55 protein-coding genes and 1 pseudogene (1 of these 56 only partly in view) are annotated in these 57,671 nt (G+C 42.8%); 26 read left to right on the plus strand and 30 right to left on the minus strand.

Features of this window, described 5'->3' with window-relative positions; translation table 11 throughout:
- The first annotated feature begins 301 nt into the window (after positions 1 to 301).
- The 5 genes from focA to HGG78_RS04090 all read left to right on the plus strand — a co-directional run bounded on the left by focA (position 302) and on the right by HGG78_RS04090 (position 7,814).
- Positions 302 to 1,153, plus strand: coding sequence for a formate transporter FocA (gene focA / locus HGG78_RS04070; protein ID WP_053309954.1), 852 nt, complete (start codon positions 302 to 304; stop codon positions 1,151 to 1,153).
- An 840-nt stretch (positions 1,154 to 1,993) separates the two neighbouring features.
- The gene (gene torE, locus HGG78_RS04075) at positions 1,994 to 2,170 is read left to right on the plus strand and encodes a trimethylamine N-oxide reductase system protein TorE (RefSeq protein ID WP_172532150.1); all 177 of its coding nucleotides are present in this window, start codon (positions 1,994 to 1,996) and stop codon (positions 2,168 to 2,170) included.
- A 51-nt stretch (positions 2,171 to 2,221) separates the two neighbouring features.
- Positions 2,222 to 3,406, plus strand: a complete 1,185-nt coding sequence (gene torC / locus HGG78_RS04080) for a pentaheme c-type cytochrome TorC (protein ID WP_172532151.1) — start codon at positions 2,222 to 2,224, stop codon at positions 3,404 to 3,406.
- Positions 3,407 to 3,430: 24 nt separating this feature from the next.
- Positions 3,431 to 5,893, plus strand: coding sequence for a trimethylamine-N-oxide reductase TorA (gene torA / locus HGG78_RS04085; RefSeq protein WP_172532152.1), 2,463 nt, complete (start codon positions 3,431 to 3,433; stop codon positions 5,891 to 5,893).
- 184 nt (positions 5,894 to 6,077) lie between these two features.
- Positions 6,078 to 7,814, plus strand: coding sequence for a glycoside hydrolase family 36 protein (locus HGG78_RS04090; RefSeq protein ID WP_172532153.1), 1,737 nt, complete (start codon positions 6,078 to 6,080; stop codon positions 7,812 to 7,814).
- Between the two features lie 101 nt (positions 7,815 to 7,915).
- On the opposite strand, the gene HGG78_RS04095 is transcribed toward HGG78_RS04090, so the two are convergent.
- The gene (locus HGG78_RS04095) at positions 7,916 to 9,109 is read right to left on the minus strand and encodes a putative manganese transporter (RefSeq protein WP_172532154.1); all 1,194 of its coding nucleotides are present in this window, start codon (positions 9,107 to 9,109) and stop codon (positions 7,916 to 7,918) included.
- A 227-nt stretch (positions 9,110 to 9,336) separates the two neighbouring features.
- Here HGG78_RS04095 and HGG78_RS04100 point away from each other — a divergent pair, with 227 nt between their 5' ends.
- Together HGG78_RS04100 and HGG78_RS04105 are read left to right on the plus strand one after the other, a co-directional pair.
- Entirely contained in the window at positions 9,337 to 10,242 is a 906-nt protein-coding gene (locus HGG78_RS04100; RefSeq protein WP_053309948.1) for a manganese-dependent inorganic pyrophosphatase, read from the plus strand.
- A gap of 86 nt (positions 10,243 to 10,328) precedes the next feature.
- Entirely contained in the window at positions 10,329 to 10,721 is a 393-nt protein-coding gene (locus HGG78_RS04105) for a DUF2750 domain-containing protein (protein ID WP_053310442.1), read from the plus strand.
- Between the two features lie 69 nt (positions 10,722 to 10,790).
- Here HGG78_RS04105 and HGG78_RS04110 read toward each other — a convergent pair whose 3' ends face one another.
- The 7 genes from HGG78_RS04110 to pspF form a co-directional block, all read right to left on the minus strand.
- Positions 10,791 to 11,573: a DUF2927 domain-containing protein gene (locus HGG78_RS04110; RefSeq protein ID WP_216835439.1), complete on the minus strand. Its 783-nt coding sequence runs from the start codon at positions 11,571 to 11,573 to the stop codon at positions 10,791 to 10,793.
- An 8-nt stretch (positions 11,574 to 11,581) separates the two neighbouring features.
- Positions 11,582 to 12,370, minus strand: a complete 789-nt coding sequence (locus HGG78_RS04115) for a peptide ABC transporter ATP-binding protein (protein ID WP_053310441.1) — start codon at positions 12,368 to 12,370, stop codon at positions 11,582 to 11,584.
- Positions 12,371 to 12,372: 2 nt separating this feature from the next.
- Positions 12,373 to 13,368, minus strand: a complete 996-nt coding sequence (locus HGG78_RS04120) for a peptide ABC transporter ATP-binding protein (RefSeq protein ID WP_053309946.1) — start codon at positions 13,366 to 13,368, stop codon at positions 12,373 to 12,375.
- Positions 13,368 to 14,255: an ABC transporter permease subunit gene (locus tag HGG78_RS04125; RefSeq protein WP_053309945.1), complete on the minus strand. Its 888-nt coding sequence runs from the start codon at positions 14,253 to 14,255 to the stop codon at positions 13,368 to 13,370. The genes HGG78_RS04120 and HGG78_RS04125 overlap by 1 nt, the downstream gene beginning before the upstream one ends.
- Positions 14,242 to 15,204 (minus strand): ABC transporter permease subunit, encoded by a 963-nt coding sequence (locus tag HGG78_RS04130; RefSeq protein ID WP_172532155.1) that lies wholly within the window; start codon positions 15,202 to 15,204, stop codon positions 14,242 to 14,244. The genes HGG78_RS04125 and HGG78_RS04130 overlap by 14 nt, the downstream gene beginning before the upstream one ends.
- Complete coding sequence (sapA, locus tag HGG78_RS04135; RefSeq protein ID WP_168522390.1) at positions 15,204 to 16,823, minus strand: ABC transporter substrate-binding protein SapA; 1,620 nt, start codon at positions 16,821 to 16,823, stop codon at positions 15,204 to 15,206. Before sapA ends, HGG78_RS04130 begins: the two co-directional genes overlap by 1 nt.
- A 96-nt stretch (positions 16,824 to 16,919) precedes the next feature.
- Complete coding sequence (pspF, locus tag HGG78_RS04140; RefSeq protein WP_172532156.1) at positions 16,920 to 17,921, minus strand: phage shock protein operon transcriptional activator; 1,002 nt, start codon at positions 17,919 to 17,921, stop codon at positions 16,920 to 16,922.
- A gap of 206 nt (positions 17,922 to 18,127) precedes the next feature.
- Between pspF and pspA the strand changes: the two genes are divergently transcribed.
- The 8 genes and pseudogenes from pspA to HGG78_RS04180 form a co-directional block, all read left to right on the plus strand.
- On the plus strand, positions 18,128 to 18,796 hold the full coding sequence (pspA, locus tag HGG78_RS04145) for a phage shock protein PspA (protein WP_053309942.1): 669 nt from the start codon (positions 18,128 to 18,130) through the stop codon (positions 18,794 to 18,796).
- Between the two features lie 13 nt (positions 18,797 to 18,809).
- A complete protein-coding gene (gene pspB / locus HGG78_RS04150; RefSeq protein WP_053309941.1) occupies positions 18,810 to 19,043 on the plus strand; it encodes an envelope stress response membrane protein PspB in 234 nt (77 codons plus the stop codon).
- Positions 19,033 to 19,422: an envelope stress response membrane protein PspC gene (gene pspC / locus HGG78_RS04155; protein ID WP_172532196.1), complete on the plus strand. Its 390-nt coding sequence runs from the start codon at positions 19,033 to 19,035 to the stop codon at positions 19,420 to 19,422. Before pspB ends, pspC begins: the two co-directional genes overlap by 11 nt.
- A gap of 144 nt (positions 19,423 to 19,566) precedes the next feature.
- Positions 19,567 to 20,601, plus strand: coding sequence for an efflux RND transporter periplasmic adaptor subunit (locus HGG78_RS04160; RefSeq protein WP_172532157.1), 1,035 nt, complete (start codon positions 19,567 to 19,569; stop codon positions 20,599 to 20,601).
- Position 20,602: 1 nt separating this feature from the next.
- Positions 20,603 to 21,688: an efflux RND transporter periplasmic adaptor subunit gene (locus HGG78_RS04165; protein WP_172532158.1), complete on the plus strand. Its 1,086-nt coding sequence runs from the start codon at positions 20,603 to 20,605 to the stop codon at positions 21,686 to 21,688.
- The gene (locus HGG78_RS04170; protein ID WP_172532159.1) at positions 21,681 to 24,779 is read left to right on the plus strand and encodes an efflux RND transporter permease subunit; all 3,099 of its coding nucleotides are present in this window, start codon (positions 21,681 to 21,683) and stop codon (positions 24,777 to 24,779) included. The genes HGG78_RS04165 and HGG78_RS04170 overlap by 8 nt, the downstream gene beginning before the upstream one ends.
- Positions 24,780 to 24,859: 80 nt before the next feature.
- The gene (locus HGG78_RS04175) at positions 24,860 to 25,423 is read left to right on the plus strand and encodes a DNA-3-methyladenine glycosylase I (protein WP_053309936.1); all 564 of its coding nucleotides are present in this window, start codon (positions 24,860 to 24,862) and stop codon (positions 25,421 to 25,423) included.
- 8 nt (positions 25,424 to 25,431) lie between these two features.
- Positions 25,432 to 25,743, plus strand: a pseudogene (locus HGG78_RS04180) (BCCT family transporter); the annotation flags it as partial.
- An 88-nt stretch (positions 25,744 to 25,831) separates the two neighbouring features.
- On the opposite strand, the gene HGG78_RS04185 reads toward HGG78_RS04180, so the two are convergent.
- Positions 25,832 to 27,022, minus strand: a complete 1,191-nt coding sequence (locus HGG78_RS04185) for a cystathionine beta-lyase (protein ID WP_168522380.1) — start codon at positions 27,020 to 27,022, stop codon at positions 25,832 to 25,834.
- Between the two features lie 80 nt (positions 27,023 to 27,102).
- Entirely contained in the window at positions 27,103 to 28,557 is a 1,455-nt protein-coding gene (gene cls / locus HGG78_RS04190) for a cardiolipin synthase (protein WP_172532161.1), read from the minus strand.
- Positions 28,558 to 28,895: 338 nt separating this feature from the next.
- Here cls and HGG78_RS04195 point away from each other — a divergent pair, with 338 nt between their 5' ends.
- The 3 genes from HGG78_RS04195 (at position 28,896) to HGG78_RS04205 (ending at position 31,998) form a co-directional block, all read left to right on the plus strand.
- Positions 28,896 to 30,239, plus strand: coding sequence for a sodium-dependent transporter (locus tag HGG78_RS04195; protein ID WP_171981337.1), 1,344 nt, complete (start codon positions 28,896 to 28,898; stop codon positions 30,237 to 30,239).
- 119 nt (positions 30,240 to 30,358) lie between these two features.
- A complete protein-coding gene (locus HGG78_RS04200; RefSeq protein WP_172532162.1) occupies positions 30,359 to 31,054 on the plus strand; it encodes a TIGR01621 family pseudouridine synthase in 696 nt (231 codons plus the stop codon).
- A gap of 11 nt (positions 31,055 to 31,065) precedes the next feature.
- Positions 31,066 to 31,998, plus strand: a complete 933-nt coding sequence (locus tag HGG78_RS04205; RefSeq protein ID WP_172532163.1) for a class I SAM-dependent methyltransferase — start codon at positions 31,066 to 31,068, stop codon at positions 31,996 to 31,998.
- Positions 31,999 to 32,095: 97 nt separating this feature from the next.
- On the opposite strand, the gene HGG78_RS04210 is transcribed toward HGG78_RS04205, so the two are convergent.
- Positions 32,096 to 32,542 carry an META domain-containing protein gene (locus tag HGG78_RS04210; protein WP_053309931.1) on the minus strand — a complete coding sequence of 149 codons (447 nt, stop codon included), beginning with the start codon at positions 32,540 to 32,542 and terminating at the stop codon, positions 32,096 to 32,098.
- Between the two features lie 166 nt (positions 32,543 to 32,708).
- On the opposite strand from HGG78_RS04210, the gene HGG78_RS04215 reads away from it, so the two are divergent.
- Positions 32,709 to 32,957 carry a DUF1289 domain-containing protein gene (locus HGG78_RS04215; RefSeq protein WP_053309930.1) on the plus strand — a complete coding sequence of 83 codons (249 nt, stop codon included), beginning with the start codon at positions 32,709 to 32,711 and terminating at the stop codon, positions 32,955 to 32,957.
- 4 nt (positions 32,958 to 32,961) lie between these two features.
- Here HGG78_RS04215 and HGG78_RS04220 read toward each other — a convergent pair whose 3' ends face one another.
- From HGG78_RS04220 to HGG78_RS04230, 3 genes are all read right to left on the minus strand, one after another.
- Positions 32,962 to 33,180 carry a hypothetical protein gene (locus HGG78_RS04220; protein ID WP_053309929.1) on the minus strand — a complete coding sequence of 73 codons (219 nt, stop codon included), beginning with the start codon at positions 33,178 to 33,180 and terminating at the stop codon, positions 32,962 to 32,964.
- A 139-nt stretch (positions 33,181 to 33,319) separates the two neighbouring features.
- The gene (locus HGG78_RS04225; protein ID WP_172532164.1) at positions 33,320 to 33,940 is read right to left on the minus strand and encodes a LysE family translocator; all 621 of its coding nucleotides are present in this window, start codon (positions 33,938 to 33,940) and stop codon (positions 33,320 to 33,322) included.
- 167 nt (positions 33,941 to 34,107) lie between these two features.
- Positions 34,108 to 35,394, minus strand: a complete 1,287-nt coding sequence (locus tag HGG78_RS04230) for a DEAD/DEAH box helicase (protein ID WP_172532165.1) — start codon at positions 35,392 to 35,394, stop codon at positions 34,108 to 34,110.
- 255 nt (positions 35,395 to 35,649) lie between these two features.
- Between HGG78_RS04230 and HGG78_RS04235 the strand changes: the two genes are divergently transcribed.
- Positions 35,650 to 36,006: a PilZ domain-containing protein gene (locus HGG78_RS04235; RefSeq protein WP_172532166.1), complete on the plus strand. Its 357-nt coding sequence runs from the start codon at positions 35,650 to 35,652 to the stop codon at positions 36,004 to 36,006.
- Positions 36,007 to 36,029: 23 nt separating this feature from the next.
- On the opposite strand, the gene HGG78_RS04240 is transcribed toward HGG78_RS04235, so the two are convergent.
- Positions 36,030 to 36,386, minus strand: coding sequence for an RRF family protein (locus tag HGG78_RS04240; protein WP_172532167.1), 357 nt, complete (start codon positions 36,384 to 36,386; stop codon positions 36,030 to 36,032).
- Positions 36,387 to 36,395: 9 nt separating this feature from the next.
- Entirely contained in the window at positions 36,396 to 37,001 is a 606-nt protein-coding gene (locus tag HGG78_RS04245) for an HD-GYP domain-containing protein (protein ID WP_172532168.1), read from the minus strand.
- Between the two features lie 298 nt (positions 37,002 to 37,299).
- Between HGG78_RS04245 and HGG78_RS04250 the strand changes: the two genes are divergently transcribed.
- From HGG78_RS04250 to HGG78_RS04260, 3 genes are all read left to right on the plus strand, one after another.
- Positions 37,300 to 39,618, plus strand: a complete 2,319-nt coding sequence (locus HGG78_RS04250; protein ID WP_254068116.1) for an Lcl C-terminal domain-containing protein — start codon at positions 37,300 to 37,302, stop codon at positions 39,616 to 39,618.
- A gap of 8 nt (positions 39,619 to 39,626) precedes the next feature.
- Positions 39,627 to 41,936 (plus strand): Ig-like domain-containing protein, encoded by a 2,310-nt coding sequence (locus HGG78_RS04255; protein WP_254068118.1) that lies wholly within the window; start codon positions 39,627 to 39,629, stop codon positions 41,934 to 41,936.
- Between the two features lie 324 nt (positions 41,937 to 42,260).
- Positions 42,261 to 43,592, plus strand: a complete 1,332-nt coding sequence (locus HGG78_RS04260) for an IS4 family transposase (RefSeq protein WP_172532171.1) — start codon at positions 42,261 to 42,263, stop codon at positions 43,590 to 43,592.
- A 49-nt stretch (positions 43,593 to 43,641) separates the two neighbouring features.
- Here the strand turns inward: HGG78_RS04260 and HGG78_RS04265 are convergent, their stop codons facing one another.
- The 9 genes from HGG78_RS04265 to HGG78_RS04305 form a co-directional block, all read right to left on the minus strand.
- Positions 43,642 to 44,133, minus strand: a complete 492-nt coding sequence (locus tag HGG78_RS04265) for a BTB/POZ domain-containing protein (protein ID WP_254068120.1) — start codon at positions 44,131 to 44,133, stop codon at positions 43,642 to 43,644.
- Positions 44,084 to 44,509 (minus strand): hypothetical protein, encoded by a 426-nt coding sequence (locus tag HGG78_RS04270; RefSeq protein WP_172532172.1) that lies wholly within the window; start codon positions 44,507 to 44,509, stop codon positions 44,084 to 44,086. Before HGG78_RS04270 ends, HGG78_RS04265 begins: the two co-directional genes overlap by 50 nt.
- A gap of 11 nt (positions 44,510 to 44,520) precedes the next feature.
- The gene (locus HGG78_RS04275) at positions 44,521 to 45,072 is read right to left on the minus strand and encodes a winged helix-turn-helix domain-containing protein (RefSeq protein WP_172532173.1); all 552 of its coding nucleotides are present in this window, start codon (positions 45,070 to 45,072) and stop codon (positions 44,521 to 44,523) included.
- Between the two features lie 3 nt (positions 45,073 to 45,075).
- Positions 45,076 to 45,906 carry a LysM peptidoglycan-binding domain-containing protein gene (locus HGG78_RS04280; RefSeq protein WP_172532174.1) on the minus strand — a complete coding sequence of 277 codons (831 nt, stop codon included), beginning with the start codon at positions 45,904 to 45,906 and terminating at the stop codon, positions 45,076 to 45,078.
- Positions 45,906 to 46,946 (minus strand): hypothetical protein, encoded by a 1,041-nt coding sequence (locus HGG78_RS04285; RefSeq protein ID WP_172532175.1) that lies wholly within the window; start codon positions 46,944 to 46,946, stop codon positions 45,906 to 45,908. Before HGG78_RS04285 ends, HGG78_RS04280 begins: the two co-directional genes overlap by 1 nt.
- Positions 46,946 to 47,644: a fimbrial biogenesis chaperone gene (locus HGG78_RS04290; protein WP_172532176.1), complete on the minus strand. Its 699-nt coding sequence runs from the start codon at positions 47,642 to 47,644 to the stop codon at positions 46,946 to 46,948. The genes HGG78_RS04285 and HGG78_RS04290 overlap by 1 nt, the downstream gene beginning before the upstream one ends.
- 2 nt (positions 47,645 to 47,646) lie before the next feature.
- On the minus strand, positions 47,647 to 50,430 hold the full coding sequence (locus HGG78_RS04295) for a TcfC E-set like domain-containing protein (RefSeq protein ID WP_172532177.1): 2,784 nt from the start codon (positions 50,428 to 50,430) through the stop codon (positions 47,647 to 47,649).
- Complete coding sequence (locus tag HGG78_RS04300; protein WP_216835443.1) at positions 50,427 to 50,897, minus strand: hypothetical protein; 471 nt, start codon at positions 50,895 to 50,897, stop codon at positions 50,427 to 50,429. The genes HGG78_RS04295 and HGG78_RS04300 overlap by 4 nt, the downstream gene beginning before the upstream one ends.
- A 65-nt stretch (positions 50,898 to 50,962) precedes the next feature.
- Complete coding sequence (locus tag HGG78_RS04305) at positions 50,963 to 51,478, minus strand: hypothetical protein (RefSeq protein WP_172532179.1); 516 nt, start codon at positions 51,476 to 51,478, stop codon at positions 50,963 to 50,965.
- 255 nt (positions 51,479 to 51,733) lie between these two features.
- Here HGG78_RS04305 and HGG78_RS04310 point away from each other — a divergent pair, with 255 nt between their 5' ends.
- From HGG78_RS04310 to HGG78_RS04320, 3 genes are read left to right on the plus strand one after another with little or no spacing between them, the layout of a single operon-like run.
- Positions 51,734 to 52,351, plus strand: coding sequence for a winged helix-turn-helix domain-containing protein (locus HGG78_RS04310; RefSeq protein ID WP_172532180.1), 618 nt, complete (start codon positions 51,734 to 51,736; stop codon positions 52,349 to 52,351).
- On the plus strand, positions 52,344 to 52,793 hold the full coding sequence (locus HGG78_RS04315) for a hypothetical protein (RefSeq protein WP_172532181.1): 450 nt from the start codon (positions 52,344 to 52,346) through the stop codon (positions 52,791 to 52,793). The genes HGG78_RS04310 and HGG78_RS04315 overlap by 8 nt, the downstream gene beginning before the upstream one ends.
- Entirely contained in the window at positions 52,784 to 53,230 is a 447-nt protein-coding gene (locus HGG78_RS04320; protein ID WP_172532182.1) for a hypothetical protein, read from the plus strand. Before HGG78_RS04315 ends, HGG78_RS04320 begins: the two co-directional genes overlap by 10 nt.
- Before the next feature lie 319 nt (positions 53,231 to 53,549).
- On the opposite strand, the gene rplY is transcribed toward HGG78_RS04320, so the two are convergent.
- The 5 genes from rplY to radD all read right to left on the minus strand — a co-directional run.
- On the minus strand, positions 53,550 to 53,828 hold the full coding sequence (gene rplY / locus HGG78_RS04325; RefSeq protein ID WP_053309918.1) for a 50S ribosomal protein L25: 279 nt from the start codon (positions 53,826 to 53,828) through the stop codon (positions 53,550 to 53,552).
- A 192-nt stretch (positions 53,829 to 54,020) separates the two neighbouring features.
- Positions 54,021 to 55,361: an ATP-binding protein gene (locus HGG78_RS04330; RefSeq protein WP_172532183.1), complete on the minus strand. Its 1,341-nt coding sequence runs from the start codon at positions 55,359 to 55,361 to the stop codon at positions 54,021 to 54,023.
- Positions 55,351 to 56,010, minus strand: a complete 660-nt coding sequence (locus tag HGG78_RS04335; protein ID WP_053309916.1) for a response regulator transcription factor — start codon at positions 56,008 to 56,010, stop codon at positions 55,351 to 55,353. The genes HGG78_RS04330 and HGG78_RS04335 overlap by 11 nt, the downstream gene beginning before the upstream one ends.
- Positions 56,011 to 56,019: 9 nt before the next feature.
- Entirely contained in the window at positions 56,020 to 56,409 is a 390-nt protein-coding gene (locus HGG78_RS04340; protein ID WP_172532184.1) for a PepSY domain-containing protein, read from the minus strand.
- Positions 56,410 to 56,471: 62 nt separating this feature from the next.
- Positions 56,472 to 57,671: the 3' portion of a DNA repair helicase RadD gene (gene radD / locus HGG78_RS04345; protein ID WP_172532185.1), read on the minus strand. The gene runs 543 nt beyond the window's last position; only the last 1,200 of its 1,743 coding nucleotides appear in the window; its start codon lies off the right edge, out of view; the stop codon is at positions 56,472 to 56,474.

The raw sequence follows: 57,671 nt of genomic DNA on the forward strand, positions 1-57,671 counted from the left end.
TTCACACAGTATTATCCATTGAGTCAGAAACCCCCGATTCTCATTACAGCGCTGATAACTGTCTAACTTGCATTGAGTGCGCATATTGAGAATGTCGGCATTAATCGAGCTGAAGAGATAAAATCATCAATGTGCAATAAATCGACAATTATTCTGAATTGACATCTGTTTGTATGATTAAATTCCATGCATCAGCTCACGGTAAAAACATTTTCAGTAAACATCAAAAATAGCCCTTGAATTGATCGGGAAATGGAGCGATTATCCGCGTCCTCTATTACTTGTTTCAAAATGTTTCACCATGAACTTAAACCAATTTGATTCCTTAATGCCACCACAAATGGCTGAACGCGCTGCGGAAACTGGTGTTGGAAAAGCAACCAAAGACCCAGTCAAGTCGTTCTTACTTGCTATTTCAGCAGGTTTACACATCGGTATTGCTTTCGTTTTTTATACCACAGTAACGACTGGCACTGGTGACATGGCTTGGGGTTTAAGTCGCTTTATTGGTGGCCTTGCTTTCAGTTTGGGGCTGATCTTGGTGGTGGTGACTGGTGGTGAACTTTTTACTAGCTCGGTGTTAACTCTAGTGGCTCGAGCTAGTGGTAAAATTTCATGGGGAATGCTGATCAAAAACTGGGTCATTGTTTATTTTGGCAATTTAGCTGGGGCGTTGTTGTTGGTTGCCTGTATGCTGGTGTCTAAGCAGTATATGTTTGATGGCGGCCAAGTTGGACTAAACGCCATGGCTATTTCTCAACACAAACTGCATCATGAGTTTTTACAAGCCATTGCGCTTGGCATTATGTGTAATGTTCTGGTCTGTATTGCGGTTTGGATGACTTTTAGCGGTCGTACTTTAACCGATAAAATTATGGTGATGATTTTACCTGTTGCAATGTTTGTCGCAGCCGGTTTTGAGCACTGTATTGCCAACATGTTTCAAGTTCCTATGGCGATTGGTATTAAATATTTTGCTCCAGCTGAATTTTGGCAAATGACAGGAGCCAATATTGCCGATTATGCTGACTTGAATTTGATGGGTTTTTTAATGAATAACCTACTACCAGTGACCATTGGTAATATTATTGGTGGTGGTGTGTTTGTTGGTATGTGGTATTGGCTTATTTACCTGCGGGATGAATCACACTGATAGTTGGGTTTATCAATTACTTTAAAGCGACGTTTAACGTCGCTTTTTTAAACCCCGGAATAAACTCACCGCTAAAGGTTTTTTCAGGGGATAGCTAGCTTATCCACAATTTCTGTGGATAAGCTGTTTTAAAGATCGTGTGTAAGATTAACTTGATGATTTTTAGTACGAAAATCGGATAGCTTTTGTGTACTAATGCACTCTATTAGGGCAAGTATTTCCCTTATTGCCCGTCACGCATCGTTGACTTTCCTATCTTATCCTCTTCCTACTTGAAGTTGCAGCGGTGATGGCTACGTTAGTTCACTTTAATCGCATGGTTTATCTATGCTCATGAGGATGAACTCACTTGCCGCTTACCTACAATTTCAAGTTGTTTGGGTGTAGATTAACTTTCATTACTTTCTCTCCTCGAATTCGTCTTTAGTTTCCCTAATTACGCCTTGTTTAGGTCTAATTTTACAGGGAGAAAATCATGTTTCCCTTGCATTTTCTAGCAACATTTTCTTTACACTGTCGCGTTTTTTTTATCCATTTTGGGGGAGGTTTTTCAGTCATACATTTTTATTGCACTTGATGGATGTATTCATTTTGTTTCCCCATTTAACATATTTAAAACAAAATTAAAATGACACATTTATTCATATATTTACACATGGTTTTTTAATAAAACACAACTCGGTATGAGCTCAAAAAAGTGTGTTATTAAAGGCCTGGTGAGGTGTTAATTTATTGAACCTTACTAAGAGTATGGTCTAACATTTTACATTAGAAATTGTAAAAGTTTGGCTTGTTAGGCCGAGCTACTCAAAATTACTTCATTACAAAATAGGCAAATGTATGAGTGATGTTAATAAAATGAAGAGTGGTGAGAAGCGTTCTCTTGAATGGAAATCTTTCCTCTTAATTACCGTAGTTCTCTTTCCGATCTTAAGCATCGCCTTTGTTGGTGGCTATGGATTTATTGTTTGGATGCTACAAGTATTCTTCTTAGGTCCCCCAGGTGTGCACGGTTAGTTCCGTAGCTTATAACTTCCACTTTTGATCGAAATTTTAAGAGAGCTAATCATGAAATCATTGTTAGTCAAAATCTGGCGAACTATGACCCGCCCAGCGGTTCACATCAGCCTTGGTGTGTTAACCATGGGGGGCTTTATCGCTGGTGTCATTTTCTGGGGTGGTTTCAACACCGCACTGGAAGCAACCAATACTGAAGAATTCTGCATCAGTTGTCACACCATGCGTGACAATGTGTACGTTGAATTACAAGAAACGGTTCACTGGAAAAATCACTCAGGTGTTCGCGCTACATGTCCTGATTGCCATGTTCCACATGAATGGACGGCAAAAATTGCGCGTAAAATGCAAGCTTCTAAAGAAGTGTTTGCACAAATTTTTGGTGACTTAGGTACACCTGAAAAGTTTGAAGAACGCCGTATTGAATTGGCAAAACATGAATGGGATCGTTTTTCTGCTAACAAATCCCTAGAGTGTAAAAATTGCCATAACTACGAATCTATGGATTTCGAGCAAATGTCTCCAACTGCGCGAATTCAAATGAAACAGGCGGCTGAGAAAGATCAAAGTTGTGTTGATTGCCATAAAGGCATTGCGCATAACTTGCCGAAAAATATGGACAGTTCAGGTGGCCTAATTGGTGAGCTTGAAGGTATGGCATCTCGTACCGATTACTCTGTTGGCAAACAGATCGTCAGCGTTCGTTTCCTACCTATTTATGAAGATGCACAAGCCAAAGTTGAAGCCGGTTTACTTAACCCAGCCTCTACTGTGACCGTTCTTGATGAGAAAGGCGAAATGGTGCAGGTTGAAATCGATGGTTGGCGCAAAGCGAAAGGCTTTGGACGTGTTATCCAAGAAGATTTTGGTATGAATATCGCGGTAGGTTCGCTGATGAAAGAAGCGGCTCAAAGTGATGCGATTGTGACTGTTGGTGAGAAAAAAGTGGATGACCTAACGGGGCTTCCATGGGAAAAAGTCAGTGCCAAAGTTTGGATGAAGAAACAAGCGATGCTAAGCGATGTTACTCCTATCTGGGAAAAAGCTGGCGAAGCCTACAAAACTAACTGTTCTGTTTGTCATACTCAACCAGACGAAGCGCACTTTGATGCGAATACTTGGCCAGGTATGTTCAACGGTATGATGGCATTCGTTAACTTTGATACTGACAGTGAAGCTTTAGTATTGAAGTATTTGCAAAAACACTCTTCAGATTTTGCTGAAGGTCACCATTAATCAACGTCACACGGAGTTTTAAAAATGGCTATTACACGAAGAAGTTTTCTTAAAGGTGTAGCAACCACCAGCGCGGCGTCGGTTATTGGTCCTAGTTTACTGGCCTCGACAGCAGCGAATGCGGCAGAAACAACAGGAACGTGGAAGGTATCCGGTTCTCACTGGGGCGCGTTTCGCGCCCATATCTATGCGGGTAAAGTTCAAGAGATCAAACCCTTAGAGTCTGATACTCACCCAACCGATATGCTCAACGGTATTAAGGGTATTATCTATAGCCCATCTCGTGTACGTTACCCAATGGTTCGTCTTGATTGGTTGAAGAAGCATAAGTACAGCGCAGAAACACGCGGTAATAATCGTTTCATTCGAGTGACATGGGATGAGGCGTTGGATCTATTTTATCGTGAACTAGAGCGCGTTCAGAAAGATTACGGTCCATGGGCATTACACGCTGGTCAAACGGGTTGGAATCAGACAGGTTCTTTCCACAACTGTACAGCGATGATGCAACGTGGCGTAGGTATGCACGGCAATTTCATCAGCAAAGTAGGTGATTATTCTACAGGAGCTGGTCAAACCATTTTGCCTTATGTATTGGGTTCAACAGAAGTGTATGCACAAGGTACGTCTTGGTCTGAAATCTTAGAAAATTCAGACAATATTGTGCTGTGGGCAACCGATCCAGTCAAAAACCTCCAAGTCGGTTGGAACTGTGAAACTCACCAATCTTTCCCTTACCTTGATCAGTTAAAAGAAAAGGTAGCAAAAGGAGAGATAAACGTACTGTCGGTCGATCCAGTCAAGAACAAAACACAACGTTTCCTAGAAAACGACCACTTATACATTAACCCACAGACTGATGTGGCGTTTATGTTAGCGGTAGCGCATGTGCTTTATAACGAGGATCTTTACGACAAAGAGTTTATCAAAACCTACTGTCTAGGTTTTGATACCTTCATTCAGTATGTGCAAGGTGAAACGAAAGATAAAGTCGTTAAAACGCCAGAGTGGGCGGCGGAAATCTGTGGTGTTAACGCTGATAAAATACGCGAATTCGCGCGCATGTTAGTTAATGGTCGTACGCAGTTGCTGTTTGGTTGGTGTATCCAACGTCAAGAGCATGGTGAACAGCCATACTGGGCGGGAGCGGTTATTGCGGCGATGGTTGGTCAAATTGGCCTGCCTGGTGGTGGTATCTCCTACGGACACCATTATTCAGGTATTGGCGTGTCATCAACAGGTTTTGCTGCGCCTGGTGGTTTTCCTCGTAACTTGGATACGGGTTCGAAACCGAAATGGGATAACGAGAACTACAACGGCTACAGTAAAACCATCCCAGTTGCGCGTTGGGTCGACTGTTTGTTAGAACCTGGCAAAGAGATCCGTTATAACGGTTCAAAAGTAAAATTGCCGGATTATAAGATGATGGTTATCTCGGGTAATAACCCGTGGCACCATCACCAAGACCGTAACCGCATGAAGAAGGCATTCCGCAAACTTCAGACTGTAGTCACGGTTGATTTTGCTTGGACTGCAACGTGTCGTTTCTCTGATATTGTACTGCCAGCTTGTACGCAGTTTGAGCGCAATGATATTGATGTTTATGGCTCGTACTCAGGTAAGGGGTTGATTGCAATGCACCGTTTGGTGGATCCATTGTTCCAATCTCGTACTGACTTTGAGATTTTCACTGAACTCACTCGTCGTTTTGGTCGCCATGAAGAATTTACTCGTGGAATGGATGAAATGGAGTGGGTACGTTCACTGTATGAAGATTGTAAGAAAGCCAATGCTGGTAAATTTGAACTACCTGAATTTGATGCATTCTGGGAGCAAAGCGTGCTTGATTTTGGTGAAGGCAAACCTTGGGTTCGTCATGCGGATTTCCGTAAAGATCCAGAGATCAACGCGCTAGGTACGCCATCAGGTTTCATTGAAATTACGTCACGTAAAATCGGGCGTTATGGTTATGAACATTGCCAAGATCACCCAATGTGGTTTGAGAAAACCGAACGTTCTCATGGCGGTCCAGGTTCGGAAAAACACCCGTACTGGTTACAGTCTTGTCACCCTGATAAACGCCTGCATTCACAAATGTGTGAATCTGAAGAGTATCGTGCAACTTACGCGGTGCAAGGTCGTGAACCTGTCTATATCAACCCGATTGATGCTAAGGAAAAAGGTATTAAAGACGGCGATTTGGTTCGAGTATATAACGATCGTGGTCAGTTACTTGCTGGGGCTGTGCTATCAGATAGCTACCCTCGTGGCATTATTCGTATCGAAGAAGGTGCATGGTATGGGCCGTTAAGCGAGAAAGATGGTGCTATCTGTACTTATGGTGATCCAAATACCTTAACGTTAGATGTGGGGTCATCTGAGCTAGCGCAGGCGACTTCAGCCAATACGTGTATTGTCGACTTCGAGAAGTTTACCGGTAAAGTGCCGCCAGTAACGTCGTTCGGTGGACCACTAGAAGTCGTCTAACCCTAGCAGAGACTTACATCTTAAGTGATATTGCAATGCCAGCCTTTGAGCTGGCATTATTCTTTCTTATTATTGAACAAATCGGTTGATAAGTAGTTAACCAAGATAAAACGTGACCCAATTAACTAACTGAGTTATTAATTCATTAGACACTGTTAATAACAGTCATTTTGCTGAGGTTACCATGACAACAATACTGCTACCGTGCCATCGAGAAGTGGAACTACTCCAATCGGATTTGAATGCTGAGCTGCAAGGTTGTGAACTTCATTTTTCCTATGCGGGAATTCACAATTCCCCGATTTCTGATCGCTATGCATTATTTCGTCTCTTATTCGACGTAGAATCTGACGCGAAAGTGATCGGCGATGGTTTCCAAATGTTAGCGCAAACGGCAGGCCAGCCACACTACCCGCAAGATGTAGGTCGCTGTCCAGATAACAGCTTAAGCTATCGTATCTATTCCCCCCAAGATACAAAACGGTACTACAACTATTTGGTGGTTGAAGAATCTACAGGCTATCAACTGTTCGGTTTTACTTCATGTCATCGTTTTGCCGGATACTTTGAGATGATTGAAGAGAGAGGACATTCTTACCTCGTTGCTGCTATTGATGGGGAAAATACGCACCCACAAGATTGGGCCGAAAATCAATTAGAATCGGTGGTTATCTTAAGAGGGGAGTCGTTATCTACGCTTTATCACGAGTATGCTCAACATATTATGGTGCATCATCAGCCTCGTTCAGGGGTTACCCAGCAAGCACCTATCGGCTGGTGTTCTTGGTATGCTTATTATGCAGACGTAACAGAGCAGCACGTCATATCAAATGTAGCTTGTATGCAAGGGGAGCTGGCGGAGCTCGAATGGGTATTACTTGATGACGGTTATCAAGCATTTATGGGAGATTGGCTAACCCCGTCGGATAAATTTACTCGTGGTGTAAAATCCGTCATTGAAGATATCAAGCAAGCGGGGAAAAAACCGGCGATCTGGCTGGCTCCATTTATCGCTCAAGCAGAATCTCAGGTATTTAAAGAACACCCCGATTGGTTCGTACAAGGTGCAAATCGCCAGCCAATGAAAGCAGACGAAGTTACCTATGGAGGCTGGCGTTGTACACCTTGGTATATTTTAGATACTTCCAATCCCGAAGTGCAGGAGCACTTAACTTATGTTGTTAAAACCATGCGAGAAGAGTGGGGCGTCGAGTTATTCAAACTAGATGCTAATTATTGGGGGACACTCAAAGGCCGTCGCTACCAAACAGGAGTTACGGGGGTTGAAGCGTATCGACTTGGAATGCAAGCCATTGCCGAGGGGGCGGGAGATGCCTGGTTATTGGGCTGTAATGCACCGATGTGGCCATCATTAGGTTTGGTGGATGCGATGCGGGTATCGGATGATGTCGATCGCTGTGCCCACCGTTTTGAGCAAATAGCAAAAGAGACTTTCTACCGAAGTTGGCAGCATCGTAAGTTATGGCAAATTGATCCTGATTGTGCCACATTCACCTCTTTACCGAATCAATCGACCGAGCGCGCAAACTACGAATTCCACCGTAATGTACTGCTCGCCTGTGGTGGCTTACTGCTTTCAGGTGACCCACTTCCTGATCTAACCAGTTTTGCGAAACAGAGCTTAATTAAACTAATGATTAGGCACAAACATAATCAGGAATCGGCAAAATTAACGTCGTTGGCGCTTAATCATGCTTTCTTGAAACTCACCGATCGTAATGATTTGCACTGTCTGTTTAACTATGGTGGTAAAGCTCAAGATTACACCTTAACGGCCAATTATGCGGTGGATTGGTATGATTACTGGTCTGGAGAAAAATTATCAGTAGAGCCGGTTCAGGTGCTGGAAGTATCACTGGCGAGCGGTTTAACCAGTCGTGCTGTTATTACTTCAGGTTAGGATTTGGTAGTGCTTTACACTTTGTATACCTCTCCTACTTCAAGTCATTTGGGTACAGTGTTTAATATGAAATGTAACCAAACGGCAATCTGTGTTTGGTATTACATTTCAAACCACCAGTAGCATCCATATCCTACGATTAAAGCTGGTATTGAAGTGTACACTGTGGCGAGCATGGCTGCTTTGGGTGCTAATGCAATGGCAGGAAAAAGCGCGTCACCATCGTTAGAGATCGCATTTGAAATTTGGGTTGAGAATGGCACTACACCAGAAAGGTATAAGCTAGTGATTAATATTTGAGGCCCACAACCTGGTAATAAACCCACAACGACGCCTAGTAAAGGCATCCATTCAGCCCATTCAGCTAAATCTTTAATCGGCTCCCAGCCAGAAAAATGACGAATCAATTCAAATGATAGAAAAGCAATGATGACCCACGCACTGACAAAGTGAGTATCTTGTGCAGCTTTTTGAATAGGGTGGGCACTTTGCACTTTTTTATCTTCAGAGACGGTGGATTGATAACTGTCGAGTTCTGTGGTGAGAGACCAAAGTAGCATGCTAATAATGGCAAGTATTGCTCCTATCCATTGCATGGTTTGAGCCTTTAAATTGAAAAATACATTAAGATCAATTTGGAACGATCCGGCGAGCGCAACAAAAGAAGTGGGGATCAACAATAGTTTCCAAAACAGCCCTTGCAAATTCAGCGCTGTTGATTGCACATGTTGTGATGGAGAGTTTGTTGATGGTGATAGCTGAAGCTGACTTTTCTGTGGGCGTAAGAAAGCATCATCATGAAAATAATTGATCACAAATCCGGTCAGACAACCAGTAATAATTCCGATACTAATAACGCCCAATCCTGTGAGTGGTTTACTTGCTAATAGTAAAAATGCTGCGTCCCCCATGGTAGAGGTTAATACCGCAACCAATGCCCCAAAACCAACGCGTCCACTAACAAATTGCGTTGTAACGACAATGGCTCCACCACATCCGGGCAGCGCACCCAGTAAAGAAGCAATAATAACTTGGATGTGCCTTGATTTTTGGTACGCCAAAACCAGCCAGTGAGCAGAGCTCATATAACGAGATAAGTAGTGATAGCAGGTCAAGGTCAACGCGACATAAGTTGATACGGCCCAGAATGCATCAGAAAGAGCGCCTAATGAGAGCGAGCGAGTATGCTCATTAAACAGCAATATGATCAATAACAATGGCAGAGCTAACCGTTGGTAACCACAGTTAAATTGTGAGGGAGCAAAAGCTGAGTTAGACCATTTGATTGAGTTCATAGCACACCTTATAAAATTCATTGCTCATGTTGGTGAAATGAGAATCGTTATCATTATATGCTATTGATAATTATTCGCAATTGAGAGTTGTTAATTTTTGAAAAGAATTTCTTAGTAGCAACTCATGACAAATTCTGAAAATAAGGTAAAGTAACGGCCTTTATGAGCAATTTCGCCTATCAACATAGATAGGCCATCAAATCAAATAGCAATAAATAGGAAGAAAGATGATTCTAGTTGTCGGTCATAAGAACCCAGATAGCGATAGTATTTGTAGTGCACTTGTGGCAACTGAGCTGCTAAAAGCTCGTGGTCAAGAGGCTATGCCGATCCGTCAAGGTGAAATCAATCGCGAAACTCAGCACATCCTAGAAGTCGCTGGCGCAGAGTCTCCAGAATTACGCACTTCTGTTGCTGGTGAAAAAATTTGGTTAGTAGATTACTCAGATCTAGCACAAGCACCTGACGATGTCGCTGAAGCTGAAATCTTAGGTATTGTTGATCACCACCGTCTAGGTGACGTGATGACAGTAAACCCAATGGAAGCTTGGATCTGGCCTGTTGGTTGTACTAACACTGTTCTGTTCAACATGTTCAAGATTGAAGGTCACACGATTTCTCAACAGGTTGCTAAACTAATGATGTCTGCAATTTTGTCTGACACGGTCGGTTTTGCTTCACCAACGTGTACGCAAAAAGACAAAGATGCAGTTGCAGAACTGGCTGAAATTGCTGATGTACAAGACGTTGACGCATTCATTAAAGATCTTCTTATTGCGAAAACAGATATTGAAGGCTTGTCTGCTGCTGAATTGGTAGAAAAAGATCTAAAAGGCTATCCATTTAACGGCCGTGATGTTGTGGTAGGCCAAGTGGAACTAGCAACGCTTGAGCAGGTTGATGGCATGATTGAAGCAATTGAAGCGGATCTTGTTCGTCGTTGTGAAGAAGACAATCTTGCTTTTGCCGCTGTGATGCTAACCGATATCACTACTGCGCAAACCCGTTTGCTTTACACTGGTGAGTGGGCTGAGAAGCTAGCTAAGCACCAGAAAGATGGCATGTTGATGATGGAAAATACGCTAAGCCGTAAGAAGCAAGGCTGGCCTTGGCTTCAAGCTGAATTAGTATAGTAAGCTCATCCCTTAAATTTACGATAAATAAAACGCCCGCAGTGTTACACTGTGGGCGTTTTCTATGAGACAACCGGAGAATGATTATGGCGAAAGCACTTAGCGCAGAACAGATCGAAACCATCAATCGCTACAATGAAGAAGATCGCTTTAAATATTGTGTTAAAGAAATAGTAGTGAATCGTGAAGTTTGGATTCTAAAAGACGAACACGGTTGTGTGATGCTGAACACGGAAGATGATGATTGTGTGCCTGTGTGGCCAAATCAAGAGTTCGCAGCAGCGTGGGCTACCGGTGAATGGGAAGCATGCCAACCTGAATCAATCTCTCTCAATAAGTGGCACAGTCGCTGGACCACAGGCCTAGAAGATGATGAACTTTCTGTGGTTGTATTTCCTAACGAACGTGAAGAAGGCGTGGTACTGTTTCCTGATGAGTTCGATTTTGAATTGAAGAAGCAGCAAGCAAAGCAGCGTTAATCCACAACCTATCAGAGCGCTCAATTTATTAGCAGTCGATGAGTTTGGTGGTTGATTTTTATCGGTGGCTCAATAGCCTATGAGCTGATAAAGAGGTGCGGATTTTGACAGGGTGACAGCATTATTCAGTACACCCTGTTGTTCATACTCTTTAAGTATCGACTGAATAACGTTTTTAACTTCCTTTTCTTTCATCCCCGTTTTTAGTCGTTTGTCATAAAGCATACTCAATAAGATAACATCAAGTGGAGACAATAGTTCTTCCGGTGTTTCATCATTAAATATTGAAGGGTAGGCTTGTTGTGAATCATTAGGCAGGCCAAGTGCTTGCGTTATTTCTTCAACAATACAAGCGAGCAGTTTACCGCGCTCATGGGCTTTATCGACAGGAATAATGACTACCGCTTTTATGATCTCATGAGTGCCAATATCGGTTGTGTAGTTGGCGATACAGATTGAATTATTTAAAACCCCCAAGCTGCTTTTGCCAATATGTGTTGCTACTTCATTTTCCCATTTGGCTTCTTTGGTAAAAATCCACGTTACGTTGGCTTCATCACGGTTAGAGACTCGATAAATAGGGTGATGTGTCACCAACGCTAAGTGCTGAAGATGCAAGTCAACCAGTTCGTCATGCAAGGCTTTATCGGCCACGTCATGCTGTACCCATATTTTTACCGGTTGTGCCCATTTGACTAAGGGGTATTTGCCTGCGTTATATTCGTTACGCAATGCAACTTGGACGAACGCCTTACTGATAAAGCTTTTGTCCTTCCATGTTTCGCTATAGGCCCAAGCGGAAGCGCTAAAAACGAGCAATAAACAGGCCGCTAATCTCACTTTCCCTAGCAAAGTTTTTCCTATTTGAAGTAAGGCGCTTTATTGAAATGGCTTTCAATCATACGCTGAGTGATCGGGTGTTCTGGATTGGCTAATACCGTTTGAGTATCGCCAGATTCGACGACTTCGCCCTCATGCATCACCATAATTTTGTCGGTAATGTGCTTCACAATACCAATGTGTTGAGAAACATAGACAAATGAAACGCCCATTTCTTCTTGTAGCTCTAGAAACAGATTGATGATCTGTGAACGCATTGCCATATCTAAGCCATTGAGTGCTTCATCCGCGACGATGATCGACGGTTGCAGAATAAGGGCGCGAGCTAAGCAGACACGTTGCTTTTGTCCTGTCGCTAACATCTGCGGATAGAAATAAGCATGTTCTGGCAATAAACCAACCCGTAAAAGCGTCTCTTTTACGCGCTTCATGCGAGCCTCGACGGGCATATTAGTATTTCGTTTGAGTGGCCCTTCAAGAATGCGTCCGATCTGAATACGCGGGTTTAATGATGTATTCGGGTCTTGGAAAATCATGCGAATGAGTTTACAACGCGTTGAGTAATCTTTGTGCTCAAGAAGCTCACCATTTACTCGGATTTCTCCAGAAGTAGGTTCAACCATACCGGAGATCATCCGTGCTAGCGTCGATTTACCTGAACCATTTTGACCAATAAAGCCGATCGTTTGTCCTGCATCGAGGGTAAAGCTGACCGGTTTCACCGCGTGCTGTATTTTCTTGCGAAACAGTCCAGATCGAGTGACGAAATCTTTGGATAATCCGTTAACTTCTAGCAGTGAAGTGGTCATGCTCATGATGATTGCTCCATATTTAACGGAAAGTGACAAGAAAACTTATGGTTTTTTATCCGTTGCGGATAAGGTATTTCAACGCATTGACGTTGAGCATATGGGCAACGAGGCCCCAAGCGACAACCAATTGGTAAATGTTGTAGTGGTGGAATAGAACCGGGCAAAGACTGTAGTTTTTCTTTATGGGGAATCCAGTCACTAAAGTCAGGCATCGCTTTAAGCAATGCGACAGTATAGGGGTGCTTGGGCTCACTCAAAATTTTTGGGGTATCGGCTGATTCAACAGATTGCCCGCAATACATGACCGTAATGCGGGTCGCCCATTGTGTGATGGTCGTTAAGTCGTGGCCAATTAGCAAAATAGTGGTGTTATTGACTTGATTCATGCGGCTCAACAAACGCAAAATTTGCGATTGAGTGATCGGGTCTAAATCGTTGGTCGGTTCATCGGCGATCAACAATTTTGGTTTGGTTGCAATCGCCATTGCAATCATGACTTTTTGGCATTCCCCATCGGTCAGTTCATAAGGGTAGCTGTTCATGACGCGAGTATGATCTTTAATGCCGACCTTATGTAGTAAAGCCTTGGCTTGTTTTTTACGCCATTTGAAACGTTGCCACCACTTGCCTTCAAAGGTACGAGATGGAATGGACTCTATCAACTGCTTGCCGACTTCTTCTGATGGGTCCAAACAGGTTGATGGTTCTTGAAAGATCATAGCAATATCGCGGGCAATGACGCGTCTGCGTTCTCGTGCAGTCAGTTGCAACAAATCAATATTGCCCAGACGCATTCGGTCTGCGGTGACCGTCCAGTTATCTTTGCAGATACCAACAATAGCTTTTGCTACGAGACTTTTTCCTGAACCTGACTCACCCACTAGGCCGCGAATTTCACCTTCATTCATGGTCAAACTCATGCGGTCAACCGCTTTAACTAAGCCTTGCGGTGTATCGATTTCAATGGTGAGGTGGCGAATATCTAATAACGGCATTATTCAACCCCTGCATTTAAAGCTTGGCGTACGCCTTCACCGACTAGGTTAATGGTGATAACCGTAAACATAATGGCCAGCCCGGGTAGGGTAACGGTCCAAGGTGCTAAGTAAATCAGCTCTACGGAATCACCCAATATTGCTCCCCATTCAGTACTTGGTGCCTGCGCGCCAAGCCCAAGAAACCCAAGCGCTGAAATATCTAAAATAGCAACCGACAGAGCAAGTGTCATTTCGCTTGCAATGACAGCAAGCACGTTGGGTAAAATGGAGTTCCACAATAAATAAAAATCATTGGCACCATCTAATCGTGCGGCGAGGATATAATCTTTCTCAACTTCGTTATGGACCGCAATATAGACTGAGCGTATAAAACGTGGAATGAGAGCTAAACCAATGGCGAGTAATATATTGAACTCACCAAACCCGAGTAAAGCAACGAAGATAATGGCCAAAAGCAGAGAGGGGATGGACATCACCGTATCGAGTAAGTGGTTCAATGTACTTGATAGAAGCCCCTTGGTCATACCTGCCATGATACCGATAAAGCAGCCTATCAATGCAGCAATTAATGTAATGATAACGGCAGCACCAAAGGTGAACTGAGAGCCATCAATTAAGCGAGAGATAATATCTCGCCCTAAATCATCAGTACCAAGGAAATATTCAACAGTTCCGGCTGGATCCCACGAAGGAGGAATGAGTAACTCTCCGCTTTGGAGTTGCGGATCATGAGGCGTTATCCAAGGTGACGTTACTGTAATTAAAACAATAAGTACTAAGCACCATAGCCCAAACATCGCCAAACTGTTGGCACGATAGCTGCGCCAAAAACGCTCAAACTGCGTTGGGATATGCTCTTCCTGATATACGTTATTTGTTAGCATACCATTCCTTCCTTACTAGCGGGTTGATCATGGCGCCAATCAAATCAGATAGGGTGTTGGCAGCCAGTACTAATACGCCTACCACAATCACGCCGGCTTGAATCGATGCGTAATCTTGATTTGATAGGGCATCTAGCAGCCAACGCCCAATTCCAGGCCAGTTGAAAATAGACTCTGTAATAATAGCCAGAGTAAGCATGCCCGATAATTGCACGCCAAATTTAGGAATAATCGGAGGGATCGCATTTCTAAGCACATGTTGGGTAACAATTTCATGATTGCTTAGACCTTTAATCCTTGCTGCACGAATATAATTTTGCGACATCACATCCGCAACGGAGGCTCTCATTAAACGCACGACTTGCGTCGTGGGAGCTAAAGCGAGAACGAAGCAAGGTAAAGCCATATGTTCAATAACGCTTTGCAATGCATGGGCGCGGTAAACTCCTTCAGCAAAAAAAGCATCAATCAAAGCAAAACCGGTGACATGTTCGACTTGGTAGAGAAGATCATATCGTCCAGCAACGGGGAACATTTCATAGTGTAGTGAGAACACCATAATCATCAGTAGGGCAACCCAAAAAAGTGGCGCGGAATACCCTGACATGGAAGTAAATGAAATGACGGTATCGATCCATTTGCCCTGTTTCATGCCGGCCAATGTACCGAGTGGAATACCAATTAATAGCGACAGTGTGAATGCGATTAAACACAGTTCTAATGTAGCAGGAAAGACGACAGTCAGCTCATCGACAATGGCAACACCATTGTGGTTGACCCCAAAATTTAGCTGCATAAGCTCACTTAAGTAAGTCGACCAGCCGGACCAAAAACCTTGCATTGCCCACGGTGATGTAGGGTCTAATCGTAGTAGATGAAACCCGACCAGTGTTAAAATCAGCAACGTGATGATAAATAAATTGAGCCTACGAACGGTATATAAAAACACTATTTCACCCTCTCAACACGGTTGAATGGTTGAACATTGAATGGACTCAACTTAAAGCCAGTTAAGTTACTGTTATAGGCTTTGAATTGCATTCCGTGTGCCAGAGGGATCACGGGGAATTCTTCGTTCAAAATATTCTGTGCCTGTTTGTATAAATTCAGTCGGTAGCGTGTTTTATCGACTTCTAAGGCTAAATCTAATAGGAAATCAAAATCGTTATTGCACCACATGGCGACATTAAGACCTGCACGGTTTGAGTTACAAGAGAGCAGTGGTCTTAAAAAGTTATCAGGATCTCCGGTATCGCCAATCCAGCCCGTCAAAAATAGGTCAACATTTTCGTTTTGTACCATATCAGACCGATTTAGGCGGTCTTCAGTCAGCAAGTTTAGTTTTATTCCTATGTCGGCGAAGTTTGCTTGAATTAACTCTGCTGTTTTGCGTGGGCTTGGATTGTACGCTCTTGGCTCCGTTGGTACAGACATGGTGAGCTCCAAGTTGCCGTAATATCCTGCTTCTTTAAGCAACGCGATAGCATAGTTGCGGTCATAACGAATTTGAATACTATCTTTTTGATAGGCCCAAGATGATGGCGGCAGAAGATTATAAGCAATACTGCCAGTGCCGTAGTAGACCGAGTCTAAGATATTTTGGCGGTTGATAGCGAAATTCAGCGCTTTACGCACACTGGCATTATGCAGTGCAGGGTGTGAGGTATTAACCGCAATAAATGCAACATTCATTGCTGGCTTCGCTTGAAGTGTGAGCTCAGGTTGTTGCTCAACAATAGGTATCTGACTTGAGATTGGAGAACTTAGCACATCACATTCGTGTCGCAGTAATTTTGCCAATGTACCAGTACCTCTATTTGAAATATCAAATACCACCTGTTCCATTTTTGCAGGGCCATTCCAGTAACGACCATTGCGACGTAGACGAATGAGATCATTGACTTTAAATTCATCAAGATAAAACGGCCCCGTGCCGACAGGCAAGCTATCTATCAAGGCTTTTTCATCATCAATAATCAATTGGTTTGCATATTCGTAAGATAGAATGACCGCATGGCTTGTTGATATGTTGGATAAAAATGAGTTGTCAGGGCGACTAAGGATAAATTTGACCGTTAGATCGTCAATGGCTTGAACATCAATCAACAGATTTTTGAAATCAATACCAGCAAACCATGGATAAGCGCCACCATTTACGTAATGAAAGGGATTGCTTGAATCGATAATGCGCCGAAAGCTGAATGTCACATCATCGGCGTTCAGCTCACGCGTAGGGCTAAACCAAGCGGTGGTTTGAAAGTAAACACCAGATCTAAGATTAAATGTATATTCAGTGCCGGCTTTATTCACGCTCCAACTGGTTGCTAAATTGGGTAGCGGTTGCAAGGTATCAGCGTCTAGCTGCAATAGAGTGTCATACAGTTGTGGGCTCAGTGCTTCTGATGTGATGCCATTATCAACCAGCTGAGGGTTAAACGTTGTAGGGCTGCCGTGACCACAATATACGAATCCGCTTTGGCGAATTTTACTATGGTCAATTTGATCGCCACAGCCTGCGAGTAGGCTAAAGCTGCATATTGCTAGCGTGAATCGTAATAATGTTTTCATAATGAAAAATAACTGTGAGAAGTAAGGCAAACAAAGCTAATCATTATGCCTCAAAATCCTGATAATCTACCATTTTTTGTTGTACTAAACACAGGGTTAATCACTATTCATTCCTACGAGTTGGTATTTTCTTACCATGCCTCGTAATTGGTGGTAGCTCAACCCCAACAATTCTGCCGCTTGTCTTTGGTTAAATTTGCTCTTTTCGAGAGCTTGGGTCAGCAGTATTTTGTCCTGCTCTTCCTGCCATTTTTTGTAATCCATAGGAAAATCAAAGTGGCTATCACTAGTATGGTTGATTGCGTTATTATTGCCATCATCTTGTAGATGCCATTGACTGGTGAATGGGTCAAATATCAAGTTATCAATAGGTTGTTCAGTATCACCGTGTTGATAGACAGCGCGTTCTACAACGTTTTTTAGTTCTCGCACGTTACCGGGCCAAGCATAGTGCTGAAGTTGCTGTATTGCATCAAAGCCAAACCCAACGAATAAACTTAGATTGAGTTCTCGGCACATTTTTATGGCGTAGTACTCGGCGAGTAGAATAATGTCTTCTTTTCTTTCCCTCAGTGGTGGCAGTTGGATCACATCGAACGCTAACCTGTCGAGTAAATCTGCGCGAAACTTCCCTTGCTGTGCCAATTGAGGAAGATTAGCGTTAGTGGCACAAACGACGCGTACGTTGGCATTCAATAATTGACTACCCCCGACACGTTCGTATTGTCCATATTCAATCACTCTGAGTAATTTTTCTTGCACTGAAAATGGGGCTGTGGCGAGTTCATCGAGAAACAAGGTTCCTCCTTCTGCGCGCTCAAAGCGCCCTTGGTGGCGTCCTTTTGAGCCAGTGAAAGCGCCTGATTCATGACCAAACAATTCGGAGTCGATTAACCCTTCACTGAGCGTTGAGCAGTTGAGTGAAATAAGTGGTTGGTCCCAGCGCTTAGACAAATAGTGCAGCCGTTGAGCGATCAACTCTTTACCTGTACCGCGTTCACCAACGATTAAAACGGGTCGATCAATACGAGCCAGCTTTGAGACCTTATCCAATACCGAGAGAAAGCTTGGGGATTCTCCAATTAAGTTTTGTTGCATACTTTATCTCTCCAAATATTTGAAAATGGTCAGGTTAAATTTACCAATAGTTGGTTTTTTTTATCATAGCACAATGTGATTATTATTAATCAATTACTTAACTATTTGATTGATAATGAATTAAATGCTGGCATGAATGTTGTTTATACATTTGCATCATAAGGCTTTGATGTGTTCAAAGTGTATTACCAGTAAGGAGATTCATCATGGGTATTTTTTCTCGTTTTGCAGATATCGTAAATTCAAACATCAGCGCATTATTAGATAAAGCGGAAGATCCAGAAAAAATGATCCGCCTTATCATTCAAGAAATGGAAGATACATTGGTGGAAGTGCGAACCAATTCAGCTAAAGCCATTGCGGATAAAAAAGAATTGGCGCGTAAAGTTGATGCGATGGATGCGCAAATAGTAGATTGGCAACAAAAAGCGACGCTAGCGCTTAGTAAGCAGCGTGAAGAATTAGCGCGAGCGGCGTTGATTGAAAAGAAAAAATTGCAAGAAATAATCAAAGGCTTGCATACTGAACAGACGCTGGTGGAAGAAACGATTGACAAACTAACCGGTGAAATCGGTAAATTAGAAACGAAAATCTCCGAAACCAGAGCCAAACAACAAGCATTGGCCATTCGTAGCCAAACCGCTCATAACCGTCGTGATGTTCAACGTCATCTACATACTAGCCGCACTGACGAAGCGATGGCGAAGTTTGAACAATATTCACGCAAAGTGGATGAACTGGAAGCGGAAGCGGATTTATACGCAAAATCGGGTAATGCAAAGACTTTGGATCAAGAATTTGCTGAACTGCAAGCACAAGACGAAATTGAACAAGAGCTAGCAAAGCTTAAACAGCAAATGGATCAAAATAAATAACGAGGAGTGACATATGTCATCATTTTTCATCGCAGGGCCATTGATTGTTTTCCTCATCTTTGTCGCACCATTGTGGTTATTTCTTCATTATCGCAGTAAGAAAAGTTCAGGTAATGCACTTTCTCAGGAAGATTTTGAACGCTTGAAAGCGCTGTCGCAAAAAGCAGAAGGCTTACAGAGTCGTGTTGAAACCTTAGAGCGTATACTGGACGCAGAGTCCCCGAATTGGAGGCGAAATAATGGCTAGAGAACTGTACCGTGATACCGTGAATGGAAAAATTACTGGTGTTTGCGCAGGGCTTGCAAACTACCTCGGGCTTGAAGTTTGGCTGGTTCGTATTTTGGTGATTTCCGCGTCGTTATTAGGTGGTTTTTTCTTAGTGGTATTGGCTTACATGGCATTAACCTTGATGTTAGAAAAACAGCCTATTCAATATGTAGAAACACTCAAAAGCCAACGCGAGCACAAACTAAAAAATAAGCCGTGGGAGCAAGGACAAACCGCAGAAGCATTATTGGACACGTTAGATCAAGACTTACGTCAAGTAGAGGGGACAGTTCGTCAAATGGAGGCGTACGTTACCTCTGAAGCATTCAAAGTAAACCGAGAGTTTAGTAAGCTTTAGATTACGACGTTAACTTCCCGTTTGAGAACTAGACCTATTTTAGTTCTCAAATGGTTAATTTTTATAGAAATTAACGGAATCTTTCTCGCTATCTCGATAGGATTCATCTATTTTTAGATAAACTGTAAAAATGGATGATATAGCATGTACAAACCTCCTGTTTTCTTGCTGGTGACTCTGGCAATACTGTCAGGGTGTGGTAAGGAATTACCCCCCGTGCCTGAGCCAGATTCACGCCCAGCCAAACTCTTCTCTGTCTCTGTTGGCAATACCCAATTTGAAAGAACTTTTCCAGCTACAACAGAAGCCGGAGATAAGGCTGTTTTAGCATTTCGCGTTCCTGGATTACTTGAATCAATTGATGTGACCGCCGGTCAACAAGTAGCGCAAGGTGATGTCCTTGCCAAGTTAAACCCAGATGAATATTCACTGTTAGAGCAACAAGCTCAAGCTAATTTTAAGTTAGCGGATGTGCAGTACGAGCGATATAAAAAACTTAGAAAAGATAAAGTCGTTTCAGAGCAAGATTTTGACCAAGCGCAGGCAAACCATAATTCGGCAAAAGCGATGTGGGAGCAGGCGAAAGCCAACTTGCGTTATACCCAGTTAGTTGCGCCCTATGCTGGCACTATCTCGCTTATTCCTGCTGAAAATCATGAATTCCTTGCGGCTAAGCAAGGTGTGATGAACATTCAAACCAATCAAATCTTAAAAGTGATTTTCCAACTACCAGACCACTTGCTAAACCGTTTTGCTAATGGGGCCGATTCCGTAGCAACAGTGAGGTTTGACTCTTTCCCTGAACGAGAATTCCAATTGCAGTTTCAAGAAGTGGATACTGAGGCTGATTCAAAAACAGGTTCTTATAAAGTCACGATGGTGATGGATCGTCCGACAGACATAGGCATATTGCCCGGGATGGTCGGTACCGTTCGAATAGTTGCAGCGAAAGCCAGTGCAACACGTATTCCAACTTCAGCACTTTTTGATGAGAATGGACAACAATGCGTTTGGCGAGTCACCGAAGAAGGTGTCGTTGAAAAAGCGTTGGTTGAATTGAACGCTGAAAACCAAGTGCTCTCAGGCCTAAATGATGGTGACCGAATTGTTATTTCTGGCGTCAGTGGTATTTCGCAAGGCATTAAAGTGCGTGAATGGATTAAAGAGCGAGGACTGTAAGATGAAGCAATGGATAATGTTGTGTGTGTTTTCATCTTCAGTGCTACTCACTGGATGTGAAAAGCCAGATACCTCAGCGCGAGACATGGTGACACGGGTGAAAGTTGTTGAGTTGGGTAGTGAAAAACTCAGTGATCGCCTGTATTTCCCTGCGGTTGCTAATGCTGCCGATCGCTCTCATCTGAGCTTTCGTGTGGCGGGAGAAATAAACCAACTGACGATAAAAGAAGGGGATAGAGTTAAGCAAGGAGATGTGCTTGCTACATTAGATCCAACCGATTATCAATTGGATGTTGATAACGCTAAGGCACGCTTTACGGTCATTGATAGTCAATATACACGTTCAAGTCCTTTGGTCGAAAAAGGCTTGCTTGCTAAGTCACAGTTTGACGAAATCGCCGCTCAACGCCAAATTGCTAAAGCCGAGTTAGACCTTGCAAAGTTACGCTTGTCTTTCACCCAGCTTAAGGCTCCCGTTGACGGTATTATTTCGCGAGTCAATGCGGATCAATTTGAGAATGTGCAAGTAGGGCAACAGATAGTCAATATTCACAGCATTGATTCCGTTGAAGTGTTAATTCAGTTGCCTGATCGTCTTTATATCAGCCAACCTAAATCCGTTGGACTAGAAAGAATGGAGGCGCTTGTACGAGTCCCTAGCGGGAATACTTATACTGCTATGGTCAAGGAATTTACGACAGAACCTAACCCCGCTACTGGTACCTTCTCTGTGACGCTTTCCTTACCGATGCCTGATCAAGAATATATTTTGGACGGTATGGCAGTGGAAGTCACCACTCAAGGTGGTCAGGCTGGATTACAGCTAAATGCAGGCGTAAGTGTGCCAATTGAAGCGGTATTTAATGCCGATGGTGATGGTTTAGAACGAGATAACAAATTCGTTTGGATATTAAATGATGATAATACTGTGAGTAAAAAGCATGTGATGCTGGGGAAGGCTTCAATGGCGAGTGTACAAGTACTTGATGGACTTAGTGCTTCAGATACGGTCGTGACGGCTGGTCTATCTAGACTGCGTGAAGGAACGGTAGTGGAAGTGGTTAAGCAGGAGGCAGGTAATGAGTAATCAACAACATACGCCTCAAAGTGATGACGATGTAAAAGGTGTCGCAGCATACTTTATCAGAAACCGTGTCATCAGTTGGATGCTGTCGCTTATATTCCTGATTGGCGGTGTATCTGCATTCTTTGGATTAGGGCGCTTAGAAGACCCTGCTTTCACTATCAAAGATGCCATGGTGGTGACAGCTTATCCTGGTGCAACGCCGCAACAAGTGGAAGAAGAAGTAACGTATCCGATAGAGAAAGCGATTCAACAATTAACTTATGTTGACGAAGTTAACTCGATTTCAAGTCGTGGATTGTCACAAATCACGGTCACCATGAAAAATAACTATGGTCCTGATGATCTTCCACAAATATGGGATGAGTTGCGCCGTAAAGTGAATGATCTTAAAGGTCAATTACCTCCTGGTGTTAATGACCCGCAAGTGATTGATGATTTCGGTGATGTATACGGTATCTTGCTCGCCATTACTGGTGACGGATATAGCTACAAAGAATTGCTCGATTATGTGGATTACTTGCGACGTGAATTGGAACTGGTTGATGGTATCAGTAAGGTTTCTGTGTCTGGTCAGCAGCAAGAAAAAGTGTTTATTGAAATATCGATGAAGCGCATCAGTTCGCTAGGGCTTTCTCCACAAACGGTGTTCAACCTGCTTTCGACACAGAATGCGGTCTCTGATGCTGGTGCTATTCGCATTGGTGAGGAGTACATTCGTATCCAACCGACGGGTGAGTTTAATGATGTTGATAAATTAGGAGACTTAATACTTACCGAAAGCGGTACAAAAGGGCTGATTTACTTACGCGATGTGGCTGAAGTGAAACGTGGTTATGTTGAAGTTCCAAGTAACATCATCAATTTTAATGGTCAATTAGCCTTGAATGTTGGCGTTTCATTTTCTCAAGGTGTCAACGTGGTTGAAGTTGGCAAGCGATTCGACCGTCGACTTGCGGAACTAAAATACCAGCAGCCAGTTGGCATCGATATTTCGGAAATTTATAGTCAACCCAAAGAAGTAGATAAATCCGTTAGCGGTTTTGTGGTGAGTTTAGGCCAAGCCGTTGCTATTGTGATTATTGTTCTACTGTTTTTCATGGGGCTGCGCTCAGGCCTATTAATCGGTTTGATTTTGTTGCTGACGGTGTTTGGCACGTTCATTTTCATGCAGTATTTCAGAATTGATCTACAACGAATTTCTCTCGGAGCATTAGTCATAGCGCTAGGGATGTTAGTGGATAACGCGATTGTGGTAGTCGAGGGCATATTAATAGGGACGCAAAAAGGACGTACCCGAATGCAAGCGGCTACTGATATCGTTACTCAAACCAAATGGCCGCTATTAGGGGCAACGGTGATTGCGGTAACGGCTTTTGCGCCGATAGGTTTATCCGAAGATGCAACGGGTGAGTACTGTGGCACCTTGTTTACGGTACTACTTATTTCACTGATGCTCAGTTGGTTCACCGCTATCTCGCTGACGCCATTTTTTGCTGATCTCTTCTTTAAAGGCCAAAAATTTGCAGAAGGTTCAGAAGACAGTGATCCATACAACGGTATGGTTTTCGTTATCTACAAAAACTTCTTAGAATTTTGTATGAAACGAGCGTGGATGACGATGGGTATCTTAGTTCTTGCTCTTGTCGCCAGTGTTTATGGTTTCACCCATGTAAAGCAAGCTTTCTTTCCATCATCAACGACGCCGATGTTTTTGGTTGATGTTTGGATGCCAGAAGGTACAGATATACGAGCCACTAATACCAAATTAAAAGTATTGGAACGTTGGTTGTCTGAGCAAGATGATGTTGAACATATCACTACAACGGCGGGTAAAGGTTTACAGCGCTTTATGTTGACTTATGCTCCAGAAAAGAGCTATGCCGCCTACGGTGAAATTACAACACGTGTTGCAAGTTATGAAGCTCTTGCCCCGTTAATGGAGCGTTTTAGACAATACGTTGACCAAAATTTCCCAGAAATTAACTACAAGTTAAAGCAAATTGAATTGGGTCCTGGTGGCGGTGCAAAAATTGAAGCTCGAATTGTTGGTTCAGATCCAACTGTATTACGGTCAATTGCCACGCAAGTGATGGACATTATGTACGCCGACAAGGGCGCTTATAATGTTCGTCATGATTGGCGAGAACGCACCAAGGTTATTGAACCACAATTTAATGAAAGCCAAGCAAGACGTTACGGTGTGACAAAAACTGACGTTGATGAGTTTCTTGCGATGTCATTCTCCGGTAAAACGATTGGTGTGTATCGAGATGGTACAACCTTGATGCCGATTGTGGCTCGCTTACCTGAAGATGAACGGGTTGATATTCGTAACATTGAAGGGATGAAATTATGGAGCCCTGTTATTGGCGACTATATTCCTTTACAGCAAGTCACGTTGGGTTATGAAATGCGCTGGGAGGATCCTCTCATCGTACGTAAAAACCGCAAGCGTATGCTGACCGTTATGGCAGACCCAGATCTTCTCGGTGAAGAGACGGCGTCAACATTACAAAAGCGTTTACAGCCTCAAATAGAAGCGATCAAGTTACCAGCAGGCTATTCGCTTGAATGGGGAGGAGAGTATGAGTCATCAAACGATGCTCAAGAATCACTATTTAAAACCATGCCACTGGGTTATTTGTTTATGTTCTTAATTACGGTGTTCTTGTTTAACTCCGTTAAAGAGCCGCTGATTGTTTGGTTAACGGTACCCCTAGCGCTGATAGGGGTGACCACAGGGCTATTAGCTCTTAACACACCATTTGGCTTCATGGCATTGCTTGGTTTTTTGAGCTTGTCAGGCATGTTGCTGAAAAACGGTATTGTGCTATTAGATCAAATTGAAATTGAGATGCACTCGGGGAAGGAGCCTTATCTGGCGGTCGTCGATGCCTCACTAAGTCGTGTTCGCCCGGTTTGTATGGCGGCAATTACAACGATTTTAGGTATGCTGCCACTTCTGCCTGATATTTTCTTCAAGCCAATGGCGGTAACCATTATGTTTGGTTTGGGTTTTGCTACGGTCCTGACATTGATAGTGGTTCCTGTGTTATACCGACTCTTTCATAAGGTAGCGGTACCCAAATAGCTAGTTGATTATTTCAAGTCACAGTGCCTCTGATGAACAGGGGCACTACTTTTGAAAAGCATAACCTTTAAGGATTAACGATGAGCGATCACGATACTACTTGTGCATGGGCAATGAATCATCCACTTGAACGTGAATATCACGACCAAGAGTGGGGAGTTCCGGTTTATGACGATACGGTTTTGTTTGAGTTCATTACCTTGGAAGGTGCGCAAGCTGGCCTAAGTTGGATCACCATCTTAAAAAAACGTGAAGGATATCGTGTCGCGTTTGAAGGGTATGATCTTCAAGTTCTAGCGCAATATGATGAGGCCCGAGTGCCATACATTATTGAGCATTTTGATGTGGTGAAACACAAAGGAAAGATTGCCTCTGTATATTCTAATGCGCGAGCAGCAATAGCGCTTCAGCAAGAATATGGCTCATTATCTAACGCGTTATGGCAGTTTGTCGATGGACGTCCCATTGTCAATCATTGGCATTCGATGGGGGAGGTGCCTGCTGCAACTGAAATTTCAAAAGCAATGAGCCAATTTTTGAAAAAACGTGGTTTCAAATTTGTTGGAGAAACAATTTGCTACGCATTCATGCAGGCAGTTGGTATGGTCAACGACCATCTTGAAGGCTGTCCACAGCGAACTTAACTAACTTCGGTGGTTCTGGTTTAGATTTTGAAATTGCACAACTCGGTAGTGTGAGCGCAGGTTTTACTTAGCAGCTTCCATTTCCTGTAGTCATGAGTGCTAATAATGACCCGCACCCCTATTTACGTGCGTTTTGGGGCATCATGATGGGAGCGATTGCGATTGCATTGATTTCTTTAGGGGAAGGTGGTGTTTCTGCATTACAGTCGTTTATTGTTATTACTGCGGTGCCCGTTTCCTTGATATTGCTGCCAACGCTTTGGACAGCGCCGCGCTACGCAAGACTGATGCTAGAAGAGCAACAATTAAAGCAATCGTAGCGATATTCAATAAAAAAAGCCGCTCGTTTCATAGGGCGGCCTTTTTGTATTTGCTGTGCTATTTCAATGATTACTGATTGTTCAATGATTACTGATTGAGTTGTTGAGTATAGCGCTCTAGCCCCGCGTCTAAATCAGCAATGAGGTCTTCAACATCTTCCAAACCGATATGTAAGCGAATCAAGGTTCCTGAGAAATGCGGATTGGCTACGGTTCTCAACGAATCAAAACTCTTTGGTTCATTAGCAAGAATTAAGCTTTCAAAGCCTCCCCACGAATAACCCATGCTGAAATGCTTCATGCCATCGAGTAAGGCTGTGGTTGCTCGCGGATTGCTCGTTTTCAACACAAAGGAGAACAGGCCATTTCCGCCAGTGAAATCACGTTTATAAAACTCATGACCAGGACAGGACTCCAGCGCTGGGTGGCGAACATGGTCGACTTCTGGGCGATCAGCAAGCCACTTTGCGACTTCCAAGCTGTTTTTTTCATGTTGGCGTAAGCGAACATCAAGGGTTCTTAAACCACGCAAACCTAAGTAAGCATCATCAGGTGAGATACATTGCCCCATTAAGTAGCTCTGTTCTCGTAGTTGATCCCAATGCTTTTCATTGGCGATGGCGGTGCCTAGCATCACATCTGAGTGACCAACTATGTATTTGGTTGCCGCTTGGATCGAGATATCAACCCCATGTTCAAAAGGTGAGAAGTTAACGCCTGCCGCCCAAGTATTATCTAGCATCACGACAATATCTTGTTCATGAGCAATGCGTGAAAGGGTTGGGATATCTTGCACTTCCATGGTGATTGAACCTGGCGATTCAGTAAAGAGTACCTTAGTATTCGGTTGAATTAACTCGCGGATACCTTCGCCAATCGTTGGAGGGTAGTAGGTGGTTTCTATACCCATTTTCTTCATGATTTTTTCGCAAAAATCACGGGTCGGTTCATAACAGGTATCGACCATCAATATATGGTCGCCAGTTGCAACAAAGGAAAGAATGGCATTGGCGATTGCCGCAGCTCCACACGGGAAAAGTGCACAGCCTGCGCCGCCTTCAATTTCGACCATCGCCTCTTGAAAAGCAAAGTGAGTATGTGTGCCACGACGCCCATAGAATAAGGTTTTATTTGCACGGTTTATCGTCGCATGGTTTTTTTCCGCAACGCTATCAAAAACCACTGTCGATGCACGTTGAATTGGCGGATTGACTACCCCATTTGTCCACTTTTTGTCACGCCCCGCTGTCACGAGTTGAGTCTTTTTGCCTTCTGACATCAGAAATCCTTGTCTGGAAAGATAATCGTCTATTTAAAACATGGAGCTGCCTTGGTTGGCAACCCCGAAATGATAAAAACTTATAGTAGAGGATTGAATAAATAGAACAAACGTTCAAAAAAACGATGATGAAGCGGGCGTTGTTCCCATTCGCTGTAGTCAACAGCATGAGATTGCTCAATGTAATGTTGCTGTAACCAATGCATTTCTTTAGTAAATGATTGATCATCAACGGCGAGAGTGACCTCAAAGTTTAGCCATAAGCTGCGCATATCAATATTGACGGTGCCGACTAAACAGAACTGCTCATCGATCACTACCGATTTTGTATGTAATAAGCCACCGTAAAACTCATAGATTTTCACACCAGCTTCAAGCAATTCTCCATAAAAGGCACGTGAAGCCCACTGTACCATCGTAGAGTCATTTTTATGGGGAATGATCAGTTCAACATTAATACCACGTTGCGCCGTCATTTTTAGTGTGGCCAGTAAATCCGCACTTGGCACAAAGTAAGGGGTGGTTATTCTTACTGACTTATTGGCTTGGTTAATGGCCAGTGTCAGCACTTGTAATATCAAGTTTTCAGGCATACCTGGACCTGATGGAACAACCTGAACAGGGTGTTGTGGTTGATCTGGGGTTATTTGGCATTCCGGAGTGTTGGGCAACATGCGAGTCCCCGTTTCCACTTCCCAGTCCCAGCAATGGATGGCAGACAGCACATTAACAGCAGGGCCAGTTACGCGGACCATGATATCCACCCACTGACCAACGCCAGAATTTTGCTTGAAGTAAGCTGGGTCAACGAGGTTCATCGACCCGGTGTAAGCGACTTGATCATCAATGATAATGATTTTTCGATGCTGCCTTAAATCGAGGCGGCGTAAAAAAATCCGTAAAGGGCTGACTTCTAGTGCTTGAACGACTTCAATGCCAGCATCTTTCATCATTTGGTGCCAATGGCTTCTGAAAAATCGCGGACTGCCTGCTGAATCAAGTAACAGTTTAACCTGTACACCGCGCTTGGCTGCTTGGATAAGTGCTGAAGCAACAGAATCAGCCAATCCACCTGGATGCCAGATGTAAAAAACCATTTGAATACTGATTTTTGCAGCTTCTATGTCGTCGATAATAGAATGCAAGATTTCATTGGGAGAGGTTTGAAGCGAAAGTGTGTTGCCACTTAGTGCTGGTATTCCCATTCGGTGATTGCAAAGTTCGTCAATCTTGTAGATATGAGCGCCCATACCTTCTGGAGCATGAGCTTGGCAGTCGTTAAGTTGCCTAAACCAGCCTTCATAAGGCGTGAACATTTCTTTTGCTCGTTCGGCTCGTTTTCGACCTAAATTGAGCTCGCCAATCAGAAAATAGAAAATCACCCCAACAATAGGAATGATATAAATAACCATCAGCCATGCAAGCGAAACGCTTACGGCTCTACGTTTCAATACAACGCGTAATGTAACAGCGGCAACCAGCAACCAATATATTGCAATGCCAGCTAATGTAAGAATGTGGTAAACCTTATCCATGCAGTCAATCTTGTCGCTAGAGTAAGTAAAGATAGTAAAGGGAAAGGAGGAAGTAAGAAAGTTTATTGCTGTAAATAATATGAAAACAGTGACAGATGAATGGTGTTACCAATTTGATAACAGCAGTTTAAAAAATAAGAGCTGAGCACAAAAAAGCAACGATTAAGCTGCGAAATGATGGTGAAACCCATAATTTATGCTGTTCGGGCTTCCAATCCTAATCTTAAACTGATTTACTTGCCATCATCTTGGTGCGACTCAATATTCTTATAAGTGTAACTAAAAGTTTACACTCAATTTTAGCATCGCTTGGCAAACACAATTTTGGTAAATATCTTATGGCAAGTAGTTCAAGAGGTCATTTCTCTTCGAGAATTGGTTTTATCATGGCGGCAGCTGGTTCGGCTGTTGGTTTAGGTAACGTATGGGGCTTCCCAACCAAAGCGGCTAGTAATGGCGGTGCGGCATTTTTAGTCATCTATTTGGCCATGGTGTTTTTGATCGCTTATCCAATGTTGGTCGCAGAGTTAACGATTGGTCGTCATGGTCAGTCAAACCCTATTGCTTCTTTGAAATCAATTTGGACAAAAAATAAGAAAGCGGCGGCTCTATTCGGTGCGATAGCGATGGTTGCGGCTTCAATGATTCTTAGCTTTTATTCTATTCTTGCGGGTTGGTTGATGGGCTTTGCTGCCGCGCCGATTTTAGAAATGGTAGGATTACAATCAGCCGCTGATTGGTTAGTGAATTTTAGTGGTGCTCGTAATGTTGTTCTAGCCTCGCTCTTTTCATTGCTGACGATTTATGTGGTGCAAAAAGGCGTAGCCGACGGTATTGAGAAATGGTCAACCCGTCTGATGCCTGTTCTATTTGTGCTGTTTGCCGTGATGATTGCGTATATTTTCACTCAAGATGGTTCAATGGAAGGCTTGAAAATGTACCTTGTGCCTGATGTATCACACATCAACGCGGGTCTTTTAGTGGATGCAATGGGGCAAGCTTTCTTCTCATTGTCACTCGGTGTGGGTTCGATGATGGTCTACGGTTCATATATCAAAAAAGATGTTAATTTACCGAAGACAGCCGCTCAAGTGGCTGCGATTGATACAGGTGTCGCCTTCGCTGCAGGTCTTTTGATTCTTCCTGCGATGTATGTTGCAAAAAATCACGGGGTTGAAATCTTTGATAGTGCAGGCAATCTATTGAGCTCTGGTGACCTTGTCTTTGCGGTATTACCAGCAATGTTTGACACTATGGGCTCTGGCGGGATGATTATTGGCGTTGGCTTCTTTATCCTGATGGTCATCGCTGCATTAACCTCTTCCATTTCATTATTAGAAGTACCGGTTTCTTGTGCTCAAGACGAACTGAAAATGGATCGTAGTAAAGCAACATGGTTGATTGGTGGTGCCATTCTAATACTTAGCATCGTTATTTCACTTAATTTTGGTGCACTATTTGGCCTGATTGCCGATGTATCAACAGTCTATATGCAGCCATTACTGGGTGTGGTGTGGGCGATTGTAGTGGGTTGGATCTGGCAGCGTAATAAAGTTCTTGAAGAGCTTAAACAAGGCAATCCAGAGATCGAGCAAGGTTTATTTTGGAAGATCTGGCCTTGGTATGTACGAATCGTTTGCCCTGTGGCGATCATGGCGGTATTCCTCTACTCGATTCTTTAAGTTTAATACTTAAACAAAAGCGGTGTATTCACCGCTTTTGTTTTATCAATAAAGCTCACTCTATCCTGCCGATTATTGTTTTTTAAAGGTATAATCCCAGCCTTATCATGAGAGGCTGTATGTTCGATATTCTTTATACACATTCCGATTTTCTGATCATCAATAAATACCCAAATGTTTCTGTTCATAAAGATGATGGCGAGACCATGCTATTGCAGGAAGTTGGTAAAGTTTCCGGTGATCAACAGCTTTATCTTGTTCATCGTCTGGACAAAATGACGTCAGGTATTTTATTGCTCGCACGTACACAGCAAGCGGCGAGTCTTTTGTCGCAAGCGTTTGCTGACCGAGAAGTGGAAAAATACTATCTAGCACTGGGTAGCAACAAGCCTAAGAAAAAACAGGGTTTAATCAGTGGTGATATGGAGCGTTCAAGACGTTCTGCTTGGAAACTGATGAATACTTATAATAACCCTGCTATCACACAATTTTTTTCACTGACAGCAGAACCAGGTGAGCGTCTCTTTTTATGTAAGCCATTGACTGGTAAAACTCATCAGATAAGGGTTGCATTAAAATCGATTGGTTCAGCTATTGTGGGGGACCCCATTTATAATGGTAGTAATGTAGCTGACCGAGGATATTTACACGCCTTTGCTTTAAGGTTCTCGTATCTTAATCATCAGTATCAATTTATATGTGATCCACGTAATCAAGATGATATGGGTCATCAGTGGAACTCAACGATAGTTTGCCAAGGTATTGAATCTTGGTTAGCTCCTTGGAATTTAGCTTGGCCGAAAGTAAAAAAATGACAGAACACAACATGCAATGCTCAGCACTTGCCCTTTTTTTTGAACACATTGAACAGCAACTCGCACAAGGCCCAGATGAAATTCGGCGCTTATTCCATGGTCGTGGTCGCAGGTTTTCAGGTTTAGAGCAGCTAACGTGCGATTGGCTCCAAGGTCAATTGGTCGTCAACCTATTTAAAGCGGTGGACGATGCTTTTTTAGTTGATCTAAAGCAAGGGCTGGTTTGCCTGACAAACAGTCCTCTATGGCAGCAAAAGCAGGGGCGCTGTATTTTACTGCAACACCGTTATGCTGAAGGTGCTCCTTCTGAGGTGTTATGGGGAGAATTAGATGCCTTTCCTGTTGTGATTGAAAATGGCTTGAAATATCAGTTAAGTATTGGCCGTAACCAAAATTTTGGCTTGTTTTTGGATATGCGCTGTGGCCGTGAATGGGTACAAGCTAATGCCAAGCATAAAAACGTTTTGAATTTATTTGCTTACACTTGTGGTTTTTCTGTTGCGGCAATGCAAGGTGGTGCTGATAGCGTAGTAAATGTCGATATGGCAAAAGCCTCGCTATCGAAAGGTCGAGAAAACCACATATTAAATGGCCATAACCTTAGCCAAGTGAAGTTTTTTGGACATGATATTTTCAAGTCATGGGGGAAAATTAAAAAATCAGGTCCTTATGATTTGATTGTGATCGATCCGCCATCATTCCAAAAAGGTAGTTTTGCATTAACCAAAGATTATCAAAAGATTTTACGTCGCCTTCCAGATCTACTTGCTCAAGGAGGTGAAGTACTAGCGTGCGTTAATTCGCCATCGGTAACGTGTGATTTTCTTATTGAAGGTATGAAGGTAGAAGCTCCTTCGCTTACTTTTCAACAGCGTTTAGAAAACCCACCTGAGTTTGAAGATATCGATCCACAAGCAAGTTTAAAAGCGCTAGTTTTCTCGTAATCAGGATGCTCTCGAGCATCATTGAAATAGAGAGCAACAGATAGAAAAATGGCAGCGATTAACGCTGCCATTTTTAAAAGGAGTACATTCGCGTAAATTAGTTTACCCAGTCACGCAGGGTAAATGTCAGCGTGTGTACATCATTCTTCAATGTTAGCCCGTCTTTGGTGACAGTGATGTCGCTCCAATCAGAAAGCGTTTGAGAGAATGCCTGCTCTGTGTCCATCACATCGCCAACACACATCATCATAGTCATGCCCATTTTTTCGATGCGGAACTGGTTGTCTTTCAACTCAGCTTGGCCAAAGAAGTTATTACACCCCGCATTACCACTTGCCATCATTTTTTCACCGATTTCAAGACGTGGTGCCTTTTGTTTATCGGCATTGGTAACTTCTTTGCCATCAATTTGGACAAGTTGCCAGTTGTGGTGCTGCAGATCTTGAGCCGTGATTTGTTTCACGTTATCACCATTACTTGCACAGGCAGTCATGAGTACAGGTAGAGAAATTGCAGCAAGTAACTTTTTTGAACTAAGCTTCATATTATACGACTCCAGAATGTTGAAAACGTGGTAAGTATATTAAATCGAACGGCGTTTTTGTCAGTATAAGGTTATTGTTTTATATTCGTTGTGTCTTGTAACCGCTAAATGACACAGAAATAAGTATATAACACTATTAGAAATACATCAGACTGCTGAGCTAAATATGGAGCAACTTGAATTTTTTAATGTACCAAGCCCCTGTATCGGTGTTTGCACTGTAGACAATAAAGGCTACTGCCACGGATGCATGAGAAAAAGAGAAGAGCGTTTTAACTGGCTTTCGATGACGCCTGCTCAGCAGTTACATGTGATAAAGCTTTGCCGACAACGTTATAAGCGGAAAATGCAACACAAAACGCAAGAAGCAAAAAGTGCAGGGCAGGCCATTAGCCCACAGCAGGATCTATTCTAAGGGGTTACTTTAATCCCCAATGATCGCTCACCCAACCACCAACTCGTTCATCAAAATGATTACCATTGAAGCGTCTATTAATGTCGGGGTGTTCTAGCTCTGGTTTACTATCGAGCAACTGTTGAATGTAGTTCGCCATAGGATCGTTAGAAAGTTGTCGTTGATGCCGCGTTGCGACTTCTTTGATTAACTGTAGTCGATAGGTTGAGCTCGCACGTTTCATTTCTATAACCTCCAGTGTTGTAATAACCAATAGAAAAAATAGATCTGTTCACACAGGCCGTCAACTCAACCTTTGATTAAATTTCACACAAAATTCTCATTAAAAAAGTAAGGTTATGATTTAGCTTAAAATAAATTTTTTAGCTCACTAACAGCCAAATCCCGACGCCAATCATTAACGTTCCGGAGACGCGATTCAGTAAGCGTACGTTTTCAGAATGTCCCAGAACACGTTTTAAACTTCGACCACCCGTCGCGTAAAGGGTCATGCAGATAAATTCTGAAAGTAAAATAATGGAAACCAGCAAAAGTAGCTGTGGGGTGAGTGGGGCATCGCTATCAATAAAAGGTGGCAGTAGCGATATCATAAACGCCCAGCCTTTGGGGTTTGCAATCGCGGTTACAAACCCTTGCACGATGAGATCCCAGTCTTTGCCCACCTTCGTGGGTTGCTGTTCATTGCTGAGTGCAAGCTTTCCCTTTGAACGCCACATTTGAACGCCGAGATAACCTAAATAGAGTGCCCCAACCGTTTTGAAGAGCGTGAACAGCCATGGAAAGCTTAGCATGATAGAAGCTATTCCTAGTACTGCTGCGACCGAAACCACAGCAACACCAACCAGTTCTCCAACCATCATCCATAATGTGCGTCGGTAGCCAATACTCATTCCTAAAGTGAGTGCTAAGGTCATGCACATACCAGGGGTGATGGAAACAAAAAAGAACGTAGGAATAAACGCTAAGAGTAACGTACTGTTCATCAAAAAAATCCGTTTGGAAAGCTAAAGCGTTAGCATACACCATTAAAAATAGTTATCACTATGGGACATAGCGTTTGACGGTGTGCGGTGAGTCAATATTGGATACCGATACAACAAAAAAGCTGCGCAATGCGCAGCTCTCGTATGATTGTTCGAACGCAATTTATTTACTTACGACGAGTTTTTAAGCGGTTCATCATTGATAAACGACGCTCGGCAGAGGCTTGATCGGGTTTGTCTTCGTTAGGATTATTACGGCGACCTTGGCGATTTTTAAATGCATCTTTAGTATTGAGTTTTTCAATATACGCATCACGCTTTTTCGGTTCGTAACCTGGCTGCTCTACTCGGCGAATACGCTGCTGAATCAAGCTTTCTACCTGAACAACAGTTAATTCTTCTTCACGGCTAACAAAAGAAACGGCATGTCCTTGTTTGCCTGCACGGCCGGTACGTCCAATGCGGTGCACATAATCTTCAGCAAGGAAAGGCATATCATAGTTAATAACATGAGGGAGGTCTTCGATATCTAAACCACGCGCAGCCACATCGGTGGCAACCATCACCCGTGCTTTACCTTCTTTGAATTCATCCAAGGCGCGGCGACGAGCACTTTGTGCTTTATCACCATGGCATAGTACGGCTTTAATGCCATCGAGTTTTAGCTCTTTAACCACTTCATTAGCCGTTTCTTTGTAGTTCACAAATACCAGCACTTGTCGCCAGTTTTTACGGCCAATGAGTTCTGAAAGGAGCTCGGTTTTACGTTCTTGATCAACAGGATAAACGACGTGGGCCACAGTGCTTGCAGTTGTGTTCGCACGATCAACACTAATGCGTTTCGGCTTGCGTAAAATATCGCCAGCAAGCTGGTTTAACTGTGTCGATGTGGTAGCGGAAAACATCATAATTTGAGGCGATGTTTCAACTTCCAACATAATTTTACGAACAGGAGTAATGAAACCCATATCCAAAATACGGTCTGCTTCATCAAAAACGAGAAACTCAAGTTGAGAGAGTGAAACATTGCCTTCACTGAGGTGTTCTTCCAAGCGTCCTGGCGTGGCCACTAAAATATCGACACCTAAATCAAGTTGACGAACTTGCGATGACATTTTATTACCGCCATAAACCGCAGCAACGCTTAACGACGTGTATTTCACGTAGTCTTTAATGTTTTGGGCGATTTGTGCCACCAACTCACGAGTCGGAGCTAAAATAAGGGCACGTGCAGTGCAGCGGGATGGGGCTTTACCGCTGTCTAACAGGTGTTGAATAACAGGGAGTGAAAACGCGGCTGTTTTACCCGTACCAGTTTGCGCAGTGGCAAAAATATCATGCCCTTTACGAGCCATGGGAATGGCTTGTTCTTGAATTGGTGTGAGTTTTTCATATCCACACTCAGCAAGAGCTTTAACAAGTTCAGGTGCAAAACCTTGAGATGAAAATGACATTTTACGAGTTCCTTAAGCAGACAGCCTACATTTCTTCATTTTAGCCGCGCACTATATAGGATTTAGAGTGATTTATCTCTCGTTTCTCTTCTTTAGCGATAAATTATCTACACTATTGTGTTGTGTGCGTCGCTCGATGACAGGATTTGGCTTCATGTTTTTACTTCTAAGGCCGATAATAGATGATAAACTGTTGGTTTCCCAAATCGCCATTGCCTGTAAGGCGGCGAGCTGAAATAAAAACTGGGTTAGATTATGGACGATAAAGATTTTATACAAAAACGGCAGTATTACCGTTTAAAGTATCCTAAACGAGCTAGACCTGTCGTCAAAATTGATGATGAGCTTTTTCATGTTAGCGAAATATCAGAACAAGGTATCCGTATCGAAATGCCACGGGCTACGGCCTTATATCAGGGGCTGTCAATGTCTGGAACGGTTCATATGCGCAGTGATAGTTCGATTAAAATATCAGGAAAGGTCTTACGTTTTCAACAAGATGAAGTTGTGGTTCACTTAACTAGCGGGCCGGGTTTCAAGCATATGGTGGAAGAGCAGCGTTATATCCGCCAGAAGTATCCTACCTATTTCTCTTCTTTGCGCTCTGCGTAAGTCGTAATATTACGCAGACATAGTCAGAAATCTTCCGCAGCAAAGCGGGCTGTCCGAGCTTCGGTGACTGAACAATGGGTCAATGCCATTAGCTCGGATAGCGTAACGTTCGGATTTTCTAGTACGAGCCTTGTGAGTTTATTTTCACGTGGCTCAAGCTTCTCTTCCAATGTTCTGATCTTATCATTCACTTTAGTGATTAAAAACAGCATCGCTTGTTGATCCATCTCGCTTAGCTTTGTCACTACACACTTTAGTTGGCTTATTTCACCATTGATTTGCCAGTTTCTGGAGCGTCTTACTCTTTTCAATTCGCAACCGTATTCGAAAGCCACTTGTTTAGCTTTTTTGGCGTTATCTCCACCTATTCGATGAATCAATGAGTGTTACTAAGTGGTCGTGATAAAGGTAATGAACTTATCGACAAGTGATGGATTAAACTGCCCCTTCGATCTTTCATTAAATAGAATACGCAGTGCTTTATCAGCAGGTATGCCTGTACGATAAGCTCTTGTTGATGTCATAGCATCCCACGTGTCGATAAGAGCTAGAGCCTGTCCAATCAGAGGCGTTTCTTCTCCTTTCAATCTTAGAGGGTAACCATTCCCATCCCATCGTTCATGATGCAAAGCACCCAGAATTGAAGCGAGTTCTAACTCAGGAATTTGCTTGGTCATAGTGTACGAGCCTTCAACATGCTTGTTCATTAACTGGCGTTCTATTGGTGTCAATTTCCCATTTTTATGAAGTATGTTGATAGGTGTTTTTAACTTACCTAAGTCGTGAACAAGAGCGGAATCGAAAATTAATTCTAACTGTTCTTCATTAAATTTTAAGTACTCGCCAAATGAATAAGAGAGCAAACACACCCTTAATGTGTGCTCGTAGGTTTCCATTGAATGTTGACGCATTGGCTGTAGCAACCTTAGAGCATCGAGGGAGTATTTGTGTCCAAGCGCGAGTTTATACACGCGGTCAATCTTGGTTTGGTTCATAGCGGTTTGCCGTGTCAATGTGAATGAGTCGGGCAGTATGGAGAGGATGGGTAGAGGAGTTAACTTAATGTGATTGAATGTTTATTAAACAGTCTTTCTCGAAATTCATACCGAGATTTAGAAAAATTTAGAAGTTTGAAAGGTAATGAATTTTGAATTAATAGCTATAATTTTCAATGGTTTAATTTTTAATAATGAATCATAGCTATTTAATGGAGTAGAAGTGAGACAAAGTTCATAATGCAGATCTACTTCATTAATCAGAGTGCTTTTAATGTGTCAATTCAACAGTGATTTTTTGAAACGGAATTCAACACTAAATGTGTTTAGCTCAGTCAGTTTAGCAGTCTTGCTAGTAGGCTGTGGTGGTGAATCTAATTCTGGTGGAGAACAAGTCGTTATTGAATCACCAACTGGAACTGCCTCAATTTCTGCGCAAAATATTCAAGATAACTCACTAGTAGCACAAAGCTTCACTATTGATCTTACTGAGCATGTTCATACGTCGAACAACCAAGATTTTGTTGTAACCAATGCTCGCTCTCTATCTGATGATACGTGCCAAGTTCAAGGTATTAGTGAAGGTAGTTTTAATGTCTATTCGTCTGATGTTAACGACTGCTTGTTCGAGTATGAAGTAACGACTGAAACCGGCACTTCAATGACAACTGCATATGCACGAGTTGCTATGGGGCAGAATTACTCGTCTACCATACTTCCTCGTATTACAGCGTCAACCATTGAATCACAGATGATAGTTATTAATCTGGCGAGTGAGCTAGGTTCATCTTTACCGAGTAATGACTTTGTACTGCAAGACAGTGTTATCAGCCTAGGTTCAGGTATCGCTCGTGTATCTGGCACTCATCAGATTGAATTCACGCCAACGGCCAAAGGTCAAACTGAGGTGTATTACAGCTACCAAAACGGTGAGTCTATTCAACAAGGCTCACTGTCGATTGCGACTTCAGAGGTTACTTATAATACCGCACCCACAGCGGAAGATTTCGCCTTTAGTGAGTTAGTATTATTGGGTGAAAACATTGTGGTGGATGTAACTGATTATATATCAGATGTAGACCTAGACGACGTACAACTTGTTGGGGTGCAGGACTTCAACTCAACAACGTCACTGTATGACCCAACCAATGTAACAAATACCCAATTTGAATTTTCATCTACACAACCTGGACCACACGATGTCGCATACACGGTAAGTGATCACATGGGTGGGTATACAACAGCAGTAGCACGCATAGAAGTCGAGCCGGATTTCTCCTTGATTCAGGATTGGGAAGATATCGTTACTTACGACCCTGTTATTGATTCGGATATTCGTTTCTTTGCGCCAATGACAAAAGTGTATGCAGACTACGTGAATGCTTCTTATACGGGAACATATACAGAGGACGGAACGCAAGGGCTTAAAGATTCAGAAGTAGTGACACAAACTCTCAGCCAAGCACGTCAGTACTGCAAAACACGTGGCGGGCGTCTTCCACTACAGCGAGAATTAGAAACCCTAGTCACCAATGAAACCAGTGCATTCACTAGCCATAATTGGCCAACAAGTATTAAGTATTGGACAGCTGAAAACGTCAGCGAAACCAACGCTGCAACTGTGAACTTGAATGACGGGATTATCGGGAATCAATCAAAAACCGTTGGTATGTACACGACTTGTGTGGATATGAGTAATCCAAGTGTTAAGGATTTTGACGTGGATTTTACGGCTGGTGAGAGAGTTTCTAATCGCTATGAATATGAGATTCACGTGACAGACCCAGACGGAAACCCTGCCGCCTTTGCTGATGTTGTTCTTGAATCAGTTAACCAACGAGGTGTCTTTTTAAATAGAGAATCAGTAACACAATTAATAGCAAATGCTTACGGAGAACTAGACGACGCGTATTTTGATATTTCTTTTGCTAATGAAGTGATTACGACTAGAGTGAGCTCGCAAGATTACTTACAGCCTTTCGCTCCAGAGGATGATCAGATGAAGATTGATGTAACCCAACCATCGCTTTGGAGCAGCGATGAGTACTGGAACAGCGGCGTGTTGTTAGCTGATGCTGATGGACTAATGTTAATGCCTAGCGAAGAGGAAAGTAAGCTATTCCATATCTACAATTCGCCATTTTTTGGGGAAAACTTTATTATCCGTTTTAGGGTTCAGAGCGATAGTGTTGCGGATAAAGGCGATTTTTCTGTATCAATTCAACAGATTGGAACCGATCAATCAACATGGGAGAGCGATGGGACAATGAAAACAGGAAACACCCGTCCATACCTAGAAAATGAACCATCCTCTTTTGGATTGAACGTTAGTTTATATGGCTCTATGCCGGTATCGCTATTCGAAGGAGGAGTGGTTTCTAGCTCTCAAAACATGAACTTGCGAGATACAGATCGTTTTTATTGGTTCGACAAGCGTGATACTACCGTTTATGTGTTCACTTCTTTGACAGAGGAAAGGCCAAATGAACCGTCGGGCAAGTTTGACATTAAAGGAGGTGTCGACTTTTCTGAACCTTATTGGTTGTCAGTTGGTGGTAAAAATGGTTATAGATCAAAGAATTATAGAATAACTGAATTAGATATGGCTGCGTATTAGGAATGACTATGAAAGCAATAAATTTAGGTGTAATAGCCCTTAGTATTTCTGCGCTGACAGCATGCGGTGGAGGTTCTGGTGATACTGGTTCAAGTTCTCAACCTCAACAGCCCTCTTCGCCATTAGAAGTTTCTATTGAAGCTTCAGTGATGAAATCGAAAGCGCTAGTAGACATTGAATCTCAAACCGTTGTTCAAGTAGATTCGGACATTGATTTTCGTTTAACGGCGGTGAACTTGGTCAGTAATGGAACAGCTTGCGAAGTAACTTCTGTTGAGGGTATGACGTTTACAACCTTATCTGATCAGGTGGGGGAGTGCCAATTTGAATATACAGTGGAACCCGTAGATCAAGAAGCTTACATTGGGCAAGCTTCATCATTCGCAAGGGTATCCGTTTCAGAAACCGCGGATGACAATACGTTGCCAAATCTTTCAGCAACAACAGATGTTGAAGCGTCGATTATTATTGATTTGGCTGAAGAACTTTCGAGTGATTTGGATACTTCAACATATACGGTTTCGGAAGAGGTGACTTTATTAGGTACTGGTTCCGCGCAAGTAGACTCAGTAAGTAATACGATCACATATTCACCGGCAGATATTGGTGTGACACGCATTATGTACTCAATGAGTGATGGTTCTTCAGTCAAGTTGGGGAACATTGATGTAGCAGTTTCCGATACTGGTAATACACCACCAATCGCTAATGACTATATTAGAGAAGGCAAGCTAGCCAAAGACATGTCGGTTGAAATTGACCTAACAGACTATGTATCTGACGCTGAAGATAGTGTGATTTTAGATTCTGTACGTGCCTATAACGCAGAAACGGAGATTACGTCAACAACTGAACATACGTTTACGTTTCAGTCATCGGAAGCCGGCCCACATGAGGTTGCTTATACGGTGACAGATGGGCGCGGAGGATATGCTGTTGGGCAAGTTTATATCGAAGTCGAAGCTGATTTTTCGTTGATCCAAGACTGGCAAGACATTGTCACTTATGATCCGATGATCGACTCTGAGATTCGATTTTTTGCACCAATGACCCAAGTGTACGCTGACTATGTTAATGCTTCTTATACGGGAACATATACAGAGGACGGAACACAAGGACTTAAAAATTCAAAAATAGTGACACAAACTCTCAGCCAAGCTCGCCAGTATTGCAAAACACGTGGCGGGCGTCTTCCACTACAGCGAGAATTAGAAACCCTAGTCACCAATGAAACCAGTGCATTCACTAGCCATAATTGGCCAACAAGTATTAAGTATTGGACAGCTGAAAACGTCAGCGAAACCAACGCTGCAACTGTGAACTTGAATGACGGGATTATCGGGAATCAATCAAAAACCGTTGGTATGTACACGACTTGTGTGGATATGAGTAATCCAAGTGTTAAGGATTTTTCTGCGGTCCTCCAATTAACATCAACATTTGGGAACGAATATATATATCAAATTGAAGTGATGAACCCTGATGGCGGTGCTGGCACTTTCCAAGACATCGTTCTGGAAGTTTCGAATGATTATGGTGTGTTTGCTTCAGGCGAATCTTCGGATCAACTGATTGTAGGTGAAAATGGTACCGCTGAAGTTAGTTATTTTGATACCACGTTTCATATAGCGGTTATCGCAATAGAATTTAGTTCAAGAACTGAATTTTATACATTTGTTCCAGATGAAGATGCCTCTGCACTAGAAACGACAGAGCCAGCCAAATGGAATCATGTTGATATTCGGTATGGCTTGCCACTTCCTGAAATCGGTATAAACGGTATCCCAGTTTTGTTTTCATACAGTTCTCCTGAAGGTATGGGAAGTAGCACTGTTTACAAAGATAGTTTTAATGGGGCTGATTTTATTATGTCTTTCCAGATAAAAAATCAGGGAAACTTAGGTCATGGAGCGGCTTCCTTTTTTGTACAACAGCAGGGTAGTTTACCAAATATGAGTTGGTATGACGTGACAAGACAACAGCCTGGGGCCCCGTTGACAAATGACACTTTCAATATAGTCACACAGTTTTTCACGAATGAATTTAACTTTTATCAGGGTTACAACAATTATATAGGGTCGGGGACTGCAGATGTTCGACATGCCGATAGATATCTATGGTTTCAAAAAAAAGGAAATCAGCTTTACCACTATTCATCATCAACAGAAGTAAGACCCGCAGAGCCTGATTTTGTCATTCCTTTTGATTGGGGGGATATTGATCCGACGAAACCTTACTGGGTAGGTGTTGGTGGTTCAACTAATTACAACGATGTTGAAGCATATATTGTAAACGCTCATTTTGCTGCATATTTATAAGGGACTTAAGTTTAGAACTGATTAAAAAACTTTAATTTTGCTCAGCATCACCTTGATATTGTATGGATGTGGGTCTGATGAAAACTCTAAACTCGTTGAGTCATCTTCACCGTCAGAAGCGTTTGTTGAAGCTACAGAGATACATGGTGGTACGTATGAGATTGATAAATGCTCAGCTCGTTAAGTTCCGTCTAGAAACTGAATTAAGCAGAAAAGCCTCAATTGGGTAATGCCGATCAGTTAAGGCATTAATTACAGGATCAATTGAACGATCCTATCAGTATGTAAGAATCCGATATCGGTTATCTGGTATCGGATTTTTTTATGCGTTTTGAAAGTGAGTTAGCGACTGCGTTTAAGTCTTGCAATACATTCTATACATTCGAAAAATATGCAGAATTACTGTCCCCAGAGCTTATTGATAAAGGGTTTAAGCAAGCTAGTGTAGCCACCGTAAGAAAGCGACGCTTACCTCATGAGACTGTTCTGTGGTCAATTATTGGAATGGCGCTCTATCGACAGAAATCTGTCTGGGATATTGCCACGCAAATGGACATTATGTTGCCTGATAAGAAGCCTTTAGTCGCTCCGAGTGCTATCGTTCAAGCAAGGCAGCGCTTAGGGTCTGATGCTGTGAAAGAAGTATTTAAGGTCGTTGCTCAACACGGATACGAAGTGAACTCGTTTGAGCCATGGGCTGGGCTCAATCTATTTGCTGTTGACGGCGTTGTGTGGCGAACCGCTGATACGGCTGAAAATCATAAGGTCTTTCAAACACAAAGTAATCAGCATCGTGAGAATACTTACCCTCAAATTCGTATGGTCTGCCATATGGAGCTCACCACCCACCAACTCATTAACAGTGCATTCTCAGGCTATCGTACAAACGAAATGGTACTTGCAGAGGATCTAATTGAAACAACCCCCGACCATTCATTGACCATGTTCGATAAAGGTTACTACTCCTTAGGGTTGCTGAATCGTTGGCACCAGTCTGGTATAGAAAGGCACTGGTTAATCCCAGCCAAAAAAGACCTGAACTATGAGGTACTCCATCGCTCTGGAAAAAATGACTGTCGTGTTCGCCTGAAAACCACTCCTCAATCTCGTAAGAAGTTCAGTGACTTACCAGAATTTGTTGAAGCAAGGCTCGTCAGTAAAACGATAAAAGGCAAACAATATCGAATACTCACCTCAGTGGTTGATGAGATGCGTTTTCCTGGTGAAGAAATCGCAGAACTCTATCGATACCGCTGGGAAATAGAGTTAGGTTACAGAGAGATGAAACAGTCGCTCTTAAACAGCGAATACACGCTCAGAAGTAAGAAGCCAGAAATGATAGAGCAGGAACTATGGGGAGTATTACTCTGCTACAACCTGATACGATTAGGGATGACTGCGGCAGCTAAAAAGCTAGGTAGTGTCTGGCCGAATCAACTTAGCTTTACCAGTTGCTCAATGGCTATTACACAGTTCTTTGCAACACTCCCTCTGACAAGTCCTGGTAATATCCCCAAGCACTATGAAGCTCTGTTGGAGCAAATGGGGTATTTTAAACTTCCACCCAGACGTGAAGATAGGTCATATCCAAGATGGGTGAAGTCAAAGCCCCAAAAGTATCCTCGAAATAAGAAAAATGCCAGTCAGATTAACTGACTGGCATTACTCAATTGGGGATTTTTTGATGTCTATAACTTTGAAACTATCAATCGATCGTTGGGTAGTTTCCACTAATTTTTGCCCGCTGAGTTTGAACACCTTCAAATTCGAGTTCTTCATCATAGGTAATCAATATTTCATTATTGGCTTGTTTACTTAAACGAGTATCAAAGAAACGATTATTTACATTGATGAGATCACGCTTTAGTTCTGGTGTTAAGTTGTCTCTGACATGAAGGAATTCAGAATTCAGAGTAAGAAAAAAGAACGAATTATTTGTAAAGCCTATTATCCCTGAGCTTTTACGCGTTGTACCATCAGATAAAGTAGAAACAAAGGTAAATAGACCGTAATTAGCGTATACATGTAATGAACGCTCTGGATTAAATAATCGACTTTCGATTGTAAATTCTGAACCCAATAAGCGTATCCAAGGGCCAAGGATAATAAGCAAACAAAAGGCGAGAGATATCTTCCAAAGTGAGAATTTACCAGAAGCCCAACTTACCTTTAAATTGAATATTTTCGATTTTTTCATGTTTTAACCGTTTTCGCATGTGAATAGTGTTTTTATCAGAGTTTAACTGCGCGACGTTGAGCCTTGATAGATGGTGAATCGAATCGAGCTTAAGCACTTCACTGTCGTCTAGATGGCGATTAATAAACTGATAATCCCTGTCGAGAGAGAGCATGAACACGGTGTCGTTGAATACCCCATAGATGCCATACCCATTTCTCACCACTTCATTAGGTAGAAACTGTACTGATGAGTAAAAGCCATGTGAGAATTGCAAGTGAATCTCGGCGCGTTGTTTAGTGTAGTCGCTGTATATAGAGAACTCACCGCCAGTTGCATTGATGTAAGGCACTGCTAAAACCGCAAGAATGATGATAAGTGGTCGCTTTAAATTCATGATGCAGAACCTCAGTTGTAAATTGAGTGATAGAGTGCAACAGTATATGCCCAGATACAGACTGTGAGTATTAGGTCACCCCAACGAATATGCCGTTTGTTGTGTTCACAAGTCGAATGGCTTGGTTGGGTCTGTTTTCTTTTAACTTTGGTGCGTTTAGACGGGGAGCCAATTTCATTAATATATGAAACCTTTCGTTGTTTGGGGCTTTCTCTTAAATTCATGTTGGGCCGTTGGTCTTCACCAACTAACTGAATCGATGTCGGGATTTGCAACTTGTATCCATGAGAGGGCACAACCCTTATTTCTGACTCAGGAACGAGAGACTTGAGCTTCTTTCGAAGATGCATGATATAGACATTTAGTGAATTCGGACCAACGACACGATTTGGCCATCCCGCTAGATTCAATTGTTGACGAGTACATGGATCATAACTGTTATCATATAGGACTTTCAGAACATTAAATTCAATAGAAGTGAGAGACACTGAGTCCAGAAGAATCAGTGGTTCATCATCATAGAGTTCTAGCGCGTCTTGTTTTGAGTTTAGATATAGCAACATGATTTATTCACACTGTGTTTTAGGAAGAAACACAACATCGCCGGGGTAGATCAAATTGATATCTGCCAGATCGGCAAAGTTACCGTTGATCTGCTTTAACGCCTCTAAGGTGCTCTGATGTTGGTGAGCAATTTTAATTAGCCAGTCATCTTGTTTTACGACGTAGCGAATAGGCTGGCAAACTTGTGGTTCAGCTTTAACCTTGACGATAATTTCAGGCTCATAGACCTTCACTTCGGAAGTAGAATGAACAGAAAGGTCTTCATAAACAACGAGGTCTGGCTCGTATTTGTTTTGTGATGGGAAGTGGTAACGCATTCCAATACTTAACACTTGCAGATCTTTTTCTGGGTCATCGCTAAAGATAAACTTATAGCCGAACTTTATTGCGAGTTGCTCATTGAACTCGTACTCCACGCCAAGTTGACTAATGGGTGACCATGCATTCCCTTCTAATAACATACCTGCACCAGCGTAAAGGTTATAGTGGCGTGACAGCGGCATCGTAGCGAGTAACGAAATATCAGTGCTATTGAATCTTTCTTCGCCAACTTCTGAATACAGGGAGTCCGGTTCTTTCATGGTTTTAATATGCCCGTAATAACCAGTACTAGCCTCGACTGACCATGTTTTTGTTAGGTCGTAACCTAATAGAAACTGACCACCAAATCCAGAGTCAGATACTTCAGAATTTGTTTTACCAGCGTTAGTCACGTCAGCACCAATGTAAAACGGCGAAGCATCGGCCAAGCATAGGTTAGGTAGCATTAATAAGCTCGCGATAAAACTTTTAGTTGTTAAAGCATTATCGAAAGAAAAAGTCGATAGTTTCATTAGTACAGTTCCTCAAACATAACAGTGAAGCTTCCTGAATAGGCGCCAGTTTCCACATCTGTTGAAGGAATATTCTGGTAGCTAACATTGAGATCGAAATTTATCACAGAGCTAGGCGACTGAATCTCGTAGCTTGTTTGGTTATTGTCGAGTTGATTGACGCCATTTTTAACCCAATCTGTATCCTTACAGTTCGCTTCATTGCACTGAATCGTGTAGGGGATGGATGTTTTTCCTGACGCTGATTTCAGCTCAAAGTTATTTGTCAGCAGTGTCATCGATAAGCCTGTACTGAACTGGCCTATTGCGGTTATGTTAAATGTCGTTTGAGCTGAAACTGTCTGGTTTGTTGTGTCGTACACAGGGTTCAAAACCCCGTCGCCTGTAACGTCAATACTCTCCAAACTGTTTGGCGTGTAATCGATATTCACCGTAAAAACGTCTGGAAGAATACGGTAGGTCAACGCCCCACCTGCGGAGCGATAATAGTATTTGATGTCAGCTGGAATTGTCGCCGTGTACATACCTTTTTCCTGACCCTGAAGCGCGTTCAATAGAGAGGTTGTATCTATGTCGAACGTTGGACGATAGAAATAAAACGGGGTAATGGATTGCGGATATTCAAGTGAGAAGTCCGCACTACAGTTCTGTGTGTCGTTGTCATAAAGTGTCACAATGTTGCCTGACAAGTGAGAGCTGCTGCATGTCGGTGCTGCTAATGTACTATCGTCCACAATATAAAAGTTTGAAGACACATTGTATTGCAAACCTTTTAGGGCGATTTGAATGTCGACACTCTGTCCGGCATTGTTGGTCAATGCCATTGTGTCGGGTTTATCCGTAACAAAAGCGCTTGGCAAGAATTGACTCGTTGGAGTAAGGCCATTCGCGATAGACCAGTCACTCAGGGTGTACTGGTTTCCACCGAGAGTGATGGCGTTTTCAAAACGTACTTGTTGCCCCTCAATATTGATATTGAGAGTGGCAGCGTAGTTAGGCATAGCCGCGAATAATAGCGACCCAAAAACGAGTCGTTTCATTATTTGCTCTCACTTAGAGTCACGTCTTGACGGTAGCTTTCATCGTGGTTAACAATCGTTAATTTTAAGTTCGAAGGATCAATGTTTTTTGGTAGGGGGTAACTACGCTCTCGACCCGCAAGAGACATGATCGTTACTTCACAATCTTCCGTAACTTTTTCATTGCATTGATCGACATAAGCACGCACAAAACTGTTGCCTGTGTTGTTGATGTGCAGTTGACCGTTATCCAAAGAGAGCGAGTAATCAATATTTTGAGCTTGTGCCGGGATAACAAACAGAGGGCGGTAGCCAAAGTTAACGGTAACGGCTGAGTTAAGTTTTCCTTCTGGATCGTACGGAGACGGTTCGAAGCTGATCAGAAAGTATTGGTCCTTAGTGAAATCACACTTGTTGCCACACAAAGAGCGAACACCAATTTGTTTTTGACGATGAGGCTCTAAGATGGTTTTGTTATGCGTCAGTGTGACGTGCCAATCTTCAAAGTTGTTTTCTGAGTACGGCACTCGCGTGATCTCGCCATCCTCAACCACCAATTGAGTAATGTTGGATTGGATGAATTCAGTGATCTTATTACTGTTAGTCAAAGTGAATACGCCGTTTCCATATTCGTCTCCAACCAATAACATGGTATCGACGTTCATCGCGTTAACAGAGGTTGTGAGAGCGGCAGTCAGTAAAATAGGAAGTTTTTTCATAATCAGTTACCTTCAGGTCGGTTAAGTACAAAGTTGTGCTCTCGTAGCGCTTCCGAATTGGCGTAGCGAGCAACATTTTCTATGTGTTGACGTTGTTGATGACTGAGTTGAAGATCCTTATTTACAGTCAGGTAAACAAAAGAAGTACGGCCTAAGCGAGTAGTTATAAACTCCATCCCGCTGTCAGTCAGTGCATGCAATTGTTCGTTCAGTATGTTGATGTCATCGAATTCACCTATGTACATCACGTTAATTTCTTCGTTGTTGCGCACCAACATCATTGATTCCATTGGATTCAAGTTTGGTTGGCAGAAGTTGGTACCAAAGTTCAGCTGTTTCGCATCATCGACAGACGGCAGATAACATTGTTGGCCGTTACTGGTTAGCGCGAACTGTTGACCTTCCTGTACATCCACTTTATGAATGCCAGACGCAATGCTTGATACGCTCAAACAAGCCGGGCCTTCACATTCAATGTCGTGTACATCGTTGCCGAAAATATCTTTGAATTTGCTAATAAAGCTAATTACACGGCTCACGTTTGAGTTCAGTTCAATTACCGAACCTGGGTGCGTGTAGCCCGTCACGGATTGTTGACCAGTGTTGTGTAAAGCAACGCTCTCGACATCAAGCTCGATGGTTGCGGCTTGGTAGTCGTCTAGTGTGATTACTGCTCGGTCATCGTAGATGTATTGTTTTTTCATTACTTGGTTATCGGTTCTTACCACCACCAACCCTTTGGTTTTGCGTTCATCGTCATCAAAGCGGATGTTATTTTGGGTATCGACTACTACATAAGCATCACTTTGTGCGGTAGTGAAACTCACGCTTTCACCACCAATAATTTGGGTGCTACGCAACGTAGCGTTAATCGCTTTTTCTCCGTTGTTTGCGGCGTAGACAAAGCCATCTGCTTGGTAATGCTCGTCGCGTTTTGCTGCGTATGCTGTTACGTTTGTCACTGCTGCGTTCGGAGAGTTGACGTAGTAACTGTTGCTTGCTGTTAGTCGTAAATCTGTATCTTGGTCTTCAACTAAATCTCGCGTCTCTAAGCTATTGGTATACTGGCTAAAACCATTCTCTGTAACGCTAAATCCCGTATTACCCGTTAACTTAGACGATAAGGGAACAGACCAATTTAAAGAGATAGATAGTTCGCCGTCGTCCCAGTTTGATGTCAGTTGCTCATTGTTGAACGTGACGTTCAAATCGAGTGTCGAATCGACGATAAACGGGGCGCTCAGACCTGAAGAAACAGACCAATTACTCAGTTCACGGTTGTATAAGCTGCTTTGTTCGATGTAATTAACCGAGCTATAACCTCGTACCATGTCGCCAATGTTGTAGCTGGTAGAAACGCCTAGTTGTTCTCTGTCACTGGCACCGTATAGATACTCTGCAAACGAGTTTCGCTCTGGGTTGTTTAGGCGCTCATAAGTAAAGCCCAAGCTGCCAAGGTTCCAATATCCAGACAAATACCAAGCCTCACTATCGATGTTCGAAAAGAAAAGTTCATAACGACTGTCGAAGGGAAGGTAGCCTTTAAATCCCAGCTGTCCCATCGCATGTTCGTTGGTCAACGTGCTGCCAATTGCGACCGTCTGTGTTTCCGACCATTTATAAGCCAACCCACCTTGAAGGAATGCCACGCCTTCGAATTCGTTAGTTGAAGACACCCCTGATGGTTGGTCTTCGTCACTCTGATAAGTGTCGTTGTCTTGAAATTGGCCCGCTGCGAGCGAGTAGTCAAATTCGCCTGTGTTCAGAGTGTCTGTATTCGCGTTGTAAATTCGTACCGATTCAGAAGAAACTACTTGCGTACCCACAGAGATCTCAACGGTTACGTCATAAACTCCGTTGGGTAGCTCTGAATAACTGATGCTTCCTTGACCTTCTTGTACCGACTGCTGCACGATGATTTGGTCATCGCGGAAGATCTTGAGTACGCCTTGTGCCTGCGCGTAGAAGTACAATGATTGCTCTTCATTTTTAGCGGTACGGCTTAGGTTCTTACTCGAAGACAAATTCACGTTTACGTCATGATATTGAGTACTGTTGAGCAAGAAAGAGGTGCTGTTTAGCGCCAAGCGATCTTGGTGGTAGCCTGCCGTTAAGCGCAGGTTTTGGTACTCAAGGTTGTAGTAGCCGTAATTGAGTTCAGAGGCGTCTTCTTGGTTGCTAAGATAGGTATCGACGTGAACTGAACCATAAGGTAGTCCCAGAATAAACTGGTCACTTAAGTTCACGTTCAGGTCGTTCGCAAAATCACTTGAGGTGTACAAGCTTGCGTTGTTGATCAAACCTGGATTTGCATTGTAAGTTGACGCGTAATGCTTCTTGAGTGCTTTCGGTTTGCTCTCCTCAAGCAGCTCTTTGTTCACATAGAGGTACAACTTGTTTGAATGGTAGTCATAAAAGGTGTCGTAGCTTTTGGGTGTGAGGCTACATAAATTAAGGTCACCTTGACAGTCTATGGTATTCGACTGGCCAACAGTAAAGCCAGCAACTATCTGTTTTGCCACACGTTCACTTAACCCTGATGACATAAGCCTACTTGCGACTGCTGATGCGTCTTCTGGGTTGCTGAATTTCACCGAATCATAGGTTACTGACATAGGAATCGTCAGGTAACTGCCATCAATGTTCTTGAATTCAACATCACGTTCTTGTCGCTGATAGAAATCTTCAAATCCAGCTGGAATATTGAGACCTGATTCTGCAAAAGTGAAGTGTGACAAAGTCACCGAACCTAAAATCATTGGTGTAATGAACATGCTATTTTTCACAATGAAAGCTCCGCTAAAACAGATAACTGGCCTTGGCACAGATTTGTGCCTGTCGGTAAAGCCCCAAAGGATAAGATGACGTCGTATTCGCCACTCTTTAGCTCGTCTGATGTTGTGTTGAAATCCATCAGCACTGGGTTTGATGAAGTTAGAGGCTGGTTGGCGACAGTAACGCCGACAAAGTCACTAGGTGTTGCTAACGCCTGTTTATCGATATCAAAACACTGCGCAGTGTTGCCAGTCATGAATAACTGAAATCGAGTTGATTGGTCGGAACTAGGGATATCCGTTTCGACCAGTAACTGGGTCTGCGCATCACGAAAAGTGCCGGTTTTTGCATCGACCGTTAGCGTTAATGAAGATGGGGAAAACGTGACCTCTGTGATCTGATAAGAAAAGAAATGTTTCTTATCGATATCACTTGTTAACTGAAACGTATGAGTTTCTGCATTGGCATAAAAGCTCATAGCTCCTGCATTCAAAAGAACGACAAGTAGGCGAGTTAAGCAATTCACAGTTTTCCCCAAATCTCTTAAAGTGAAGCTACGTAGCTAGCCGCCATTTGAACGATAACTTGTGCTTCGCCTTCCACCGCCACGTCCGTCACGGGATTTGTATTCTTAACGTTAAGTTGAACGTAGCCGCCAGTAGCTGATCCTACAGAACCTTGGTCAAGTTTTTGCTGGTCGTTGTAAACTTCAACGTTTGCATCTTGAGTTACTTGGCTACCCATCAGAACTTGAGAGGTTACATAAGTCCATGTTGCTTCTGGTTGGCGATCGCCCACGGTTTGATCTTCTGGCGTGAAGTCACGCGCTTCTAGAACCACGTTAGAAGAAGTGAATGTGCCATCGGTATTTACATATAAGCTACCTGGTTGAATATCGCCACCAGACTCACCCGTGATGATTAAATTTGAGCTTGGCACTGAACCACCAATTACACCGCTCCAAATAGCATCTGCAAGTGCTTCATCGGCTGCATATACCGAACCAGAAGTCATTGCGAATGCTGTTGCGCTCATCACGAAAAATTTATTAAGTTTCATATTTCTTACCTATTATTGATTAATGTATGTATAAAAATAAAAGTTGAACAAAGATTGAAATCATATGCATAATTCGACGTGGTTGATTTAACGCTAATGGCGTATGAATTGGAAATAAAAGCCCATTAACAGTGCTTTATGCACATAGTTAATAACATTTAATTTGTTAGGTTTATGACTAGCAAGTGGCTGAAAAGTAGTGTTTTATGTTTTTTTAGGCTACTTTTAATAGGTAGAGGCAATACAGGTAAAAGAATGTTTAAAAAACTTTCTATAGATACAATAAGAAGAACCATCACTTTGATAAACAGCGATTCGGGGCAAGAAAATCAACCCTTGGAACTGAATCGAAGTGAATATAATTTACTGTTGGCTTTTTGTGAGTCACACGGTGAAGTGATCGATAAACAGGTTCTGATAGAGAAAGGTTGGCCAGGTAGAGTTGTTGGGGACAACTCTTTGGCTGTGGCGATCATGAAGTTAAGGAAAAAATTAGACAGTCTAGAGCTTGGGTTTGAAGTGAATAATTTACCCGGAGAAGGGTATGTATTCATCAATGCAATGAACATCGAGATTGTACATGATGAATCTGGCGCTAATAATGATAATGTCGTTGAGGCTAACGAATCAGGCTATGGGAAAGAATTAAACCAAGCACCCATTTTACAAGCTGATGAAGACTATACAGATACGTCTATTAATTCTATTCAAGAAGAGTCGTCTGCAACATCTAACGTATTTCGTCGTTGGAGTAAGAAACCTGTGGTATGGGAGATCACCATCGCATTGTTTATTGGATTAATCATGTTTTACTTCATCTATCGTGAGGCTTTCGAGTGCTTTGAGTGTTTTGGTGGAGGTGTCGGTGGTTAGTCTTAAGTCCCTTAGTCGTCGGGTTGGGTTGTTCATTGTCATACTGTTTTTAATGCCGTGGTTTTTTTCTTTAGGCACTTACTTTTCTGGCTATGCCCATTTTGAAAACGATGAACACGATATTATCTTGAGCGCTAAATCGGGCCTCTATAAAACTATTCATAGTTACGAAGGGCAGGTATATAGAGTTCATCGAGGAATCTACGCATCTTTGGGTGACTCATTATATTTCTTCTCATTGGGTGGCGATTATGAAGAAAATCTAGATCCCGAATTTGTCGCTAAGGTCGTGGCGAGAGATCTGGAAAATTACTTCAGAGGTTTGACTCATATTAGAGTTAAGCAACAAGGCGAACATATGATTGGATTAATGCAGAGAGATGATGTCGAAGAGAAATTCGACCTTGTCATCGTTCAAGGAAGGTTCAAGGTATGGGATTAACTACAACGAAAAAGAAACTTTTGATCTGTGTGCTTTTATTGGCTCCTTTAAGTCTCCCTTGGATTAACGCTTTGTTCAGTGATTTTGTATTAACAAGTCAATTTTCTGATCGCGAAATCAAAATGGTAGGATCTCATGGCCGCTTTAAACTTCAGACTGAGTACGAAGATAGAACACAATCAGTGGTGACAGGTTACTACGGCTCGTTATTTGATACTTTATATATGTTAAGTGTTAGACAAAACAAAGTGGTTGAAGGAAACCCTAATAACCTAAATGTATTCTTAAAATCTCATCAAGTGCTGGTGGTATTTAAGATAAAGCACAGTGAAGGTCGAAATTATACACTCAAAAGAGTTGAAGAGGATCCAAGGTTAGGCATGCGTGAAAATAAAATGGAAGCGACAGGTTATTTTGGCCCGCTATCCTCGATTTAATAGTGTTAGGACATTTTCAGATATCACTACTGGGGGCTTTCGCACAGTTGAATTTGTTCAACAGTACAACCTAGCATTTTAATCAAGAAAAACTACTGTATAAGTCCCCCTTTCGTTCACACTTAATCCACCCTAAAAAGATAGGGTGACTAGTTTCAGTGTATTGAGCGAGATTTTTGGCGTTTTTGAGGGTTCAAAAACGGTGAAACCCCGATGTTGGTAGCATCGGGGTTTCGAATTTTTAGATTTTCGGATGGTAAGGCCGATAGTCTTTATGCAAAAGGTTGGATTTAATCCAAACTAATTCCTTGGTAGGAAATTAGATGCGGATGAAGTCCATGTGCTCAACTTTTGGCTTGAACGCGTGACGTTGAACATCTTGTGGCTTAACCTTAACTTCTGCGCCATCAATTACTAGAGTAATTGCTTCGTAGAATTCAGGTTTGTCCATTTGGTTGATCACTAGAGCGTGATCCAGTGCGATAGCAACAGGTGCTGCTTCACCACCGTAAACAACTGCTGGGAATTGACCAGCGTGACGTAGGCGGCGGCTCGCACCTTTACCTAGTTCAGTACGTAATACTGCTTCGAATTTCATAGTTTTTACACTCAAATTAGTAAAAATAAACTTCATATCGGCAATGCGACCTTGCTGATATGGTATAGCTTTGGCTGTTGATCAATGATTACAACCAAAACGAGCGCGGATACTAGCATTCTATCGCTGTTCGAGCAATAAAAAATGCGGTTCAATAAGCAGTTTTAGTGTGATCTGGCTTACGGTGAAATATTAGACTTTGCGTAAGGTTAACAGTGCTTGTAAACCTCCCATCGGACTGCGCGATAAAGTCAGCGAGCCACGGTAACTGTGTGCCATTTCACTGACGATATTTAAGCCAAGCCCAGTGCCAGCTGTCGTCTCATCGAGCCTAATACCTCTTTGCACTGCTTTGGATAAATCTTGTTCCGCTATACCTGGTCCATCGTCTTCTATATAAATATCAACCCAACCTTTTTGGGCCACTTTTGAATGGACACGTACTAACGAACGTGCCCATTTATAGCTGTTTTCGAGTAGGTTACCGAGCATTTCATCGAGGTCTGTGGGGTCAACCGCCACATCAAGCTCAGAATCGAGCTCGTTGACAAGCACAATGTCTCGTTTTGCATAGACCTTATCAAACGCCATAGAAATTGCATCAACACGTTCACAAGGGTTCGCTTTGACTGCCAGAATATTGGTCGACCCTGCCATGCGAGCTCGTCCTAAGTGGTAGTCGATCTGTTTTTGTAATTGCTCAACGGGTGTACGCAGTTTTTCTTGTTGAGAGGGCTCTAGGTGATCAATTTCATTTCTGAGGACTGAAATCGGTGTTTTTAATGCATGCGATAAATTGCCGGCATGCTGTCGTGCGCGTTGTAACAGTTCTTGATAGTGGAAGAGTAGGGCATTTAAGTCACTAACTAGTGGGAAGACTTCCTTTGGATATTCGTCACTGAGTGCTGATTTTTCACCTTTGCGCAATACGGCGAGTTCACGCTGCATTTTGTTTAATGGACGAAGAGACCAGCTTACCTGAGCACCAATTAACAGTAACACTCCACTAAATAGCAAACCTAAAATCATCCAAAGTTGGCTAATGACACTATTGAGCGTTTCTTGCAAGGGTGCTTCATCCAATCCAATTGTGATGCTAATCGGGCCAGAAAAATCGGGTAAGTAAACGGTGCGTTCAATCGTGGTAAGTTTTTCGTCTTTTGCGCCCTTAACGATATTTTGTAACCCATGCTTTTCTAGAATTAAACGTTTGTCCCACAGCGAACGAGAGCGGAGCGATTGACCGTCTACTGATGCCATCCAGTACAAACCACTGTATGGCTGATTAAAGCGAGGGTCGGAGAGGCGAGTCGAAAGGATGAGGTTGCCTTTGGCGTCGGCTTCTAAGTTGGCGGTGATTTCATCCATCGCCAAGCTAAGTTGACCGCGTACGTCATCTATCAAATAGTCTTTGACCAGAGTCGGAATACCAATGCCAGCAGCTAAGATCATCGCACTAAGCCAAAAGGTTGCAGCCAATAATAAGCGACTCTTTAAGCTGAGTCGTTTGAATGTCACGTTTTTATTTGGCATTCAGCTGGTACCCCAGGCCTCTTACCGTTTTGATGATGTTGTTATTAATTTTCTTGCGAATACGCCCAATGAACACCTCAATCGTATTTGAGTCACGATCAAAATCTTGTTTGTAGATATGTTCAACCAGTTCGGTGCGTGAGATGACCTTATCTTGGTTGTGCATGAAATAGGCAACCACTTTGTATTCTAAGGCGGTCAGGCTAACTGCTTGTCCTTGCCACATGACTTTGGAACTGCGGGTATCGAGGCTTAAATCTCCAATCTGCATGATAGGTGAAGCGTTACCGGATGCTCGGCGCAGTTGTGCGCGTATGCGAGCGGTCAATTCAACCATCTCAAACGGTTTGGTGAGATAGTCATCGGCACCGGCATTTAAACCCTCAACTCGTTGGGTTAAGGTGTCGCGCGCGCTGAGAATCACAATTGGCGTATTGATGTTTTCATCTCGAATGCCTTTCAAGACCGTCAAGCCATCGATTTTGGGTAAACCCAGGTCGAGGACTATGACGTCCCACTCTTCAGAGGTAGCACGATAAAGAGCATCAATACCATCTTGCGATAATTCAGGCACCCAGCCTGTTTGTTCAAGGGATTCTATGATCTGTTCACCAAGGCGCGCGTCGTCTTCAACCACCAGTATTTTCATTTTTATTCTCTATTTTTTGATAATGCCACGTATATTTCGACCACGAATTTCCATCAATTCAAGTGTAGTGGCATTATATTCTACGCGAATAACATTATTTTCGTGTACCAACTTCAACTCATATATCCATTCGTCATCATCTTCATCTAATTCGACTTTAATAACGCGACCATTCAGTTCTTTATCAATAGTGGCGTACAGTTCAGAAAAGGGGCGAATAAGGCCATTTTGAACCGCAGCATAGACTTCATCTTGATCTTCATCGATTTCGACTTTTGTACCAGCTTTGTATGTGTCTTGAACTAAATGGTTAACATCATTATCGCTTGCAAACACAGGCGATGATAACGATGAGAATAGCAATAAGCTTGTTATGGCTTTCATCGGTTTAATTTGCATGTTGTGAGCCCTTCAAACAAGGAGATCTAAATATAAATAACGCAATATGAATAGAATCTGAATCAGCGATTTTGTAATTCATCTTCAAAGATCTTGTCACGCATTTTCCAAAAACGTCCTACTTTCCTAGCAATCACAAATTGCGGGGGACGAAATCGGTGCTGATGTGCCACTACCTTTGATGGCGATGCCGCTTCAAATGGCCGATGACGATCTGCAAGGTGTGGTCGCACAAATTGGTTGAGAAAGGCCTGTTTTTGCTTTTTGGTTGTTAGCGACCAAAATTCATGGACTTGCGCTTGGTTGTCCCCTCGGTATGTGACTTTCAATTGTGATTGACCTACGTCGCTTTTGTGTACGTTAAGATCCATTTCCAAACATTCGAAAACGAGTGCGTCCTTTAGGTTGAGTGCTTCTTTCAGTTTTTTATCAGGGTCAACTAATGTGGCGTCACATTCGTGACAGATTCGCGCGGCAATATCATTGTCTGCACCGCACTCACCGCAATATTTGGCTCTAAAACGATAACCACAATGTTCGCGCTCGCCGGTTTCTTCATCAGTCAAGTAACCTTGGCAGCGTCGGCCATAATGCTCAATCAAAAAACCAGCAGCGTCCAGTTTACCCCAGAAGTTATTATTGAAACCGCAAGCAGGGCAGGGAATAGTGATAATTTCACTGTTGGGGTCAGGTTTTGGCTCGCCAACTTCAGGCTGATAAAGGTCATAGTTATTACCTGCATAATCTAATATCAGGCATTCCGTTTTTCCGGGAGAAAGACGTAAACCTCGCCCAACAATTTGTTGATAAAGGCTGATGGATTCGGTGGGGCGTAAAATGGCAATCAAGTCAACGTGTGGTGCATCAAACCCTGTGGTGAGAACGGAAACATTGACCAAGAATTTAATTTTCCGTTGTTTGAATTGTTGGATAATGGCGTCCCGCTCTGGTGTCGGGGTGTCTCCGATGACGATGGCGGTTTGTTCTTTTGGCAGCAGTTGAACGATTTCTTGAGCGTGGCGAACAGTAGCAGCAAAAACCATGACACCTTGTTTTTGCTGTGCGAGATGAATGATTTGTTCAACGATCTGTGGCGTGGCACGTTTTGATTGTTCGATCACCATATCTAATTCCGCTTCTTTATAGCGGCCAGTATTGGTTGGTTTTAGTTGTGAAAAGTCATAGCTCAATACTGGCGCGTCAATCATGCGCGCTGGTGTAAGAAATTCCTCATCCAATAGATAACGTATCGGCAGTTCAAA

This window comes from Vibrio aestuarianus, assembly GCF_012395185.1.
GTDB classification, from domain to species: Bacteria; Pseudomonadota; Gammaproteobacteria; order Enterobacterales; family Vibrionaceae; genus Vibrio; species Vibrio aestuarianus.

Bases quoted from the DNA above. Each gene is read 5' to 3' on its own strand.
- torA (WP_172532152.1), top strand. From the start codon at position 3,431: ATGGCTATTACACGAAGAAGTTTTCTTAAAGGTGTAGCAACCACCAGC.
- pspF (WP_172532156.1), bottom strand. From the start codon at position 17,921: ATGCAACAAAACTTAATTGGAGAATCCCCAAGCTTTCTCTCGGTATTG.
- HGG78_RS04195 (WP_171981337.1), top strand. From the start codon at position 28,896: ATGGCAAGTAGTTCAAGAGGTCATTTCTCTTCGAGAATTGGTTTTATC.
- pspB (WP_053309941.1), top strand. From the start codon at position 18,810: ATGTCATCATTTTTCATCGCAGGGCCATTGATTGTTTTCCTCATCTTT.
- HGG78_RS04230 (WP_172532165.1), bottom strand. From the start codon at position 35,394: ATGTCATTTTCATCTCAAGGTTTTGCACCTGAACTTGTTAAAGCTCTT.
- HGG78_RS04115 (WP_053310441.1), bottom strand. From the start codon at position 12,370: ATGACCACTTCACTGCTAGAAGTTAACGGATTATCCAAAGATTTCGTC.
- HGG78_RS04280 (WP_172532174.1), bottom strand. From the start codon at position 45,906: ATGAAACTATCGACTTTTTCTTTCGATAATGCTTTAACAACTAAAAGT.
- HGG78_RS04330 (WP_172532183.1), bottom strand. From the start codon at position 55,361: ATGCCAAATAAAAACGTGACATTCAAACGACTCAGCTTAAAGAGTCGC.
- HGG78_RS04220 (WP_053309929.1), bottom strand. From the start codon at position 33,180: ATGAAACGTGCGAGCTCAACCTATCGACTACAGTTAATCAAAGAAGTC.
- HGG78_RS04170 (WP_172532159.1), top strand. From the start codon at position 21,681: ATGAGTAATCAACAACATACGCCTCAAAGTGATGACGATGTAAAAGGT.
- HGG78_RS04340 (WP_172532184.1), bottom strand. From the start codon at position 56,409: ATGCAAATTAAACCGATGAAAGCCATAACAAGCTTATTGCTATTCTCA.
- HGG78_RS04100 (WP_053309948.1), top strand. From the start codon at position 9,337: ATGATTCTAGTTGTCGGTCATAAGAACCCAGATAGCGATAGTATTTGT.
- HGG78_RS04095 (WP_172532154.1), bottom strand. From the start codon at position 9,109: ATGAACTCAATCAAATGGTCTAACTCAGCTTTTGCTCCCTCACAATTT.
- HGG78_RS04215 (WP_053309930.1), top strand. From the start codon at position 32,709: ATGGAGCAACTTGAATTTTTTAATGTACCAAGCCCCTGTATCGGTGTT.
- cls (WP_172532161.1), bottom strand. From the start codon at position 28,557: ATGGATAAGGTTTACCACATTCTTACATTAGCTGGCATTGCAATATAT.
- HGG78_RS04165 (WP_172532158.1), top strand. From the start codon at position 20,603: ATGAAGCAATGGATAATGTTGTGTGTGTTTTCATCTTCAGTGCTACTC.
- HGG78_RS04260 (WP_172532171.1), top strand. From the start codon at position 42,261: ATGCGTTTTGAAAGTGAGTTAGCGACTGCGTTTAAGTCTTGCAATACA.
- HGG78_RS04200 (WP_172532162.1), top strand. From the start codon at position 30,359: ATGTTCGATATTCTTTATACACATTCCGATTTTCTGATCATCAATAAA.
- HGG78_RS04225 (WP_172532164.1), bottom strand. From the start codon at position 33,940: ATGAACAGTACGTTACTCTTAGCGTTTATTCCTACGTTCTTTTTTGTT.
- torC (WP_172532151.1), top strand. From the start codon at position 2,222: ATGAAATCATTGTTAGTCAAAATCTGGCGAACTATGACCCGCCCAGCG.
- pspA (WP_053309942.1), top strand. From the start codon at position 18,128: ATGGGTATTTTTTCTCGTTTTGCAGATATCGTAAATTCAAACATCAGC.
- HGG78_RS04300 (WP_216835443.1), bottom strand. From the start codon at position 50,897: ATGAGCTTTTATGCCAATGCAGAAACTCATACGTTTCAGTTAACAAGT.
- HGG78_RS04275 (WP_172532173.1), bottom strand. From the start codon at position 45,072: ATGTTGCTATATCTAAACTCAAAACAAGACGCGCTAGAACTCTATGAT.
- HGG78_RS04245 (WP_172532168.1), bottom strand. From the start codon at position 37,001: ATGAACCAAACCAAGATTGACCGCGTGTATAAACTCGCGCTTGGACAC.
- HGG78_RS04090 (WP_172532153.1), top strand. From the start codon at position 6,078: ATGACAACAATACTGCTACCGTGCCATCGAGAAGTGGAACTACTCCAA.
- HGG78_RS04210 (WP_053309931.1), bottom strand. From the start codon at position 32,542: ATGAAGCTTAGTTCAAAAAAGTTACTTGCTGCAATTTCTCTACCTGTA.
- HGG78_RS04235 (WP_172532166.1), top strand. From the start codon at position 35,650: ATGGACGATAAAGATTTTATACAAAAACGGCAGTATTACCGTTTAAAG.
- HGG78_RS04205 (WP_172532163.1), top strand. From the start codon at position 31,066: ATGCAATGCTCAGCACTTGCCCTTTTTTTTGAACACATTGAACAGCAA.
- HGG78_RS04105 (WP_053310442.1), top strand. From the start codon at position 10,329: ATGGCGAAAGCACTTAGCGCAGAACAGATCGAAACCATCAATCGCTAC.
- HGG78_RS04160 (WP_172532157.1), top strand. From the start codon at position 19,567: ATGTACAAACCTCCTGTTTTCTTGCTGGTGACTCTGGCAATACTGTCA.
- focA (WP_053309954.1), top strand. From the start codon at position 302: ATGAACTTAAACCAATTTGATTCCTTAATGCCACCACAAATGGCTGAA.
- HGG78_RS04285 (WP_172532175.1), bottom strand. From the start codon at position 46,946: ATGAAACGACTCGTTTTTGGGTCGCTATTATTCGCGGCTATGCCTAAC.
- HGG78_RS04120 (WP_053309946.1), bottom strand. From the start codon at position 13,368: ATGCCGTTATTAGATATTCGCCACCTCACCATTGAAATCGATACACCG.
- HGG78_RS04310 (WP_172532180.1), top strand. From the start codon at position 51,734: ATGTTTAAAAAACTTTCTATAGATACAATAAGAAGAACCATCACTTTG.
- HGG78_RS04320 (WP_172532182.1), top strand. From the start codon at position 52,784: ATGGGATTAACTACAACGAAAAAGAAACTTTTGATCTGTGTGCTTTTA.
- HGG78_RS04125 (WP_053309945.1), bottom strand. From the start codon at position 14,255: ATGCTAACAAATAACGTATATCAGGAAGAGCATATCCCAACGCAGTTT.
- HGG78_RS04305 (WP_172532179.1), bottom strand. From the start codon at position 51,478: ATGAAACTTAATAAATTTTTCGTGATGAGCGCAACAGCATTCGCAATG.
- HGG78_RS04270 (WP_172532172.1), bottom strand. From the start codon at position 44,509: ATGAATTTAAAGCGACCACTTATCATCATTCTTGCGGTTTTAGCAGTG.
- HGG78_RS04290 (WP_172532176.1), bottom strand. From the start codon at position 47,644: ATGAAAAAACTTCCTATTTTACTGACTGCCGCTCTCACAACCTCTGTT.
- HGG78_RS04335 (WP_053309916.1), bottom strand. From the start codon at position 56,010: ATGAAAATACTGGTGGTTGAAGACGACGCGCGCCTTGGTGAACAGATC.
- HGG78_RS04185 (WP_168522380.1), bottom strand. From the start codon at position 27,022: ATGTCAGAAGGCAAAAAGACTCAACTCGTGACAGCGGGGCGTGACAAA.
- HGG78_RS04255 (WP_254068118.1), top strand. From the start codon at position 39,627: ATGAAAGCAATAAATTTAGGTGTAATAGCCCTTAGTATTTCTGCGCTG.
- sapA (WP_168522390.1), bottom strand. From the start codon at position 16,823: ATGAAAACATTATTACGATTCACGCTAGCAATATGCAGCTTTAGCCTA.
- HGG78_RS04175 (WP_053309936.1), top strand. From the start codon at position 24,860: ATGAGCGATCACGATACTACTTGTGCATGGGCAATGAATCATCCACTT.
- rplY (WP_053309918.1), bottom strand. From the start codon at position 53,828: ATGAAATTCGAAGCAGTATTACGTACTGAACTAGGTAAAGGTGCGAGC.
- HGG78_RS04265 (WP_254068120.1), bottom strand. From the start codon at position 44,133: ATGAAAAAATCGAAAATATTCAATTTAAAGGTAAGTTGGGCTTCTGGT.
- torE (WP_172532150.1), top strand. From the start codon at position 1,994: ATGAGTGATGTTAATAAAATGAAGAGTGGTGAGAAGCGTTCTCTTGAA.